Here is a 56,845-nt window from a genome sequence, read left to right as displayed (position 1 = left end):
TGTTCACCGCATACAGGCCCAGCGCCCGGGCGCGCATCTGCAAGCCGCGCGCGATCTCGGGCGCGAGGGCGCCTTCGTCTTCCACTTGTTGTTCGAGCGGCTGCAACTCGGTGCGCACGAAGCGGCGCGCCGTCTCGATCATCATCTTCTGCGTGTCGCTGAGCGTGAAGTCCATCGATCTCTCCGATTTGCGTTTAGCCGGCGCTGGTCGCAGCGACACGCAGCGACGGATGCAGCGCGACTTCGAAGGGCATGCGTTCGAGCACGTCGCGCACGAGATCCACGCCCGGCGCCAACTCGATCAGTTGCAAGCCGTCGGCCGTCAGTTCGAAGACGGCGCGTTCGGTCACATAGATCACGTGCTGGCCGTCCGCGCGGGCGCGCTTGCCGCTGAACGTGATATGGCGCACTTGCTTAACCAGCTTCGGCACCGCGCCGTAACGCCGGATGCGCACTTCGCCGTCTTCCAGCTCGACTTCCAGCCCTTTCGCCTCGAAGGTGCCGCAGAAGACGACCTTGCGCGTGCGCTGCGTGATATCGACGAAACCGCCGGGGCCGACGATGTTCTCGCCGAGCCACGAGACGTTGACGTTGCCTTGCGCGTCCAGCTCGCCCATGCCAAGAAAGGCGATATCGATGCCGCCGCCGCTGAATAAATCGAACTGGTCGTTGGATTTGAGGATCGCGCTCGCGTGGCGCGTGGCGCCGAACAGGTCGCCGCCTAGCAGTTCGCCGTTGTGCGATCCCTGTTCGATCACGGTCCAGCTAATGTCCACCCCTTCTTCGTGCGCGACGGCCGGAATGCCGTCGGGCACGCCATAGCCGAAGTTGACGCACGCGCCGGGCTCCAGCTCCTGCGCGGCGCGCTTCGCGATGATGTAGCGGATGCCCGTGGGCAGCGGCGGCTGCGTGCGCGTCTCGGGTGCGGGCAGCTCGCCGCTGATGGTCGGGTCGTAGCCCGCGGCAGTGGTCTGCTTCTGATCGGCGTACACGCAGATATCGTCGACGAGCACGCCCGGCACGGTGACCGCGCGCGCCGGCGTGATCGGCGTGGCTGAGACGTCGCGCACCTGCGCGAACACGCGGCCGCCGCTGTTGTGCGCGGCGAGCGCGGCGGCGAACGCGTCGATATCTGCGGGTTCTTCACGCGATGTCAGGTTGCCCTGCATATCCGCCGTGGTGCCGCGCACGATCGCGAAGTCGATCGCGAAGGGCTTGTACCAGAGCAGTTCCTTGCCGCCCAGCGTGACGACTTCGACGAGATCCTCTCGCGCACGGGCGTTGACGCGGCCGCCGCCGTGGCGCGGATCGGCGAAGGTATCGAGGCCGATGTGCGTGACGAGACCGTGACGGCCCGCGCCGGCTTCGCGGATCAGCGTCTGGATCACGCCGGCGGGGAGGGTGTAAGCCTCGATGCGTTCCTCGCGCGCGAGCTTCTGCATCGGCTTGGACCAGGTCCAGTGACCGCCGATGACGCGCTTTACCATGCCTTCGTGCGCGAAACGGCTGATGCCGCTCTTCACGCCGTCGCCGATCCCGAGCGCGTGGATCAGCGTGAGATCGCGCGGATGACCCGTCGCCAGAAAGCGCCGCTCGATGGCCTCGGTGATGTGATCGGCTTCGACCAGTCCGCCACCCGAGCCGCTCAGCACGACGGTCGCGCCATCGAAGATCGCCGCCGCCATGAAGTCCGCATCAGTCAGGTTTGCACACTTCATCTCATTTTTCCTCGTTGCCCGTGCGTGCACCCGCGCGGACCATCAGCACGTTGATGCCGTCCTGGATCAGCACGCCGTCCTGGTTGTGCACTTCGACCTGCAAACGCACGATGCCGCGATCGGAGCGGCGCGTGGCGCGCTTGTCCAGCACGCGGATGCGGCCCTGTATCCTGTCGCCGATCAGCACCGGCTTGTGAAAGCGATACGTCCACTCCAGCGTCGCGATCGCGGCGAAGAGCATCGTTGCGCGGTTCTTGAGGCCGTCGACCATCGCGAGGCACAAGAGACCATGCGCGACGCGGCCGGGAAAGCCGACGCCGCGCGCGAATTCGTCGTCCATGTGGACATCGAAGAAGTCGCCTGAGATGCCGGCGAACTGCACGACGTGGCTCTCGGTGACGACGATGCCCGACGTCGTGAAGGCGAGGCCGGGTTCGATCTGGTCGAAGAGCAGGGGATGGCTCATGAGCTTGTCCTTATCAGTCGAACGCGGGCGCGTGCGGAACCCGTTCGCGATTGACGATGCGGTAATCCGTTGCGTTCAGCGCGTCGATGCGATGCATGTCGATGCTGGACAGCGTGAAGTCCATCACGTCGAAGTTGGCCTCGATGTTCCGGCGCTGCGTCGACATGGTGTTGATCGTGACGCCTTTCTGGACGATCCAGCGCAGCGCCACCTGCGCGGCCGACTTGCCGTAGCGCGCGCCGATCTCGTCGAAGAGCGGATATTTGAAGATCTCGCCGCGCGCGACCGAGCAGTAGGACGAAAGCGGAATGCCCGTTTCGATGGCGGTCTCCAGCAGCACGCGCTGGTTCAGGAGCGGATGAAACTCGACCTGATTGGTGACGAGCGGCAGCGCCGTCGCGGCTTTCGCGGCGCGCATCATCGCGGCGTTGAAGTTGCTGATGCCGATATGGCGCGTCAGGCCCGCGCGCGCCGCTTCTTCGAGGCGGCGCACCGAAGGCGCGACATCGCCGTGCGCGGGCGGCCAGTGCAGCAGCAGCACGTCGACCTGATCGATCTTCAGCTTGTCGAGGCTTTCGCGCAGCGACGGCATGAAACGTTCGGCGGAATCGTTGGCGGGCGCGATCTTGGTGATGATGCACAACTCGTCGCGCGGAATGCCGATCGCGCGCAGCGCGGAGCCGACGCCGATTTCGTTGTCGTAGAGCTGCGCGGTGTCGATCGCGCGATAGCCGGTCTCGACCGCGTCGCGCAGCGCGTCCTTCAGTTGCTGGCCGTTCAGCGGCCAGGTGCCGAAAGCGCGTTGATGGGTGCGTTGGAAAAGTATGTTCATGGCGTTGTGGAGTCAGAAGTCGGCGGCCGTCTTCGCGAAAAAGGCGCGGATGCCGAGCTCCGCGTCGGGACTGGTGCGGACCGCGAGCGCGGCCGCGGGATAGGCGGCGTGCGGATCCTTGTTCTCATCGACGATCAGGGATTTGGCGAGCGCAGCGGCGCGCGGCGATATTGCGCACAGGCGCGCGGTCCATTCCTGCAATTGCGCTTCGATGTCCTGCGGCGCGCACACGGCATTGACGATGCCCCACTGCAACGCCGTCGACGGGTCTATTTCGCGGGAGAGCAGCACCGCTTCGAGCGCGCGCCCGCGGCCCGCGATGCGCTGCAAGCGGTCGCCGCCCTCCCAGCCGGGAATCGCGCCGATGGCGACTTCCGGAAAACGCAACCGCGCGCCGGTACCCGCCAGCCGCAGATCGCAGCACAGCGCGAGCTCCAGGCCGCCGCCGAAGCACAGTCCTTCGATGACGGCCACGGTCGGGCAGCGCAGCCGCTCGAAGCGCCGGAACACCGCGTTGCCTTCGCCGATCCATTCGGTCGCGAATGCTTTCGGGTCCAGCGCCGACCATTCGCGGATATCGGCGCCGGAAGAGAAGACGCCGCCCGCGGTGCCGCGCAGCACGACCGCGCGGAGGGTGTCGTCGTGATCGATTTGCGCGATGTACTCGTCGAGCGCGGCCAGCATCGCGAAGTCGAGCGCGTTGGCCTTGCCTGGATTACTGAGCTCCAGCGTGAGCACGGCGTCGTCGCGGCGCGAAAGAATCTGTCCCATCAATGTCTCCTCAGTCCTGCACTACGCCGTAGCAGGCGAGGAACGTCTTCATGCGCGCGATCGCGAGTTCGGGCTGCCGCAGCAAACCCGCCGCATCGGCGAGCCTGAACAGATCGACGAAATACGGCAGCGGACGCATCGCCTGATGTCCGGCAAGCATCGTCATGTGCGATTGATGCCCGTTCAGGAAGGCGAGGAACACGATGCCAGTCTTGTAGAAGCGGGTCGGCGCGCGGAAGATGTGACGCGACAGCGGCACGGTTGGCGCGAGAATCTCGAGGAAGCGCTCGCGCCGTCCCGCCGCCAGTTCGCTGAGGGCGGCGGAAGCGGCAGGCGCGATGCCGTCGAAAATGCCGAGCAGCGCGTGCGAATAGCCTTGCTCGTCGCCGGCAATCAGCTCGGGATAGTTGAAGTCGTCGCCGGTGTACATCTTCACTCCGGCCGGCAGGAGACGGCGCATGTCGATCTCGCGTTGCTTGTCGAGCAGCGAGACCTTGATTCCGTCCACCTTGGCCGCGGACTCCGTGATGACCTGCAAAGCCACGTCGCGCGCGGCCCCCAGATCGTCGGTGCCCCAGTAGCGGGCGAGTGCGGGATCGAACATGTCGCCCAGCCAGTGCAGGATGACCGGCTGATCCACTTGCGCGAGCACGCGGCGATACACCGAAACATAGTCGTCGGGCGAACGGGCCACGCGCGCGAGCGCCCGGCTGGCCATCAGAATCAGACGGCCGCCCGCGGTCTGGATCGCATCGACCTGTTGGAGATAGGCATCTACGACGGCGTCGAGCGAATCGACCGAGGCGGGATCGAGATGATCCGTGCCGCAGCCGTTGAAGATGGGCACGCGGCTGTCGGCGAGCTCGGCGCGCGTGCGGCGGATCAGTTGCAGCGATTCTTGCCAGCTCAGGCCCATGCCGCGCTGCGCGGTGTCCATCGCCTCGGCGATGCCCAGGCCGAGGCCGGCCAGATAGCGGCGATAGTCGAGCGTCTTGTCCCAGTCGATCTTGCCGCCACTGGACGAATCGACGTCCGCGAACGGATCGGCGACGACGTGCGCGGCCGACAGCGCCATGCGATTAAAGGGAGCGGCGGGGCGGATGTCCTGAAGCGGGATGCCCGTGAGCGTGTAGCGTTCCAGCGCGCCCGCAGGCGTCGGCAGTTGGATGGTATGCATGTCGCGATGATTGGATTGGTTTGAACGTGAGAGTGCGGGGAGACTCAGAGGCGCGGAATGGACAGCGCGCCGTCGATGTTGAGCACGCTGCCCGTGGCGAACGCCATCTGTCCCGAGGCCAGCGCCGCCACGGCCGAAGCGACGTCCTGCGGCACGCCCCAGCGCCGCATCGGCACGATGCCGTCGGCGATGCGTTCGTCGTAGCGCGCCGCGACGCCTTCCGTCATCGGCGTGCGGATGATGCCGGGCCGCACTTCGAACACGCCGATGGAAAGCGGAGCGAGGCGCAGCGCGAACAGCTTGGTGAGCATGCCCAGCCCGGCCTTCGACATGCAATACTCGCCGCGCTCCGTCGATGCCAGTTCGGCGCTGACCGACGACACCGTGACGATGCTGCGCGCGTCGGCGGTCGCGCTCGCGGCCATGTGGCGCGCCACCGCCTGCGTGAGAAAGAACGTGCCGCGCATGTTGATATCGACGACCCGGTCGTAGGACTGCTCGCCGAGTTCCAGCAGATCGCCGCGCTGATCGGCGGACACGCCCGCGTTGTTGACCAGACAGGCGATTGGCCCGCAGCCCGAAACGATCCGTTCGACCAGCGCACGATGGGCGGCGCTATCGGCCAGATCGTGCTGGTAGAAGCGCGCGCGGGCGCCGTGCGATTCGACGGCCGCAAGTGTTTCGTTCGCGCCGTCGTCGTCGATGTCGATCAATGCGAGGTCGAAGCCGCGCTGCGCCAGCTCGGCCGCGATGCTTGCGCCGATGCCCCGGCGCGCGCCCGTGACGAGCGCCAGCGGCCGTTCGCGGCGCGGCGTCAATACAGGAGATGAGGTAGCCATTCGGAGAACGCCGGCACGAAAGCCAGTAGCAGGATGGTCACGAACATGACGGCCATGAATGGCAGCATGGGCCGCACCAGATTCACCATTTTGATGTTGGCGACGCCGGTGACGATGAAACAGGCCGTGCCGATCGGCGGCGTGACGAGCGAGATGCCGACGATGGCGATGGCGAGAATCGCGAAGTGGATGTCGCTGAAGCCTGCGTCCTGCGCGATCGGCAGAAACAGTGGAATCAGCAGGATGAGCGCGGGGATGCCGTCGAGCAGGGCGCCCAGCAGCCAGAACACCACCACGATGAACACTGTGAAAACGATCTTGTTGCCGGTCAGATGCGACGCGAACTCGGCCACCTGCTCGCCCACCGAGTTGTACGCGAGCATGTAGCCGAGGATCTGCGCGACGCCGACCAGCGACAGCACGATCGCGCTCGTGCGGCCGGCCTTGATCAGAATCCCGAGCCACGCGCGAGACGGAATCGAGCGCTGCACAACCGTGATGATCGTCACGTAGGCCACCGCCGCCGCCGCCGATTCGGTCGCCGTGAAGAAGCCCATGAAGATGCCGCCGAGGATGATGATCGGCGCGCCCAGCGCGGGAATCGCGAGCAAGAACGCGCGGCCGAGCTCCGGCACGCTGAAATGCACCGGCGCCACCGGCGGCTCCGAGCGCGCGCGGTACATGATGATGCCCATCTTCGTGACGCCGACCAGAATCGCGGGCAGCGTCGCCGCGAGAAACAGCTTCGTCACCGACATGTTCGCGACGGTCGCCAGCACGATGATCGTGATCGACGGCGGAATCAGAATGCCGGTCCCGGCCGCCGCCGCGATGATCGCGGACGACCATTCCTTGCGATAGCCGGCTTTTTCCATCGACGGCAGCATGGCGGAGCTGATCGCGGCGGCATCGGCGTTGACCGAACCGCTCAGGCCGGAGAAAACCATCGTCGAGGCGACGGCGGAGACGCCCAGCCCGCCCGGCACGCGGCCCACCACCAGGTTCATGAAGTTGACGAGGCGGGCCGCCGAGCCCGAGTGAAAGAGAATCTCGCCAGCGAGGATGAACAGCGGCACGGCGAGCAGCGTGAACGAATCGACGCCGTGATACATCGCCTGGGCGATGTTGGTGAGCGGCAGGCCTTGCATCAGGCCGTCGATGGTGCCGACCGCGCCCAGCGACGCGATGATCGGCGCGCCGGCGACGACGAACAGCGCGAGTAGTCCGACGGTAAGAATCATTGCGCCCTCGTCTCGGTAGGACCGTGGCCGTGGCCGTGCTGCGCCCCGGTATCCAGATCGACATTGACGGCCAGGTCCCATGCGTGCGCCAGCAGGTGCAGCAGACCCAGCGCGCTGCCGGCCGGGATCGCGGCGAACGAAATCCACTGCGGGATGCCGCTCGGCGTCATCTGATTGAGCCCGAGCTGCATGAATTGCCAGCCGCCCCAGGCGAGTGAGACCAGCAGGAAGCCCATCAGAAGCATCTGGACGAAGGAGGCGAGCACGAGCCAGCGGCCCCTCAGCTTGTCTTCGAAAAGTTCGAAGGCGACATGCACCTTGTCGCGCACGCCGACCGCGATGCCGATGAAGGTCATCCAGATCATCAGCGTGACGCTGACCTCGATGTTCCACGACAGCGAGACGTGGAAGACGAAGCGGGACAGGATGCCCGCCAGCACGACGCAGAAGACTGCGAAAACCAGGACCGCTATCAGCATGTCTTCGACGCTTGCGAGCACGCACAACGCCGCAGTGTTGTTGATGCTGTCCCGGGAAACGCGCGAACGTGAATCGGGTTTCATGTCGGGGAACCTCTGGCTGGAGTTATCCGAGGGCGGGCAGGTAGCTGCCCAGTTCGGCGAAGTTCGCGCGGTACTTCGTGTAGATCGGTTTGACCGCTGCCTGGAATGCGGGAAGGTTCGCGTCGTTGAACGCGACGCCGTTCTTCCTGGCTTCGGCGAGATATTTCGCATCCGAAGCCAGCCACAGGTCGCGCTCGTGCTGCTGCGCCTGCGCGGCGGCTTCCTTTACGGCGTCCTGCTTCTTCGGGTCGAGCGAATCAAACCACTTCTTGCTGGCGAGCATCGGATCGATCGAGAAGAAGTGGTTCGTGTACGAGTAGTACTTCGCCACTTCGCTGTGGTGCTGCTGCACGAAGAATGTGACCGAGTTTTCGGCGCCATCGACGACACCCTGCTGCAGCGCGGAATAGATCTGCGTCGTGTCGAGCGGCGTGGCCTGCGCGCCGAGCTGGTTGAACGTCGCGATCATGATCTGGTTGCCTTGCGTGCGGATCTTCAGGCCTTTCAGATCGCCGGGTTCGTTGATCGGGCGCGTGCGGTTGTAGACGCTGCGCAGGCCGGAGTCGAACCAGCCGAGCAGCACGAAACCGAGACTGTCGAGAATGCCCGCGTAGGCCTTGCCGAGCGCGCCGTCCTGCGCCGCGAAGAGCGATTTGCGGTCGGGGAACGCGAACGGCATCGCGAACAGGCCGAGACGCTTGTCGTAGCCTTCGAGATCGGCCACGTTCGTGACCGTGACTTCGAGCGTGCCGTTGCGCAACTGCTCGTTCATGCGCGTGTGCGAACCGAGCACGCCGTCCGGAAACACGCGCGCGTCGAAGCCGGTCGTTTCCTTCAGACGCTTGGCCATCAGATTCTCGGTGATGACTTCCGGATTGCGGCGGTCGACGACATCGCCGATGCGGATCGTCTGGTTGTCCGCACTGGCAAAGCGCGGCAGGCAGCCCGCGGCCGCGGACGCCGCCGTGAGCATCAACAGTTTGCGGCGAGAGAGAAGGTAGTCACGCATATATCGGATTCCTATGGTTCTGATATCCATATTGAACTGCGACGAAGGCGGCACCGAAGACACTGCTGCGCACGACTGCGAGAGTGTGTTAGATCGATCTACTACAGGTTAAAAGTTGTGCGGATACGGTGCAAGCGGATTTTTCTAAGGGAAACCCGAACGGCGCCCGTTCGGGACGCGAACGCTTATTTGCGAGCGCCGCAGGTTCCGCGGATGACGAGAACCGGCTCGGAGACAATGCGCGTAGGCGTGCGCGACGGCTCCGTCATGCGCTTGAGCAGCAGATCGGCGGCGGCGCGGCCGATGTCGTCCTGCAAGACCTGGACCGTGGTGAGCGGCGGCTCCCAGAGTTCGGCTTCGGGTACGTCGTCGAAGCCCACGACGCCGAAGTCGGCGCCCGGTTCGATGCCGTGTGCGCGCAGGCCGAGCATCACGCCAAACGCGACGATGTCGTTGCCGCACACCACCGCTGTAGGCGGATTTTTAAGCGCGAGCAGTTCGGTGATGATGCGCTTGCCGTCGTGACGCGTCAGCGGCGACGGCACGAGCAGCCGTTCGTCGAGCTTGATCTTCGCGTCGCGCAGCGCGTCGCGATAGCCCTCGGCGCGGTCGCTGCCGGTGGAGGCGCGCATGACGCCGCCGATCATCGCGATGCGTTTATGCCCAAGCGAAATCAGATGCGAGGTTGCGAGCGCCATGCCGCGGCGATTGTCCGCGCCGACGTAATCGGTCTGAAGCCCGGCGACGTAGCGCGAAGCGAAGACGCACGGAATGCCCCACGCCAGCACCTGGCGCATCTGGGCGGCCGTGGTCGATTCGGTCGGACAGACTATGAGGCCGTCGATGTTGTGCTGCCGCACGGTGTCCAGAAAGCGGCTTTGCCGTTCGAGCGATTCGTCGGTATTACCGAGCAGCGTCATGAATCCCTGCGTGCTCAGGCTGGCCTCGATGGAGCGGACCAGCATCGTGAAGTAGGGATTGGCGAGATCGTTGACGACGACGCCCACGGTGTTCGTCTGATTGCTGCGCATGCCCGCCGCGTGGCGGTTGTAGACGTAGCCCTTGCGCTTGAACGCTTCCAGCACGCGCTCGCGCGTGGCTTCGGAAATGCGCGGGCTGTTGCGCAGCACGAGCGAGACCGTTGCTCTGGACAGGCCGAGGTCGTTGGCGATATCCAGCAGTGTGACGGGAGAACCTGGTTTGCCTCGGGACATTGGAACGGTCGATGAGTCGTATGCCCGGAGTGTATCCGAATCGGCCGTAAGGACCCGTTTCCGGTCGGGCATGCTTACGCGTGCTCAGCGCGCTTCAAGCCGAAAAACCCGGCGACGATTTCCGCCTGATTCTCCAGCAGGTGCCGGCCGAGATGAATGCGATGGCCCCGTTCTTCGGCCTGATGCAGCAGTCGAGTCCGTTCCGGCTTCATGATGATGTCGGCTACCAGTACGCGGCGGTCGAGCCGGGCGATGTCGAACGGCAGCGGATCGCCCGCCGCCATGCCGCAGGGCGTCGCGTTGACGACCAGATCCACATCTTCGGGTGTTGCGTTTCCGGCCGAGACGGTCAGCGCCGGATAGGCCTGCGCCAGTTCCGCGATCAGCGCGTCCTGCTTTGCGCGATCCACGTCGATCAATTGCAGCGATTTCACGCCCGCGCTCGCGAGCGCATGCGCCAGCGCCTTGCCGGCTCCGCCCGTGCCCGCCTGAAACACCGACATGCCGCGCGGCTCGTAGCCCTGTTTGCGCAGCCCGCGTGTGAAGCCTTCGCCGTCGTACATCTCTCCGACCCATTCGCCTGTTTCCGTGCGGCGCATGCAGTTGATCGCACCCACTTTCTGCGCGATCGGCAGTAGCCGGTCGACGAGGCCGGTCATCGAGATCTTGTGCGGCACCGTGACGACGATGCCATCGAGATTGCTGATCGTCTTCAGCCCGGCGATGGCCGTCGCGAGCGACGCGGCCGGAATTTGCATCGGCACGAGCACGGCATTCACGCCCATGCGCTGGAAAATCTCGTTGAAGACGAGCGGCGAGCGGGCCTGCGCGATCGGATCGCCGACGATGGCGAAAAGGCGCGTGTCTCCGGCGACGGCGGCATTCAATGCGGAAGTCATGATGATGAGCCTGGGTTGACGGGCATGGGTCGATGATTGGCCGACGACGCGATTAGCGCATCGATCAGCAGGTGGACGTTGAGCGCGCTGCGCAGCGAGGCGACCGGATCGGCTCCGTGGGCGGCAGCGTCGATGAAATTGGCGATGACGGCCTGATGCCCGTGATGCGAGAAAGCCATCGGGTTCGCGCCGGAACCGAGGGAAGCCGTTTCGCCTTCTTCGAGCACGGCGCCGTCCATGTACTGCACGATGAGCCTGCCGCCGGCGAGCGTGGCGCTTCCTTTGCTGCCGCCGATTTCAATGCGTTCGGGGAAGCCGGGAAAGATGGCCGTGCTTGCGTGCAGGGACGCGATGCAGCCGTTTCGATACTTCATGACGCCCGCCACGGTGTCTTCGCATTCCATGCGGTGCGCACGGCTGGTGATCGCGTAGGAGAAGACTTCGTCCGGAAGGCCGACCAGCCACAGGAAAAGATCGAGCGTGTGAATGGCTTGCGTCATCAGCACGCCGCCGCCGTCGCGGGCCAGCGTGCCGCGTCCCGCTTCGTCGTAATACGACTGCGGACGCCACCACGGCACGGCGATGCTCGCGCTGTGAATCTCGCCGAGCGCGCCTGCGTCGAGCAGTTCACGCAGCTTGCGCGATGCGTCGCGCGTGCGATGTTGCAGCACCGCCGCCGCGACGATGCCGCGTGCTTCGCATAGCGCGACCAGTTCGCGCGCGCGGGACGTGGTGACATCGATCGGCTTCTCGACCAGCAGATGCTTGCCGGCCGCCGCAATCCTGGCGCCGAGCTCCAGATGCGTGTTCGGCGGCGTCAGCAGCAGTACGCCATCGACGTGTTCGTCGGCGAGGGCGGTGTCGAGATCGAGCGTCACGCGCGCGTGCGGCAACTGACGCGCGAACGCGCCTGCGCGCTCCTCCGAACGCGCGACGACATGGCGTACGGTCGCGCGATCCTGCAATGCCAGAAGGCTCGCCAGATGCGGCGCGGATGCCATGCCCGCGCCTACGACGGCGATATTGAAGCCAGTCTCGTTCATTTGTCGTCTCCGTTGGAGGACAATAGGGTAGATCGATCTAATTGTCCAGCCGCCGATGCACGTCGGCGGAGAAAAATCACCTGGTGTACTTCGCGAGCACCACGACGGAGAAAGAGTTCATGAACTGTTCGACGCGTTCGAAGCCGCCCGCGTCCTGCGCGAACACCGACAGGCTGTCGACCAGATGGGTCAGCAGAAAGATCAGGTCTTCCTTCGGCGTGTCGCGCTTCAGCTCGCCGGTGCGGCTCGCATGCTCGACGGCGCTTTCGACGGCCCGGTGGATTTCGGTCGTGAAGCCAGCGAGCGCCGCGCGCGCCTCGTCGGTCAGGACATCGCTTTCCAGACGCAGACGTCCAATCAGGCTCCACGGCTTGCGCGTTCTGCCGCCGGGATTGTATTTGCGGAACAGGTTGCGGTTATAGGCGACTTCGGCCTGCACTTTTTCTTGCAGCGACAGGGTTTCGTCGAGCCAGATCTTCTTCTGTCCTTCGATGGCGCCCGCCACGTATTCCTTCACCACTTCCTCGACGAGACTGTTCTTGTTGCCGAAGTGATAGTGGATGTTGGTCGTGGTGATGCCGAGCTCCTTGGCGATCACGCCAAACGTCGTCTTGTGATAGCCGTGCGCGATCAGGAGCTTCTTCGCCAGGTCCTTGATGCTGTCGTACATCGGGGACTTTCTCGATGCGGAGTTCGATTTGTCGTTCTGACTCAACGGTTCACCTCGGCAAGGATTGGAGTATGGATTTGGCCTCATGCGGGGCGAAGCATCGGACCTGGATGATGCGGAAAGCGCGGCTGATTTTACACGACGCCGGTTATCGATCGCCCCTTCGGCCCCCTCCGCAAACGACTGCGCGCGTGCCATTTTCCTTCTCCTCGAAAATTTCGTTGCCTACCGTTCGGCAATGATGTTAATGTCGGTTCACCAGTACTTACTAGTAAGTAAGTATAAGGGAAAACTCGAATGAGACATGACTGCTACGACAGTCGAAAAAGGAGGCAGGATGCAGGATCGAATCGTGGTGCGCCGGCACGACGCGGTTGCCGAGATCGTCATCAATCGACCGGAGAAGATGAACGCGATCACGCCCGAAATGACGCAGACGCTGGTCGCCATCCGGCAGGACATCGAGCGCGACGACGCGATCCACGCGGTGCTGCTGCGCGGCGAAGGCGAGCGCGCATTCAGCGCGGGCAGCGATCTGCATTCGCTCAAGACGTATCGCACGACATGGGAATTCCGCGCCCGCACCGATTACGCGATGGTGATCCGCGACTTCACCAAGCCCGTCGTCGCCGCGCTGAAGGGCTGGGTGCTCGGCGGCGGACTCGAGATGATGCTCGGCGCCGATGTCCGCGTCGCGGGACAGAGCGCGAAGTTCGGCGCGCCGGAGGTAGTGCGCGGCTGGGTGGGTGGCGGCGGCGCGTCGCAGATGCTGCCGCGTCTCGTCGGCTACGGGCAGGCCATGCGCCTTCTCTTGACCGGCGACACCATCGATGCGAACGAAGCGCGCGGCATCGGTCTCGTCGAGATGGTGGTCGAGGATGCGGCCGTCGTCGATACCGCGATGGCGCTGTGCCGCAAGATGGCCGAGTTCAGCCCGATCGCGACCCAGTCGGTGAAGGCGGCTGTGCGCGCATCGCTTTCGATGAGCGTCGAACAGGGCGTTCGCTACGAAAACGAGCTGACGTCGCTCTGTTTCGCCTCGGGCAACTACGAGGAGGGCGCCAACGCATTCGACCGCCGTTCGGGCCGATCCTGATCCGCAACGCAATGCGTCAACGAACGCCGTAACAGCGCGGCGTCGCATAAAACCAAAGAGAAGCAGGAGACAGCGCCATGCAAGCAGCACATGCGCAGAAAGCAGACCGCAGGAACATCCGGCGCGCCGTGTTCGCGTCGACGCTCGGCACCATCATCGAGTGGTACGACTATGGGCTTTATGCAGCGGCATCGGGCCTCATCATCAACAAGCTGTTCTTTCCGCAATTGTCTTCGCTGGCCGGTACGCTCGCCGCGTTCGCGACGTTCGCGGTCGGGTTCATCATCCGGCCGCTCGGCGGCATCGTCATTTCGCATATCGGCGATAAATACGGCCGCAAGCCGGCGCTCGTGCTCTGCGTGACGATCATGGGCGCGGCCACGGTCGGGCTAGGGATATTGCCGACCTGGCAGCAGGCGGGCGTGATCGCGCCCATCCTGCTGGTGCTGCTGCGCATGATGCAGGGCTTCGGCGCGGGCGCCGAGCTAGCCGGCGCGATCACGCTGATCGCGGAGTACACGCCGCCGAACCGGCGCGCGTTCTTCACGTCGATTCCGAACGCGGCCACCAACTTCGGCGTGATGATCGCGATCGCCACCTTCCTGATGATCTCGTACGTGCCGGAGAACATCCTGTTCACGTGGGCGTGGCGCGTGCCGTTCCTCCTGTCGCTCGCGCTGTTCGGCGTCGCGATCTACATCCGCTCGAAGCTCGACGAGACGCCCGAATACGTCGCCGCGATGGAAAAGGCGAGCGCAAAGGCCAAAGCAGAGAAAGTGCCGGTCGCGGACCTGTTCCGCAACAGCCGTCGCGAACTGGTGTGCGGTTTCTTCGCGATGGGCGGCCATCAGGCGCTCAGCTACGTGCTCAACACATTCGCGCTGAGCTACATGACGAACACCGTCGGCATGGCCAGGTCGGACAGCCTTGTCGTGCTGATCATCGCGCTGGGCTTCTCGTTGTTCTGCGCGCCCGTCGGCGGCATGCTCGCGGACAAGTACGGCAGCGGCAACGTATTCGCGGCCGGCGCGATGATCGCGCTCGCGCTCGTGTGGCCGCTGTTTCATGCGATCGATTCGAAGGACGTCGTGCGCGCCACGATCGCGATGAGCGCCGTCTACGGCATCAGTTGGGGTTGCACGTGCGGCGCGCAGGGCGCGTTCCTGTCGAATCTGTTTCCGACGCAGTATCGATTCTCCGGCATCGCGATGTGCCGGGAATTCTCCGGCGCGTTCATCGGCGGACCGACGCCGTTCATCGCGACCGCGCTCGTCGCCTACGCGAACGGCAAGCCGACCTACGTGATGGTGTTCCTCGCCGTATTCTGCGTGCTCACGCTGATCGCCGCGCTTCTCGGCAAACGCCTCTCGCGACATCGGGACGATCATCCCGTGTTCCAGGAATCGCGCCCGGCAGTTTGAGAGCCTGAAAGACCGGGATGCGTCGAAGAGGCGCATCGCGCATGCATAAACAGACTTAAACGGAGTAGAGAACATGCAAATTTTGAGCGCCGACCAGGCTGCATCGTTGCTGAAGGATGGCGATACGTTGATGATCGGCGGATCGGGAGGCGGACACGCCGTGCCGGAAGCGCTGATCGAGGCGCTCGAACGGCGCTTCCTCGCGCAAGGCGAGCCGCGCCGGATCACGTCGGTGCATCCGGTCGGTCTCGGCGATCGCGGTGAGCGCGGCGCGTCCCGTCTCGCGCATGCGGGCTTGCTCAAACGCGTCGTGTGCGGCACGCTCGTCGATTCGCCGGCGCTCGCGCAAATGGCGCTGAACAAAGAGGTCGAAGCGTGGACGCTGCCGCAGGGCGCGCTCTCGCAGCTCACGCGCGAGATGGCGGCGGGCCGGCCGGGGCTCATCAGTCATGTCGGACTGCATACTTTCGTTGATCCGCGCAACGACGGCGGTCTGCAGGGCGCGCCGAGCGATGACAAGCTCGTGAGCCTGATCGAACTGGAAGGCCGCGAGTGGCTGTTCTACAAGCCGTTCGAGGTCGACGTCGCGTTCCTGCGCGGCACGACGTCGGACGAGGACGGCAACGTGTCGATGGAGCACGAGGCCGTGTTCGGCGACATGCTCTCGATGGCGCAGGCGACCAGGCGCAACGGTGGCCTCGTGATCGTGCAGGTCAAGCGGCTTGCGAAGCGCGGAACCTTGCCCGCGAAGACGGTGAAGATTCCCGGCATGCTCGTCGATGCAGTCGTCGTCGAAGCCGATCAGCCGGTGACGTATCAGACGGCCTACGATCCGTCGTTCACTGGCGAGATGCGCATTCCGCTCGGTGGCTTTCCGCGCCTGCCGCTCGACGAACGCAAGATCATCGCACGGCGTCTCGCGATGGAACTGAGCCTGGGCGCGGTGTGCAACGTCGGTTCGGGCGTGTGCACGGGCATCGGGCTGGTCGCGGCGGAGGAAGACGTGCTGCATCACATCGTGCTCACCAACGAGCAAGGGCTGATCGGCGGCGCACCCGCGGCAGGACTCGATGCCGGCGCCGCGCGCAACTACAGCGCGATCGTCGACATGCCGTATCAGTTCGATTTCTACGATGGCGGCGGCATCGATATTGCGTTTCTCTCCGCGGTCGAGATCGACGCGCAGGGCAGCGTCAATATCAGCCGCTTCGCGAACAAGCTGATCGGCGTGGGCGGCTTCATCAACATCAGCCAGAACGCGCGCAAGATGGTCTTCGGCGGCACCTTCACGGCGGGCAATCTGCAAGTGTCGTGCGAAGGCGGCAAGCTGCAGATACTCAAGGAAGGCGCGCATCGCAAGTTCGTGTCGAAGCTGCAGCAGGTGTCGTATAGCGGGCCGTTTGCGCAGGAGCGCAAGCAGACGACGCTCTTCGTCACCGAGCGCGCGGTGTTTCGCGCCATCGACGGCGCGCTGGAACTCATCGAGATCGCACCCGGCATCGATCTCGAACGCGACGTGCTCGCGCATATGGCGTTCCGTCCTGTCATCTCGCCGGATCTCAAGCTGATGGACGAGCGCCTGTTCCGTCCGGAGCCGATGGGTCTCGATGCCGATATGGCGTCGCAGTGCTGGCCATGCCATCCGCGTCTTGCAGAGTTCGCGGAGCGCCAGCGGTGAAGCGCGAGTTTCAAGCTCTTCAGATCGACGGATCGACACGGCTCTTTGGCATCGTCGGCAGTCCGGTGACGCAGGTGAAGACGCCGCAATTGATGAACGCGCTCTTCGACGCCAGCGGACGGTTGCGCTCCGCGCTGTATCTTTTGCGCGCCGACGCAGTACTACAAAACGGGCGTCGTCTTTCTCGCCTATCTGAACGGGTTTCAGCCGCATTTCTTCATGCCGGGCGGTCATCACGGGGCGCGTCCACCGCTCTATCTCGCGGACGTGTTCCGTCTCGCGGATGCAGCCCGCCTGCTGCGCGATCCCGCTCTCGCGGTTCAGCGCATGCGGCTTGTCATGCAAACGCTCGGACTATGATCGATGAGCGAGAGTCTCGATTGGAAATTGATGGAGAACAGGTTGCATCGCCTCTCTTGATTCACCCACTCTCAACAAACTTTGCAGCCTCAGCGCGCACACCGAAACCAGAACGCACAAGGATAGAGACATGACACAATCCCGGAACGAAAGAGACTCCGTACAGCGAGGGCGTTTGCTCACGCCGGGGATGTATGACCTGAATGACATCGAGATAGGAGATCATTTCGTCACGTCCGGCATGACGGTGACGGAAACGCACATCGTAAATTTCGCCGGCGTCTCGGGCGATATGTACGACATCCATCTTGACGACGTCGCCGCGCAGGAGGCGGGATTCCCCGGCCGGATCGCGCACGGACTGCTTGGCCTGGCACTCACCGATGGCCTGAAGACGCGATCGCCGGTCCGCATGAGCGCACTTGCGACATTGAGCTGGAACTGGTCGTTTCGCGAGCCGCTTCTTATTGGCGACCGAATTCAGGTCGATATCGAGGTCGTCGGCAAACGCGTGACAAAACGCATCGACCGGGGGATCGCGACGCTGAGGCTGAGCGTGCTGAATCAACTTGGCAATGTCGTGCAGGATGGCGAAACGCTACTGTTGATGACGAATCGCGCTTAGATTCTTCTTTCAAACGCTGGCACGTTTGTGGGGTTTTCCGGTGGGCTTCCCTTTGAAGCCGGCTTGATGACCGGACCGTTCCGTTTGCGGCCCTTCGCTGCCCGCCTGCGCGACTATCGGCAACGGGTCGCGTGTTGCCGTCGGCGGAGTATCCGAGGATCACCGCCGAGCATGAGAATCGCATCAGGCAGTGGCCGGCCAGATGCGATCATCGAACCAACGCCCCTGGATTGGCGACAATCTCGCGCACTGTGCGAACGCAGCAGCCGATCGGATCGCATCTTTCGCTCAATGCTCGACCTGCCAGCGCAGCACCGGATGCGTCGCGCCCGCCGGCATCACCCAGGCGCCATTGCTGCCGAAGTTCCAGCCGACAAAGCTCGTCGGGTCACTCATCTGCGCGGTGGTCAGACCGTTCGACGCGGGAAGATTGCCGCCGCTCTTCGCCTGACCCGTCGTTTCGGTATTCCAGTAGACGTCGCTGCCGAGCCCGGTGCAGTAGTCGCAGATCCCGCCGACCGTTACGCGGTTGAACGCAGAGACCTGGCCGGTCGCGAACGACTCCGTGACCGTGCCGTTACCGTGGTGGATGAGGCCGCCCGACGAGCCGCGCGATTCATTCGCCGCGACGATGCCGGTAGCGTATGACTGGGTGATCGTCCCCTCGTTATCGAAGACCAGGCCGCCACCGCCGGAGTCGGCGGAGACGGTGGCGTTGCTGCCGGAACGCGCGATTGTTCCGTAACTCGTGCCAACGAGTCCGCCTATGCTCGCGCCCGCCGCGTTGCTGGACCCCGACACGTAGCCCGATGTAAACGTATTGACGATCAGGCCGTAGTTGCTCATGGCCAGAATGCCGTCTGGTTTGTACGACGGCGCGTAAGTGCCGGAGACCGCATCGAGGATATTCACGTCCCGCACCACGCCGTTTGCGGCGATGTCGCTGAAGACCGCGTCAGTGTCGGGTTTAATGTGCGACACGCTGTGCCACATGCCGTCGAACTGCCCGCTGAACGCCAATTTGCTGGCGAAGCCCAGCGTCGTGAACGCGTAACCCGTCGCGTCGATATCGCGGCCCAGCGCGTAGTTGCCGCTCATATCGTTCGCGATGTTTTGCAGGTCATCGACCGAGTTGACGAGTTTGTAGCCGGTGATCTGCGTGAGCAGGCCGCTGTATTCCGGCGCGACCCACGCACTGTTCGCGAGCATGGTGCCCGGCGTATAGCTGCCGGTCATGTCATACAGCACGCTGACCGTGCCGGTGCTGCGCGACCAGTCGATGGTGCCACCGTTCGTGACGCTGCCGCCGTTGTTGATCGCCGCCGCGTCCGCGCGCAGCGTCAGCGCGCCGCTGCCCTGGTTGCTCAAGGTGACGCCCGGGCTGACCGTCAGGCTATGTGCCGCGTTCAGCACGAGCGATGCGCCGCCCGTCCATCGAATGCTCTGGTCGGCGTTGATGTCGCCGCTTTGTCCGTTCGCGCCGGTGGTTGTCATCGAAATCGATGTGCCGTCGTTGAGGCTGCGCGTGAAGGAACGCGACGCGCCGTTGTCACACGTGTAGGCGGGCAGCGTGACGTTCCACTGACCCGCGACGACTTTCGCGAAGTCGCCCCAGAATGTGAACAGTCCCGTATCCATATCGACCGTGCCGCCTTTGCCGTCCGCGTTTTTCGCGGCGATATTGCCCGCGAGAATCACCTGTCCTTTCGGACCTGCGACGAGCCACACGTGACCGTCGCGCACCGCCGTACCAGTTGCGCGCAAAACATCCGCGTTGCCGGCGAGCGCATAGATGTTGCCGTCGACGGCCTGCAGGTTCACCTGCGCCGCTTCGACGGCACCCGTATTGACGATCGCGCCGCCGCTCGCCGTCTGCACGAACATCTGCGGCGAACTCGACGAGTCCCGCAACAGCACCTTGTTGCCGACCGCGATCTCGGCCGTGCCGTTCGGCGCGCTGATGTTGCCGTAGTTGTCGACTTCGCTCGCGGCGATCAGCAGCACGTCGCCGTTGGTCGAGCCGATGTTGCCGAGATTGACCACACGCTGCGTCGACTGGCCGGAAAACGTGAGCGGACCGCCGGCCATGAACGACGCGTTGTCGGTATCGAGCGTGGACGCAACGAAGCGCCCGCCAGTCGTCACTACGCCTTGTGGACCGACCACCACGCCCTGCGGATTGATCAGGTAGACGCTGCCCGTAGCGTTGAGCTTGCCGAGAATTATCGACGGCGCGCCGCCTGTCACGCGATTGAGCGTCGCGCCGTCGCCGTTGTTGATGTTGACGGTGTTGTTCCGGCCGATCGAGAAGCGGTTCCAGTCGATCACGCCGCGTGAGGAACCCGGTTGCGTGACGGTCAGCGTATCGCCGGAAGTAGCGATCGAGCCGCTACCGCTCACATACGCGCCGCCTTGAGGCAGGATGCCCGCCGCGAGCACCGGTGCGGCGCACGAAAGACTTAGGAGCGAAACGATGCTGGAGACAGCAGGTAGCCTGCGCGCACCATGAGGCGGGCGCAGTGAGAGCGTATTGAGCGACATACTTTCCTCTCCTATGCAGGATCGGCATGCCACTAGGCCCGGAGATTTGTTTGAAGGTGTGGCCAGAGCAGCATAGACATAAACTGCGCACTTAACGAACAGGGAACTATCGGCGTTTCGCGACTTGATTCACTGCTTTTACGCCTTGTACAGGAAATATGATTTCCTTCACGTGGTCCCACAGCTGGAGTCGCTGCCTTCGAAAAACTGAGCCGCGATAATCCCGCTTGTCGGCGGTGGGTGAGCGGAGGCATCGTAACCCACGAGCAACTCACAATGCTTCGCTCAACCGGAGTGCACGTGACCGAATTCACACACAAGGTTCGGCCCGAGAATACTGAAACGTTGGCACACGCAATCGATGTCGTTAAAGCATCATCCTGATGAACCCATTTGGGTGGAAAGCTGGGTAGTAAGAGATAGCCGCGCGTTTCCTGATCCACGAGAGAACACGTCGCGTCGGCTTGTGCCCTGCCTTGTGCATCGCGCACACAGAGACGCAAGGCACCAGTCTGGATGAGGTAAGTGTATTCGGCCACTTCGCCGGCACGCAACAACATCTGGACAGCCCGAGCACTTCACGCTTAGAACAAGCCAAAGTCCTCGTTGCTGTCGGGAATCGCATTGAGCAGATCCCGAAGCGCGCGCCAGCCCACGAGTGCGGATAGAGTCAGCACGAGCGCGAGCAAGCTGCTCGCATGGGTGGACGTTCGTCTCGGCTCGCATCTCAAGGGGCAGGTCGACATTTCCATGCTCCGCGATCATGCGCGCTGGGCCGCGCTGTGCGGCACGATCGCCGCTAACGCCTGCGCCAACGTCGTGGGACCGAATCGTCGTTCACTGACGCCCGCTTGCACGTCGATGCGCCCCGCGTTGTGCGCGTCGTAAAGATCCACGATGAGCCGCGCGTGTTGCCCGCCCAAGCCCGCGCCTTCGAGCATCGCAGCCCATTGCTCCCGCGGCACGGCGTGTGGCATGACCGGCCGGCCCGCCAGTTCGCCGATAGTGCGAGCAACGTCTATCACGCTGACGCGTTCTTCACCTTCTATGCTCACCACCCGTGGCGAACGCTGAGGCGGCTCGCCGTCGAGCAGCAATTGAGCCGCCAGCGCGCCGACATCCTGCGCAGCCACAGTAGGAAAGCGCTTTTCCAGCGGATGATGCAGGCTCGGCAACACACCTTTCGACAATGCGAGCGGCAGTACGCGCGCCCAGTTGTGCATATGCTCGGCTGCGCGCAGGAACGTCAACCGGGTATCCACGGTACCGAGTTGCGTTTCGAGGTAGTGGAACAGCGTCGTGATGCCCGTTCCGCTCGGGTGTTCGGCGCCGTAGTCGGAAAGCGCGAGCACATGTGGCGGCGGATTTGCGCGCAATGCTTCGACGCTCACATCGATCATGCCGCGCATCGCGTTTGCCGGGTCATCGTGATGGCGCGGCACCGGACACAAAATCTGCACCGCGTGCGCGCCTTCCAGTGCACGCGCCACCGCAGCCCGGTCGTGCAAATCGGCGAGCGCGACATCGCAGCCGATTTGCGAGAGCGCATCGGCCTGCGCCACGCTATGAACCACGGCGCGCACGTGGCGGCCCGCGCGTCGCAATGCGGCTGCGCTCACTTTGCCGACATTGCCGCCTGCTCCAAAAATCACGAACATGGGATGCTCCTTACCGGATCGTCATGGCCGGATCATAAGGACGCGCCCAGCGGAAAACGCGCATGCAAAGATGCGTGTGAGCAGATTCGGATGACTCTTTGCTTGTCGCCGCCGCGCGCGGCAGCGAGGAGGCGTATTGAGCGCAGGCCCGAAAAACCATGCACAATGCCCGCAGACCGACTGCCATCCGCGAGATAAACGATGAATGCCGTCCCTGAGACCCGCACGCAGATCCCACCCGCGCACAGCGGCTCCCGTATCGCGCTGCGTTCGAGCCGAATGCTCGGCTGGCACGGTTTCGGCGCCGAGCTGGTGAACGTATCAGCCGGATTGCACCGGATACCGGCGTTCAAGCACCATCGGATCGGCGTGCATGTGGGCGCGCCCGTCCGAGCGCACTGTCATTGCAACGAGAAACCGCACTCGCGCATCCAGGCGCATGGCGACGCCGATGTGATTCCGGCAGGACTCGATGGGCAATGGAGCGATGAATCGGCCTGCACGATTTTTAGCGTATGGATCGGCGAAGATTTCGCGCGCAGGACCGCTGAACAGTTGGCGCTCAAAGCGAGCGGTATGCAGATTCGCCCGCAATTCCAGATGCGCGATCCTGGCTTTCAGCACCTTGCGTGGGCCTTGCGCGCGGAACTGGAAGCAGACGTGGCATCGGACCCGCTCTACGCCGAAAGTCTGTGCACGGCAATGGTGGTACGTCTGATCGGCGGCGCTGCGTCGCTCGACGACAAACGGCGCACGCTCGCGCCGAGAACAGCGGCGCGCGTGACCGAGTTTATCGAAGCACATCTCGACCGACGCCTCACCTTAAGCGAGCTTGCCGCGCTTGCCGACCTCAGCGTGCCGCATTTCAAGGTGCTGTTTCGCGCGACGCTCGGCGTGCCTGTCCATCAATACGTGGTGCAGCGGCGTGTAGAACGCGCGCGAACGCTGTTGCTGCAAGGCCGGCTAAGCGCCAGCCAGGTCGCGCTCGACGCGGGCTTCGCGCACCAGAGCCACATGGCGCACTGGATGAGCCGGCTCCTCGGCATGACGCCGCGCGAACTCGTGAAGTCGGGGGCGCGCTGACGTACCGCAACAGACGGTATTTGCATCAGCCCGGCGGCGGCGCCGCTGCCGTCAATTGCGAGTACACGTCATGCGACAGTTGCAGCAACTGCTTGCGGTCGATGCCGCCCGACACCGCATAGCCGAAATCGCCGTCGACCCAATAGAACACGTTAACCGGCCCGTCCTGATAGAGCTTGAATGCCGTCGTGTTCGCGTTCACCTTGCGGCGCGAGATGCACAGCGTCACCCGTTCGCCATTCTGGCCGCGATACATGAACTGCGCGGTGTCGCCGTCCGGACCGGGCAACAGGCGGCCACCCGAGAGCGCGAAGCCTGCCTTCGACAACATGGGCGGATGCACGTTCGTGCCGAGGCGACTCGCAAGCCACTGCACGAAGTCCTGCTCGCGATCCGCGTTCATCTCGGTGGGCCGGTCGACGGCCGGCATATATACGACATGCGCAACTGCAGCCTGACGCGCAAATACTTCGCTGCTGTCCGCACTGACAGGGCGCGTGTTAGACGAGCCCGCCACCGAGGGCAACGTGTCGCGTCCCATATGCGTACCGACGCCGATGCCGATGCCCATCACCAGCGCCGCCGCCATCCCCGCGAACTGCGGCCAGTTGGCAGCGACGCGCGAGCGGCGCGGCTCGCCCGGCTGCAAGCGCTTCGGCACGGGTTCGTTCAACACGCGGTCGTAGCGCTCATGAAACATGCTGTTCAGCGAGAAATAATCGCTGATGCGCGTGGCCAGATCCGGATTCTGTTCGAGCGCGCGCTCGACATCCGCACGTCGTTCCTCGGACAGCGTGCCGTCCACATAGGCGTGCAGTTCTTCTTCGCTAATCGGCGTAATTTGCTCGCTCATCGCACCACCTGTAATTTCGCACCGGGCTGGCTGCCCGCCATCAATGCCCGAAGCCGTTCGCGACCGCGCGAAAGCCGCGACATGACCGTGCCGATGGGCACGTTCAGCGCGAGCGCGACGTCGGCGTAGCTCATTTCCTCGAGACCTACCAGCAGCACGACTTCGCGCTGCTCGACGGGCAAACGCTGCAGCGCGTAGTCGAGGTCGCGCATTTCCAGCGAACGGGCCTGTTGCGCCGGCACGGCGAACTCGCTTTCATGCACGCTTTCGTCGTCGACCGCCACGTGAACCGCGCGTGACGACGCCTTGCGCGCCTGATTCGCGAACACGTTGTGCATGATCGTAAATAGCCAGGCACGCAGATCGGTGCCGGCCTGGAACATTCCGGTGCGGCCGAGCGCGCGTTCGAGCGTGTCCTGCACCAGATCGTCGGCCAGGTCGCGATTGTTGATCAGCGCCCGCGCATAGCGCCGCAAGCGCGGCACGTGTTCCATCAACTCGTCACGAACATCCATTATTCATCCCGGTCATGGGGCCTCTCGTGGACACGGAGCGGCGGCGCTTCGTCGGGCGTCGCACGCGTTTGTAGTGCAAACACGCGTGAGCGCATTTTATTCCCTTGCCCGAACGGCTCCCCGCAAGATCGTGCGCTTTCATTGCAGGGTCATGACGTCGGCGGCGCGCATCAGGCCGTGCGTGCGCGCATTGCCGGCGACCACGAAGCGCTGCCGCTGCGCGGTCCATGTCAACAGACGTACGTCGCCGATGCGGCGTGCCGACCATTGCGGCTGCGCGGGCGCGAGCAGCGCGAGCGTCGACAGCACCACGACCGGCTCATTGTCGCCATTCAAATAGATGAATTCAGTGGCGCGCTGCAGCAGACCTAGCGACACGACGCGCTGATCCACCAGCCGCAGCCCGATCGCCTCCAGGTTGGGGGCGGACGGGTCCCTGCGGGTCGGCGATGCGGCGGGAAATGGCGCGGCGGCGGTTTCGGCCAGCGCCATGATGGCTGCGTTGTTAAGCGCCTGCCGCGTGACCTCGGTGGCCGCCAGCCAGCCGCTCACGGCGATGCACGCGATAACGAGCGCAACCAACGCCCTGAGCGGCTTGCGCAAGCGCAGCCTTAAAGCGCTGCCCCAGCGGCTGCCGGAGTCTCGCCGCCCGTTGAATGCGCTAGCCGCCGGTTCGTCGGCGGTCTGAAAGGAGCGCTGCATCTGTTCGTTCAGCTTGCCGTAAAAGGCGACCCGGCGCGCTTCCGCCGGATCGCGGCCGAGATAGTCGCGCAGAAACGCGGCGCGCGCCGGCGACAGCGTGCCGTCGGCGTAGGCCTGAATGTCGGCTTCGGAAAGCGGCGAATCGGTAGGGGCGTCGGTCGGGTTCATGATGAAAGGTCTCCGGGCAGGATCCGGCTAATGAGGTGCAAACACCGCCGCGCACCAGTTTATTCCGCTCGCGTGACCCAAGTTTGCGCAACGTCTTTTACTGTGCCATCGCGGCGTTGCGGAAGCTAGCAAACCCATTCGCGACCTGCTTTATTCCGCGGACCGGATATGTTTTTTACACGAGACTTGCACAGGAATAAAAGCCGGTGAAGCGTGGTTCTCCCTGATGCAAACCCGCACACAACTCACCGGAGTTCATCATGAAGAAGATCGCTTTTGCCGCATTGTCCGTCGTCGTTCTGGCCGCTTCGTCGAATGTTTTCGCGCAAGGAAAAACCCGTGCTGAGGTCTACCAGGAACTGATCCAGGCACAACAGAACGGTCTCGATTACGTGACCGACGCATCGTATCCGGACGTCAACCCGGTCTTCGCGCATATGGTCGAACAGCACAAGCAGGCGCTTGCCGCCGAGGCCGCCGCGAACCGCGTCGCGAGCGGCACCACGCCGACGGACAGCATGAATTGAGCGCGTTTGAAATGCCGACGGCCGGCGCGCGTTGCGAACGAGCGCGCCGGAAATCGAACGGAATAGACTTGCGCGGCGCGTGTTAGCCAATCAACGCACCGATTCAGCAAGGAGTCTCCGTGACAAAAAACACCGTTCCCGATCATCGACCTCATTGCGTGCCGTGCCGGCTTGCCGCGATAGGCGCTGTCGTGCTTCTTTCCGCAGGCGGCTTCGCATATACGGCTGGGTGGTTGACGCCGCAACGTCTGAGCGCGCCGCGCATCGTCGATACGTTTCAGGCCGTGGCCGGGCAACCGCATCCGGGCTATCGCCGCAATCATGCGAAGGGCCTGTGCGTCGAAGGTTATTTCGACAGTAACGGTCAGGGCGAGCGGGTCTCGCGCGCGGTCGTGTTCGCGCCCGGCCGCACGCCGGTCACCGGACGCTTTGCGGTGCCCGGCGGCAATCCGTCCGCGCCCGATACGAGTTCCCCGGTGCGCAGTCTCGCGCTGCTGTTTCAATTGAAGAACGGCGAGCAGTGGCGCACCGGAATGAACTCGACACCTGTTTTTGCGGTGCACACACCTGAGCAGTTTTATCAGCAACTGCTCGCCGCAACGCCCGATCCGGCGACCGGCAAACCGGACCCGGCCCGACTCAAGGCCTTTTACGCAGCCAATCCGGAGACCAAACCGTTCCAGACGTGGGTGAAGGCGCATCCGCCTTCGTCGAGCCTCGCGAACGCCGCGTACTACGGCATCAACGCGTTCCGTTTCACCAACGAGACCGGCGACACGCGCGCGGTACGCTGGGCGATGGTGCCCGAGACGCCGTACGCGCCGATTACGGACGCGCAAAAGGCCGAGAAGAACTTTCTCGCGGCGGACCTGGACGAGCGTCTGCAGAGCGGCCCGTTGCGCTGGCATCTGATCCTGACCGTTGCCCATCCCGGCGATCCCACCGACGACGCCACGCTGCAATGGCCCGCCAATCGCGAGAATATCGACGCGGGGACGCTGGTCATCGAGCGCAGCACGTCGCAGGAAAACGGCGCTTGCCGCGACGTCAATTTCGATCCGACGATCGTGCCGGCCGGCATCGCGCCTTCGGACGATCCTTTGCTCGCCGCGCGCTCGGCTGCCTATGCGCTGTCGTTCAAGCGCCGCACGCGCGAGGAAACGCTGCATCCCGAGCTTCATCAAACCCCGACACACGGAGAGCGCTCATGACGCGGCCCCGCACGCACTTCAGTCCGCTAGCGCGGTTTTTGCACTGGACGATGGCGCCGCTCATCGTCGCGATGCTGTTTATCGGCGTCGGCATGGTCGCAACCGTGTCGCGCGCGCATGACACGCTGATTGCGATTCACAAGCCGCTTGGCATCGCTTTGCTGTTGCTCGTGGTGATACGCGCAAGCGTGCGCATCCGGCGCGGCAGTCCGCCATTGCCTCACGACATGCCCGCATCGCAAAGAATGGCGGCGAAGGGCTCGCATGCGGTGCTCTATGCATTGATGTTTGCGATGCCGCTGATCGGGTGGGCGATGCTGTCCGCAGCGGGCTATCCGCTCACGCTATGGGGTCCGCTGCATTTGCCGCCGATCGCGCCGCATAGCGTCGAGCTTTTCGCGGTGCTGCGCGCATTGCATACGTGGCTCGCTTTTGCTCTGTTCGGCACGGTGCTGCTGCATCTCGCGGCGGCGCTGTTTCATGGCCTGATCCGCCGCGACGGCGTGTTTTCGAGTATGGCGCGCGGCGGACGCTAGACGTCGCGTGCTACTTGCGGATTCGCTCGGAGCGGGGATCGTAAGGCGCCTTCAGGTGGAGAGTAGCCGGCAGCAATTCACCGGCTACGTCGATCGCATACGCGCCGCTCGTCAGATACGCGGGGTCTGCTGCGCCATCGGGATTGTTCACATAGCCCATCGCGACCGGACAGCCGAGCGTATGGCCGAAAGCCGCCGAACTCACGAAGCCGACCGGTTTGCCGTCGCGGAGAATCGCTTCGCCGCCCCATAGCATGCGATCCGCTGCGCCGTCCGCAGTCAGCACCACCATGCGACGGCGCAGCGGTTTGTCGCGGAGTTCGAGCAGTGCGGCGCGGCCGCGGAACGGAATGCCGGAGTCGAGCTTGCATGCGAATGCAAGGCCCGCTTCAAACGGATTCGTGTCCGGTGTCAGCTCGCGGCCCCATGCGCGGTAACCCTTTTCGATGCGCAACGAGTCGATCGCGTAGTAGCCCGCATTGACGAGGCCAAACGCTTTGCCGGCTTCATGCAAGGTCTCGTACACGCCCACTGCGAATTCGACCGGTACGTACAGCTCCCACCCGAGTTCACCGACATAGGTGAGGCGGGTCGCGCGCACGGTTGCATAGCCGATATCGACTTCGCGGCTTTGGCCGAACGCGAACGACTCGTTGCGCCAGTCCGCTTTCGACACGCTTTGCAGCAGTTCGCGCGAGCGCGGTCCCATCACGGCGAGCACCGCATATTGGCTCGTCACGTCGACGAGCACGCAGTGCTTATCGCGCGGAATTGCTTTGTCGATCATGTCGAAGTCGCGCGTGGTTTGCGCGGTGCCGGTGACGAGCAGGTACTGATCCGCGGCGAGGCGCGTGAGCGTGAAGTCCGATTCGTAATTGCCGCGTTCGTTGAGCATGCCGGTGTAGACCGTGGTGCCCGGCGGCACGTCGACGTCGTTCGCGACCAGGCTTTGCAGAACGCTGTGCGCGTCGCGGCCTTTGACGAGAAATTTGGAGAACGACGTCATGTCGAAGAGCGCCACGCCTTCACGGCATGCACGGTGTTCGGCGCCGCTTAACGGCAGCCAATTCTGCTGGCCGAAAGCGTAGTGGATGCGTGCTTCGTCGCGCGTCGGCGCGAAAAAATTGGCGCGCTCCCAGCCCATTTTGCTGCCGAAACACGCGCCTTCCTCGCGCAGCAAAGCGTACAGCGGCGAGCGGCGAAACGGACGGGCGCTGTCGAGTTCGCGATTGGGCCACGGCATCGCATAGTGCAGGCCGAGCGTTTCCTTCACGCGGTCGTGCAGCCACGTGTCGTTGCCGTTAAAGCGCGCAAAGCGGCGAATGTCGACCGGCCACAAATCCATGGTCGGCTCGCCCGCCACGATCCATTCGGCCAGCGCCATGCCGGCGCCGCCCGCCGAGGCGATGCCCATCGAGTTGAACCCCGCGCCGACAAAAAAGCGTCGCAGTTCGGGCGCCTCGCCAAGCATGAAGTTGTTATCGGGTGTGAACGATTCGGGACCGTTGTAGAACTGGCGGACTTGCGCCGTTTCGAGCGCGGGTACGCGTTGCAGCGCGTTCCTCATGAGGATTTCGAATTGATCCCAATCGTCGGGCAGCAACTGGAATTCGAAGTTTTCGGGAATGCCTTGCATGCCCCACGGTTTCGCGTCGGGTTCGAAGCCGCCCATGACGAGGCCGCCCACTTCTTCCTTGAAATAGATAAAGCCGTCCGGATCGCGCATGACGGGCAGGTCGGGGTGCACGCCGGCAACGCGTTCGGTGACGATGTAGTAGTGCTCGGCCGAGTGCAGCGGCACCGTGACGTCGCACAGGCGGCCCACGGCCTTGGCCCACTGGCCGGCGCAATTCACGACGATCTCGGCGCCGATCGTGCCTTCGTCACCATTCTTGTTGCGCCACGCAATGCCACTCGCTTCGCGCGCGCCGTGGGCGTCGCGCGTGTGGATCGCTGTCACGCGGGTGTTCTCGACGATGCGCGCGCCGCGCATGCGGGCGCCGCGAGCGAGGGCCTGGGTCAGATCGGTGGGATTCGCTTTGCCGTCGCCGGGCAGCCAGACGGCGCCGAGCAGGTCGTCGGTGCGCATGACAGGCCATAGATCGCCGGCCTCGCGCGCGCTGATCACATCGCACCCCACGCCGTACGCGCGGGCCACAGCGGCGGTGCGCTTGAGTTGCGTCATCCGCTCGGCAGTGCGGGCGATCGACAGCGAGCCGCATTGTTTCCAGCCCGTTGCAAGGCCGGTCTCGGCTTCGAGCTCCGCGTAAAGCGCGGTCGAATAGCGGATCAGCTTCGTCATGCTTTCCTGAGCGCGCAACTGGCCGACCAGACCGGCCGCATGCCATGTCGTCCCGCAGGAAAGCTGGCCTTGTTCCAGCAGGACCACGTCGGTCCAGCCGAGCTTGGTCAGGTGGTACGCAACCGAGCAACCGATGATGCCGCCGCCGATGACGACGACGCGCGCGTGCCGAGGGATAGGTGTGGACATGTGTTGGAACCGAGTGATCAGTGTGCGAAGATTGCCGCACAAATACACATAAATCAACAGGTGATCGGGCCTTGGTAGGTGGGTGACGTGGTGACATCTGTATGTCATGTGTCGGCTGTAGGAACCTTGCAGAAGCCCAATGGCGGCCCTTGCCGTGGGACACCGCCTCGACGCGCACCCAAGGTTTGGATGTGGTTTCACGTGGGAATATATGTGAACTGCCACGCCGAAACGTTGTTTTTGCTAGACTCACCGAAATCCTCATTCGCCCCATTCCATGTTCTCGACCCAACGCCAGAGCGAAATCCTGCAGCTCGTTCGCGAGCAGCGCACCTGCACGATCACCGGACTTGCCGCGCGCTTCGAGGTTTCAGACGAGACCATCCGCCGCAATATCAAACCGTTGATTGCGCAGGGCCTGCTTCTGAAGGTACACGGCGGCATCATGCTGCCCGAGCGCCTCGACGAGCCGCCGTTCGAACGGCGCATGGCGGCGAGTCTCGCGGGCAAGCGGGCGATCGGCGCGCGCATCGCCGAACTGGTGCGCGACGGCGACTCGCTGATCCTCGACGGCGGCAGCACGTGCGTGCATATCGCGCGGGCGCTGACAGCGCGCTCGCGGCTCACGGTCGTGACCAACTCCATCGAAGTGGCTCGCCTGCTAGCGCCGCGCAACGGCAACCGCGTGTTCATCGCGGGCGGCGAACTGCGTGCCGACGACAGCGCCGCGATCGGCGACAGCGTTCAGGCTTTTCTGCGCCAGTTTCATGTGCGTCACGCGATCGTCTCGGTGACCGCCATCGACATGCAGGGGCATTTCATGGACGCGCTTCCCGCCGACGTCGCGTATTCGCTCGCGGCGTTCGCTCAGGCGGAGAGTCGCGTGGTCGCGGCGGATCACGCCAAATTCGGACATAGCGCGCTGCTGCACGCGTTCGGCGCGGATTGCGTGGACCTGCTCGTTACCGACGAAGCCCCCGCGCCGGCGCTTGCACAAGCGCTGACGGCCGCCGGTGTGGAGGTGCTCGTCGGCGCGCTGCCCGGCGGTGGGGCGAGAAGCTGCGAGGAGGGCGAGGAGGGCGAGGACGGCGAGGACAGCGCGCGCCCTTTGTAGCAACCGGCTTACCCTTTTAGCTCATCAACCGTAGCTGAATCCAGCCTGCGCGTCCGCCCTGGTCGCCGCTTGCGCAGCGCGCCCGGCGGGCACGCTGACATCCTTCGCCGGGAGCGCCTCGAACGCACACACTGCCCGACGCACCGCAAACCCCGCCCGCAAGCTCCCGCCACGCGAGCGCCACCTCGCACAGCCAATTCGCGCCAACGCGTAAAATGGCCGGTTATCACTGGCAGCCAGGCTCCGGGCGAACCAAGCGGTGGACAGCGCCGTCCGCCGGCAGTTGCCTCCCGCGCCGCCTGCCTGCGCCGGCTTGAAGAGGATGCCCCCAGATGTCGTCAGTTTTCTTTGATCGGGAACGGATTGCAGAATGGCTCGGTGAAAATACCGTCGCCAAGGCGCGCGCGGTCGGGCCCGTCAGCAACGTGGCATGGCACGGGGCCACGCTGACTGGCGACGTGCAGGGCTCACAGCCGCTTCCTTACAGAACGCGTGTACGTTTTCGCACCGACGGCGGCTTGCCGTGGGCCCAGAGCGACTGCACCTGCCCGGTCGGCCGCAATTGCAAGCACGTCGCCGCGCTGCTGCTGGCCGAGCTCGAATATCACGACGAGATGGACCACATCATCAACGTGGACGGCGATGAGCGTGACGATAGCGCCGCCGTCTTCGCCCGATTTGCAGCGGCGGAACGCACCGCCTTGCAATCCGGCGTGCGTCCCGAACTGGTCAGCTGGCTGGAACGCTTCCGGGCACGCGCGGAAGCCGCCGATGCCGCTGTCCAGAAGGCGAGCGCCGCGCGCACCGAGACGCTCGCGTACCGGCTGAACTGGTCTGACTTCCACATGCGGCACGAAGTCGTGCTGCACCGCGCGCGCTGCAATCCGGACGGCCGCATCGTCTCCGTCGGCGAAACGTGGGGCAACGTCGAAGCGGCGCTCGTCAAGCAACCGGGGTTCGTGTCGGACGAAGATCTGTCCATCTTGCGCGGCCTGTGGCTCGGCCGTTCCCGTGAAGACTTCGGGCAATTCATTCTGCGCGGCACGAGCGGCGCGGAGATGCTGCAAAAGCTCATTGCCACCGGGCGCCTCTTCGTCGACTTCAGGATTGCGCCCGGTCAGGAAGGACCCACGCCGCTCGCGCGCGCGGCCGACCGGCCCGGGCGCATCGAGTGGGAGCCGCTTGCCGACCAGCGTCTGCGCCCGGTTCTGTGCACCGAGCCGCGCGCCAGCATGGTGTTGCCCACCGAACCGGTCTGGTATGTGGACGGCGTGGCCAACGAGGCCGGTATCGTGCGCTCGTCGCTACCGTTCCAGCAATTGCCCGATTACCTCGCGATGCCGCCTATTTCGCTCGCCGAAGCGCCCCTTGTCGCGTCGGTGCTGCGCGAGGTCGCGCCCGACTTGCCACTGCCACCCACGCATGACGCGCCGGCCATCCGCGTAATCGACGTGGAGCCGGTGCCTGTGCTCACGCTCAATAGCCACGCGCTGCCGTCCGCCGGAAAGGCCAAAGGCCTCGCCGTCGAACTGGCCGGCGTGAGCTTCGACTACGACGGCGTCAGCATCAACGTGGACAGCAGCGTGACGCTCGTGCCCATGCCGGGCGGCGACGTCATTCATATCCGCCGCCGCTACGAGGTCGAGAAGAAGCGCCTGCTCGAACTTCGCAAGAGCGGGCTGCAGAAGGTGCCCACGAGCCGCGTGTTCGCGTCGCGGCAACTGCCCGATACGATGCTCGGCCTGGCCGATGCGGACGCCTGGTCCTCGTTTGTCAGCGACGCGGTGCCGGAACTCGTCAGCAAGGGCTGGCGTGTGACGATGGCGCCGGAGTTCCGCTACAACGTCATCGAGATCGACGCGATCGACGGCACCGCGCATCAGGCGGGCGACGGCTGGTTCGATCTTGAAATGGGCATCCGCATCGGCGAGCGCAATGTGCGGCTCGAGCCGCTGCTCGCCGATCTGTTCCGGCGCGACCGGCGCTGGCTCGGCGGCGCGCTGGAGTCGATTGCCGACGACGAACCCATCGAATTGAAGACCGAAGAGAACAAGCGCCTGCGGCTGCGCGCGGACAGGCTCAAGCCGGTGGTGCGCGTGCTGGTCGATCTGTTCGATTCGCTCGGCGCCAGCCTGGCCGAGGGCGCGCCGCTGCGCGTGCCCTCCGTCGACGCAGGCCGCCTCCAGGCATTGAGCGATACCGGCCGCTGGCAGTTTCGCGGCGACGATTCCATCCGCGAACTCGCGCAGCGTCTGCAAGCCGGTCCCGGCTTGCGCGAGGTGCCGGTGCCCCGCGGTCTGCAAGCGGAATTGCGCGCGTATCAGCAGCAGGGTCTGAACTGGATGCAGTACCTGCGCGAGCAGGGTCTGGCCGGTGTACTCGCCGACGACATGGGCCTCGGCAAGACCGTGCAGACGCTTGCGCATATCCTCGCCGAGAAGGAAGCGGGCAGGCTCGACCGGCCCGCGCTGATCGTCGTGCCGACCACGCTCGTGCACAACTGGCGCGAAGAAGCGCGGCGCTTCGCGCCCGAGCTGAAGGTGCTGGTGCTGAACGGCCCGCAGCGCAAGGAGCGCTTCGAGCGGATCGGCGAACATGAACTGATCCTGACGACGTACGCATTGCTGTGGCGCGACCAGAAGGTGCTCGCTGAACACGAATATCACCTGCTGATTCTCGACGAGGCGCAGTACGTGAAGAACGCAACGACGAAAGCCGCCCAGGCAATCCGCGGCTTGAACGCGCGGCACCGGCTGTGTCTGACAGGCACGCCGCTCGAAAATCACCTGGGCGAACTATGGTCGCAGTTCGATTTTCTGCTGCCGGGTTTTCTCGGCAGCCAGAAGGACTTCACGCGCCGCTGGCGCAATCCGATCGAAAGGAATAACGACGGCGTGCGCCGCGCGTTGCTTGCGCGTCGCATCCGGCCATTCATGCTGCGGCGTCGCAAGGACGAGGTCGCGAAAGAGTTGCCGGCCAAGACGACGATCGTGTGCTCCGTCGATCTGGAAGGCGCGCAGCGCGATCTGTATGAAACCGTGCGTACGGCGATGCAGGAGAAGGTGCGCGCCGCCGTGAGCGCACAGGGTCTCGCGCGCAGTCACATCATCGTGCTCGACGCGCTGTTGAAGCTGCGGCAGGTGTGTTGCGATCCGCGACTTGTGCGCACGCTCAGGACCGCGGGCGAGGGCGCCGAACGCAGCGAGGACGCAGCCGGCAAGCCGGCGAGCCCCGATAAGGCGGAAAAGGCCGCACGAGGCATGCGCTCCGCCAAACTCGACCTGCTGCTGTCCATGCTGCCGGAGCTGATCGAAGAGGGACGCCGCGTGCTGTTGTTCTCGCAGTTCACCGGCATGCTCGCGCTGATCGCCGAGGCGCTGAACGAAGCGGCGATTCCGTATGTGATCCTGACCGGCGACACGACGGATCGGATCACGCCTGTCGAGCGTTTTCAGCAAGGCGAAGTGCCGCTGTTCCTGATCAGCCTGAAGGCGGGCGGCGTGGGGCTGAACCTCACCGCTGCGGATACCGTGATCCACTACGACCCGTGGTGGAATCCCGCCGCCGAGAATCAGGCCACCGACCGCGCGCATCGACTCGGACAGGACAAGCCCGTGTTCGTCTACAAACTGATCGCGGCGGGCAGCATCGAAGAAAAGATCGTGGAATTGCAGGAGCAGAAGGCCGGTCTTGCCGACAGCATTCTCTCCGAAGACGCCGCCGGCGCGGCCAAGTTCTCCGACGACGACATCGACGCGCTGTTTGCGCCGATGCCCGAGCTCGAAGGCGGAAGGTGACGCGAACCGTTTCGGGACAGTGCGCGCCGGTCATGCGTTCGGACATGAAGCGCTAGCATCAGCCATTGAAATACCGACGTTTTCCCGGTATTCAAAATCCCCAGATTTGACTCCGCATTGTTCAAAGACGTCACAAGTCGTCAAGAAACGCGGAGTTTGTCTGCCTGCCGTCAACGGTTGTTTCCCGTACTCGTTGAACACGCGACCATCATCAGGTCAGTCAACGCAGTACGTTAAGGAAATAACCGTCATGAACAAGCATTTCGTCGCCGCCGCTGTCGCCGGCCTCTTCTCGATCGCAGCGTTCGCGCAGGCTTCGGCACCGGTCGCGGCCTCGTCGCAAGCTGCTGTTGCGGCTCCGCAAGAAGCAAAGCCGGCAGTCCAGCACCATCACGCCACGAAGCAACACAAGCACGCGCATAAGCATGCGCACAAGCATTCCCACCACGCAGCATCGGCTGCTGGCGGCGAACAAAATGCCGCACCGGCGTCCGACGAAGCAGCGCCCGCCAAGCCGTAACCGTTACGCCGCGTAGCGAGCCTGTGAAGACGCGGGCCGGTGCATCGCATCGGCCCGTTTCCTGTCTTGCTGTTCATTGCCCAAAATCTGCGCGAGACACAAGGCACCGTCTTCTTCGGGCGGCCCGGTCGCCGGTCGACGGCGCGAAGCGTCGTGGGCGTTGCCGTTGGGATTCACGTCTAGTTAGTTAGGACTCTTGTATGAAACGTATTTGTCTTTCGATCGCGTTTTGTTGCGCGATGAGCCTGTCCGTCGTCGCTCAGGCAAAGAGCTTCGGCTTCGCGCTCAACCCGTCCACCCACGCGGCTGCCAATGCTCCAGTGACACAAGGCTGGCACGACGGCCACTATTGGGACGGTCACCGTTCGTGGAGTCGCGACGAGTGGGAAGGGCGGCGGGCGCGTGCAGCGGGCGACCACGATGCTTATCGCTTCAATCACGACGCTCATTGCCCGCCGGGCCACGCGAAGAAACACGAGTGCTGATGTTCACGCCCGCATTGAACGCGTGCGCCGGCTGCGCAGCGTGTTCGACAGGCGGACCTCTCCATGCCGAACGCCGCGCCACTGTAGCGGCGGTGGCTCGATGCGACGCCTTGCACTATCCCGATCTCGCCCCACTGTTCCAATGAAAATCTGTTTGCCCCGTCGCGCCCTACCGGCTGTCCCGTTCCTGCTCGTCTTCTCATTGGCCGGCGCGCTGAGCGGTTGTTCACTGCTGGCGCCGAGCAGCCCGCCTGCAAGTCCGCCGTTGGCGTGGTCCTCTAGCCGGGTGCCTGCAGCCCTTAGTGAGGCAATGGTGCCGGCTGGTTTCTATCGGGTGAATTCGGGCGATACCTTGACCGGCATTGCCAGGGCTTTCGGCCGCGACGCAGCGGCCATTGCGCAGTGGAATCATCTGTCAGCGGATGGCGCACTGGACGCCGGCCAACTGCTGCGCGTCGCGCCGCCAGCGGGAGTTGCGACCGCGCCTGCCGTGTTGAATGCGCGCACGCCTGCAAGCCCGGAACCTCACGCGAACGCAGCTCAGAGTGTTGCGCCCATCGGCAAAGCGCGGCTTGCATGGCCGGTCAACGGGACCGTTGCAGCGCCGTTCGTGGCAGGAAAAACCAGGGGTATAGCGATCGCTGCGGCCGCCGGCGAGCAGGTGAGAGCGGCGGCGAGCGGCAGAGTCGTGTACGCGGGCGGCGGCATTGCGGCTTATGGTCTGCTGGTCATCATCAAGCACGACTCACATTTGCTGACCGCCTACGCGAACAACCGCGCGCTGCTCGTGAAAGACGGCGCGCTCGTCAAGAAGGGGCAGGCGATTGCCGAGCTTTCCTCCGACTCTCACGGCGACGCTTCTTTGCATTTCGAAGTGCGCGACGGCGGCAAGCCCGTCGATCCGCTCATCTATCTTCCGAAGCGCCCTTAAGCCGGTGCTTACGCGGCATTGCCGCTTCCTCGAACCGGACTCGACGCGGCGTGCTGTTACATGCAGCGCGCTGCGCAATGTAATGCCTATGACCTTTCGCTTCACCAACCGCACTGGTTTCACCGGCTTTCTCCGCCTGGCTGCAAATCCTCTCGGTCTCACGCTCGCGTCGCTTGGCTGTGCGTGGGCGCTGGCCGGCTGCGCGCCGCCGGTCGTCGAGCACGCGGCCGTAACCAGCGGCGAGCCGGCCATTCGCACAGTCGAGCGGACAGCGCCTCATGCGTTGCAAGATCGCTATAACGATGGTGACGAGCGCGGCGCTGCACTCGCGCCAGGCTTATCGGCTCACGAGCCGCGACCCGAGGCAAAGTCCGCGGACGACGATTCGCCGGCAGTGCCGCCCTGCGCTTGCAGCAGGCGCTTTCTGCAGACCGGCCTCGCGTCGTGGTACGGGAAGATGTTCCATGGCCGCCGCACCGCGAGCGGCGAGCGCTACAACATGCATGCATTGACCGCAGCGCACCTCACTTTGCCCCTGGGCGCCTGTGTGCGTGTGACGGCAGTGGGGCGCGCCCGTTCGGTGGTCGTGCGGATCAACGACCGTGGGCCGTTCGTGCACGGACGGATCATCGATCTATCGTATGCCGCTGCGGAGGCGATCGGTGTGAACGTTGCGGGCACCTTGCCGGTCAAGCTCGAACACATCGCGCCCGCGCGTGGCGTGGACGGCGCTCGTCGCTGCGTGGACCGGGCAGCCTGAGGGTTGGCCGCATGCCTTTGGAGATTTCGATGTGGACGGATTTCGCGCGACTTACGCTTGAAAGAGTCGCTTCCCCGCGTGCGATTTCTCGCGTTCCGCCCGACTGTAACAAATGATCGCCGTCTGTAAATGTTCAAATTTCGACGCTTGCCGTCGCAAGGATTCGATGCCTAACGGTGTTGAATTTGCGGGCCTGGTTATTACGGCCTGCGTAATATCTACCGCGTGGTTCGTTACAAACGTAGTTCTTTCATCTTGAGGATGAATTTCGTAGCGGGTATTTTTCGTCCACTCGTGAGGTAGCCCCCGCGAGCGTGTGGTGTTTTTTAGCGGCGTCGCGTCCCAACCGGGCACGACGCCGTTTTTTTTGCTGCGTTGGCCGCGCAGGGCAGCGGGAGCCTGGCCGTCGCTGCTCTTGGCGTGTGCAGCCGGTTCCCTACGCGGCGGAACGTCTACCCGAGTTAGCGTCCCGCCGTCGGCCCGAGCCGCGCCGCGACGGCGCGGCAAGCGGCCAGCAGCGGCTCGATGTAGCGGCTTTGTGGGTCGTTCTGCAGCCGGAAGGTCGGCATGCTGATGCTGATGCAGCCCACCGTGCGCCCGTCGGCGCCACGAATCGCCGCGCCGTAGCAGGAGATCGCCTCTTCGTTCTCCTCGCGATCTTCGGCATAACCGCGTTGCTCGGTCGCGATCAGTTCGCGGCGGATTGCGTCGAGGTCGGTCAGCGTGTTGGCAGTGAAGCGGCGCAGCGGCGCATGCACGAGCAGCGCTTCACGTTCGCGCATGTCGAGCGTGGCGAGATAGGCCTTGCCGACCGAACTCGACGTCAGCGATACGCGCGTGCCGATGCGCGACGCCATACGCACTGCATGGGGGCTTTCGAGCTTTTCGATGTAGACCATCTCGCCCTGGCTCGGCACCGCGAGGTGGATCGTCTCCGAGGTGCTGTTGCGCAGATCCATCAACGCGTCCACCGCTGCGAGGCGCAGATCCGAACGCTCCCAACTGCGGCTCGCCAGATTGACGAGGCGCGGACCGAGGTTGAACGTGTTGCCGGTCCCGGTCGCGACGATCATGCCTTCCGCCTGCAATGCGGCCACGATCCGGTGAACCGTGGGACGCGGATAGCCGCTTGCGGCACTGAGTTTCGCGACGTTGGGTGGCGCGTCGGCATCCGCGACGAGTTGCAGGACTGCAATGAACTTCGAGAACGCGGCGGCGCCCGCCACGGTTTTTGCATCGGCGCCGCCCGTGTCGGCGGACGGCTTGGGATCGGTAGTAGACATCAGGCGTACATGAGCGAAGTTGGCCAATTATGCCTTCATTTCCGGGCCCTGCCGGCAACGGTCCACGGCGAGATGCTTTCACTGATCGCGGCGCCGGGCCGCTTAGGCAACCAGATAGCCGCCGTCGACCGGCACGATTGCGCCGGTCATGAACGACGCAGCCGGCGTGCACAGAAACACCGCCACCTGCGCCACTTCTTCGGGCGTTCCCCAGCGCCGCATCGGCGTGCGATCCAGAATGGCCTGTGAGCGGCCCTCGTCGTCCTGCAATGCCTGCGTGAGAGGCGTCGCGATCCAGCCCGGCGCAATTGCGTTCACGCGGATGCCGTCGGCGGCATAGGCAATCGCCAGAGACTTCGTCAACTGAGCGACCGCCCCTTTGCTGGCGCTGTATGCGGGCACGAGGCCGCCGCCGAAAAAGCTCAGCATGGAGGCCGTGTTCACAATGCAACCCGACGAGGCCTTCAGCAGTTCTCGCGCGCCGGCGCAGACGCGCATCGTGCCGTTCAGATTGATGTCCATCACGCGTTCGAATACGTCGATACGATGTTCCTCGACACGGCTGATGACGCCCGCGCAATTGACGACGATGTCAAGATGCTCGAACCCGTTCAGCAGCGCAGTGACATCGTCGGCGGAGCGCACGTCGAGCGTCGCACGCTCGACCTCGCGGCGCAGCGTGTCCGGCGCGCCCTCGGGCAGCGGAAGACCGGCGGCCACTGTCCTCGCGCCGAGCTGCGCGAGTCCGTTCGCGATTGCCGCGCCGATGCCGGACAGCGCACCGGTCACGAGAGCGGTTTTACCTTCGAGTAGATGAGTCTGGAATGTCATGTGTATCGGCAATGAGCGTTCAGGTACGTTGGGTTGCGAGCGCCTCGGAGCGCGGCGCGGGCGCCACTTCCTTGACGACGAACAGGTAGACGAACGCAGCGGCGAAGGCCACGCCCGCGCTGATCAGTAGCGCATTCACGAACGAGTGCGTTTGATCGACCACGATGCCGGTGATGACCGGCGCAAACGAGCCGCCCAGGTAGCCGCCGAAGTTCTGCATGCTGCCGAGCGAAGCAACGAGATGGCGGGGCGCCGCCACGCTCACTAATGCCCATGCGCTGCCGCTCGAGAGATTCACGAACAGCATGGCGAGCGACACATAAACGATCGCAAGCGTGGTGCTCGGCGTGTAGGCGGCGGGAACCGTGAACGCTGCCGCGCCGATCAGACCGACGCACACGGGCCACTTGCGGCTTTTAATCGGCGCCATGCCGCGCTTGAGCAGATAGTCGGCGATATAGCCGCTGCTTGCCATGCCGATGGTGCCGAAAATATAGGGAATCGTCACCAGCCAGCCCGTGTGCGCGATGCTCAGATGACGCTCCTTCTCGAGATAGCCGGGCAGCCACGTGAGATAGAGCCACACCATGTAGATCACGCCCATGAAGCCGAAAATCATCCCCCACGTATTGCGCAGTTTGAAGAGCGCACCCCATTCGGCAAACGTGAGTCCTTTCGGGCTTTGCACGGCCTCGGCGCCTTCGTTCAGATGAGCGGTTTCGGCTTCGGTGAGCGCGACCTGATCGCGATTCCGGTAGAACATGTACCAGCCTATCGCGACGACGACACCCAGCACGCCCATGACGATGAACATGGTTCGCCATCCGAATGAAAGCATGAGCACGGTGAGAAGCGGCGGTGCGAGCATAGGCGCGATGGTCGACGACGAGATAAACGTGCCGGTTGGCGCACCGCGCTCACGCACGGCAAACCATTCGTTGACCACTTTTGCGCCTGCTGGAAAGAGCGGCGCTTCGGCTATGCCCAGCACGATCCGTGCGGCGAGAAAATGATTGAGGGTCTGGATGAAGCCGCCCGCGACCTGCGCAAGCGACCAGACCAGCATGCCCAGACCCAGCACGACGCGCGATCCGAATCGGTCCAGCAACGCGCCCACGGGCAACTGCGCAAATGCGTACGCAAGCGAAAACGCCGACAGCAACAGGCCCATCTGCGCAGCGGACAGATGGAGTTCCTCGCTCACGAGGTGATTCGCAATCGACAGCGTGCTGCGATCGAGATAATTGACAATGCCGGCAATCGTCAGAAATACGACGGCGACTATCTGTATGCGTTTCAGGCGCTGGGGTTTCTGCAGCATATTCGTCTCCTGGCCAATCTTGGCTCTGATATGTAGGGAATGTGCGGAGCGAGCGTTCAGTAGGTCGCGCGTCCGCCGGAAAGATCGAAGATCGCGCCGGTGCTGAACGAGCAGGAATCCGAACAAAGCCACAGTGCGAGCTCAGCCACCTCCTGCGTCGTGCCGAGCCGGCCCATCGGGCTCTTGTCGATCATCGTCTGCACATGGCTTGGCGACATCTGTTCGAGAAGTGGCGTCTGAACGGCTGCGGGCGCGATACCGTTCACGAGGATGCCGGTTTGCGCCAGCTCCTTGCCGAGCGATTTGGTCATCGCGATCACACCCGCTTTGGCAGCGCTGTAGGCCGACGAGTTCGGCGTGCCTTCCTTGCCCGCGAGCGAAGCCACGTTGACGACACGTCCGGCGTTCGCGCGGCGCATCACCGGCACCACGAGGCGGCTCACGTGATAGGTGCCGAGGAGATTCACCTCGATCACGCGCTGCCATTCGAGCGGATCGTATTCATCGAGCGGCATCGTGGGCCCGGCGAAGCCTGCATTGTTCACGAGGTAGTCGATGCGCCCGTATGCATCCAGCGTTGCGGCGAGTGCGGTTTCGATCAAGTCGACACGCGTGATGTCGACGGCGAAATGACGCGGTGCATGCGGCGCCTCGAGATCGCCCGGCACGCGATCCCAGTTCACCGCCGACGCGCCGTTGCGCGCGAAGGCGTCGCAAATCGCGCGTCCGATACCGCCCCCCGCGCCCGTTACCACGACGACGCGGCCGGAGAAGTCGTATCCGGCGAAGCTCGAGCGGCTGCTCATCGGATGAACTGGTCCACGAAATCTTCGCCGAGTCCTACGGCCGCGTAGTGCTTACGGCACATGTCGATCTTCGTGAAGACGTCCTCGTAGCCGGTGTAGTTGCCGTAGGGGTCGCAATAGAACATCACGCCGTTCACCTGGAAGTAAGTGATCATTTCCTCGACGTCTTCGGGCACGTAGAGCGTGTGCGTCTCGCCGGGCGGCTCGTACACGTAGCTGCCTTCGGTCGCGACCCAGTCATGCTCCAGATATCGCCAGCGGCCCTTGAGCACCATGCCGTGCACGGCTTGCGGATGCCGGTGGCGGCTCAGCACGCCCGACTTGCGAACGCGCAGCAGGTTCATCCAGTAACCTTGCGACGCGTTCAGGCACAGCGGGCGGAACGAGACGTTCTCGGCTTGCGGCACCCAGACGCGCTCGTCCGTCGGAATCGCAGAAGGAACGACAATCTCCTGTTGTGCTTCTTTCGGGAAAGGAAGCTGGTACGGCGTCATGGGTGAATGGGTCGCCTCTGGCATGCGTGCTCTCCTTATGTTTGTCCATAATATGGACGTAATGTCCATGATGTGGTTGATTATGGGATGGCGCTTATAGATGGGTCAAGCCTGGGGATTTCACTTAGTCCGTGGTCTCGCGGTAGCTACGTCCGCGACGAAGGGCGCCCTGCCCATCTGAATCCGATCACCTCATGATCGACCGTATAGTTTGTGCGGACTTGACGGCTTCATTGCGCGTCTACAACGGCGGTATCCGACCGATTTGACAATCCTTAAACGATTTATTTCGAGACCGTTTCTATACTCACTCGAATTGTCAAATCGCTGTTTCCGAAAAGCCTGCCGCGGTTTGAAAAAGAAAGTCGCGGGGCCTGCACCGTGCGAGAGAGACCACTTTTTTATATGGCGAGCCCATACGGCCGAAAGTAACCGGCGGGACCTGAGAGGCGGCGCGAATGGCGCGCAGAAGCGGCAGAAGCGGCAGAAGCGGCATGCGGCCCGACAGCCGCCGCCGCTGAACCGTTTAATGGCATTCAGCAAAGATCGACCGTCTTTTCGATTATGATTATCGGCGGCTGATAATCGCCGTTCCGGAATCGAAAAATGCGCGCTAATTTTGAGATGGGGTGGCGGCAGGGTTGTACGGGGCGCGAGGCGAAGGACCATTAGTCGAAAGAGAGTCAAAGAAACTTCAAACCGAAGATGAATGAAAAGCCGGATGGCCGGGCCAGCGCGCGCAGGTATCCCGGTCGATCCGCCGGCTTGCCGGTAACCGGTCGCGGCCGCTGATGCGCGGCTGCGACAGTTGCCAGCGAACGACGAACGAACGACGAACAAACGACGAAGTCGCGTTGCGGGGTTTTTATGAGAATTGCTGTCCTGGATGACGATTCGGCGCAGGCCGATCTGGTTTGCCAAACACTGTCGGCGGCGGGCCATGTTTGTCACGCATACGGCGCGGGGCGCGAACTGGTGCGGCAGTTACGGCGCCAGACATTCGACCTGCTCGTGCTCGACTGGAATGTGCCCGACATGTCGGGCGAGGAAGTATTGCGCTGGGTGCGGGAAAGCCTGTCAGAACGCTTGCCAGTGCTGTTCATGACGAGCCGCGGCCGGGAGAGCGAGATCACGTCGATCCTGAACATCGGCGCCGACGACTACGTCGTCAAGCCGGTCCCGGCCGCCGTACTGCTCGCGCGCGTCGGTTCGCTGCTGCGCCGCGCCTATCATCTGAAGCCGCCGGCGGCGAGGGAAGTCTTCGGCGAATTCGAATTCGATCTGCATGCGAAGCATGTGGTGGTGCGCGGAACGAAGGTCGCGGTCACCCAGAAGGAGTTCGAGCTCGCGCTGTTGCTGTTCCAGCATCTGAGCCGGCCGCTGTCGCGCGCGCATATTCTCGACGTCGTCTGGAAGCAGGCGACGGATATCCCCTCGCGCACGATGGACACGCACGTCTCGATGCTGCGCAGCAAGCTCGGCCTGCGGCCCGAACACGGCTACCGTCTGACGCCGATTTACGGCTATGGCTACAGGCTGGAGCGGTTGCAGTCCGCGAGCGATGCACCCGCAGCCGCAGACCGCCCGCAAGCGGGGCAGGCGTGACGTTTTCCGTCGACGGCGCTTTAGCCATGCGCGGCAGGACCGGCTCGACGGGCCGCCGCGCGGGCGCGGTGCTGGCGGCCTCGGGACTGTTCGCGTTGGCCTGCTTCGCGCCCACTTCGGCCCATGCGCAGCCGTCCCGCGCGCTGAAGCAGCGCGCGAAAGCTGCGCCGCCCGCCTATGTTTCCTATTCGGGCCAGCGGTTTTCAAACACGCAATCGGCGAGCGGCGTGCGCTCCGCCCATCGCTCGGTTTGCAGCATCGGTTCGCTATAAAAATGGTCGACGTGGCCAAGACATAGTATGGCCACGGGCCGCGCGCCTTCCGGCATGCGCAGAAGCCGGCGCACTGCGTCGACGTCGAACAGGGACACCCAACCCATGCCGAGCCCTTCGGCGCGGGCGGCGAGCCACATGTTCTGGATCGCGCACGCCACCGAGGCGAGGTCCATTTCCGGCAGTGTGCGGCGGCCGAAAATGTGCCGCTCGCGGCCGTCCATCAGCGCCATGACGAGCAGTTCGCCGCACTCCAGCATGCCTTCTACTTTCAGCTTCATGAACTCTTCGCGGCGTTTGCCGAGCGCGTCGGCGGTGGCAAGCCGTTCGCTTTCGACGTTCGCATGCAAGGCGGTACGCAAGGCGGGATCGGTGATGCGCGCGATGCGCCACGGCTGCATGAAGCCCACGCTCGGCGCGTGATGTGCGGCATCGAGCAGACGCTGCAATACCGCGGCATCGACGGGATCGCCCACGAAATGGCGCATGTCGCGGCGCTCGTAAATCGCGCGATAGACCGCGTCGCGGTCGGCTTCGTTAAAAGGCTTCGCCATTGAACAGAGCGGCCGTGAAGGCCGGGTTGGAGGGCCAGTAAGCGTGCATGTAAGTCGCGACAATCGAGCCGACGCGATATACAGCCTCGCCCGGTGCATCGCCTTGAGGCCGCGTGGCTGAACGCAACGGCGAGAGCGACATGCTCAGCTTCGAGTAGTGAAACGTGTGGCCGGTCATTGGACCATGCATGCTGTCGATCTGTTGCATGCCGAGCCCCGTGAAGCGTGTTTGCATCGTCGCGTGACCGGGCAGCAGGCCGAGCATCGACGTGCTGACACCCTGCGTGTCGGTGAGCTTATCGAGCAGATATAGCATGCCGCCGCATTCGGCGACGAGCGGTTTGCCGGCCGCCGCGTGCGCGCGGATGGCCGCGGCGCTGCGGGCATTCGCGGCGAGGGCCGCGGCGTGCAGTTCAGGATATCCGCCGGGCAGATACAACGCATCGGTGTCGGAGGGCAACGCTTCGTCGGCGAGCGGCGAAAAGTAGTGGACGTGGGCGCCGAGCGCTTCGAGCAGCGTGACGTTGGCCGGGTAGATGAACGAGAACGCGGCGTCGCGCGCGATGGCAACTTTTCTGTTGTGCAGAAGGCGCGGAAGTACTTGCGGCGTGGGCGGCCCAAACTCCACGGCGGGCGGCAACTCGGCTAGCGCTGTATGACTGAGTACATCGGCGGCGCGATCCAGACGCGCGTCGAGATCGTCGATTTCCGCGGCCTGATGCAAGCCGAGGTGGCGATCGGGCAATTCGATTTCGTCGCTGGCGGCAATGTGCCCGCACCAGTGCAGCGTGGGCGGCAACGCCTCTTCGAGCATTTGCGCATGACGCGAGGAGCCGACGCGGTTCGCGAGTACGCCATGAAACGGCACCTGAGGCCGGAAATTGGCGAGGCCAAACGCGACCGCGCCGAAGGTCTGCGCCATCGCCTTGGCCGAAATCACCGCGAGTACCGGCACGCCGAAAGCGGTCGCGAGATCGGCGCTGCTCGGCGTGCCGTCGAAGAGGCCCATCACACCTTCGATCAGGATCAGGTCGGCTTCGTCCGCCGCCTGCGCGAGAAGATTGCGGCAGGCGTCCCTGCCGACCATCCATAGATCGAGCGACAGCACGGGCGCGCCGCTTGCGCGCGAGAGGATCATCGGATCGAGAAAGTCGGGCCCGGTCTTGAACACACGCACACGCCGCCCCAGCCGCCGATGGTAGCGCGCGAGGCCCGCGGTGATCGTGGTCTTGCCTTGACCCGACGCGGGCGCGCTGATGAAGAGCGCGGGGCAGGCGGACACGTTCAGAACTCCACGCCGCGCTGCGCCTTGACGCCTTGCTCGCGGTACGGATGCTTGACGATGCGCATCTCGGTGACGAGGTCGGCGGCTTCGATCAGCGCATCGGGCGCGTGGCGGCCGGTCACGACCACATGCAGCATCGCCGGACGCGCGTTGATGACGGACAGCACTTCGTCGAGCGGCAGATATTCGTACTTGAGCACGGTGTTCAGTTCGTCGAGGATGACCATCTGATAGTCGCCGCTTTCGATCATCCTGCGCGCTTCGTCCCAGCCTTTGCGCGCGGTGGCGATGTCGGCGTCGCGGTTCTGCGTGTTCCAGGTGTAGCCGTCGCCCATCGTCACGAAGTCGCAGTTGGCAATTGCGCCGAGGAAGTCACGCTCCGACGTATGCAGCGCGCCCTTGATGAACTGCACGACGCCAAGGCGCATGCCGTGGCCGAGCACACGCACGGCCATGCCGAAGGCGGCGGTTGTCTTGCCCTTGCCGGTGCCGGTGTTGACGATCAGCAGGCCCTTTTCGACGGTCGCGTTGGCCTGCTTCTTTTCATGGCCTTCGCGCCGGCGTTCGGTCATGCGTTGGTGCGATTCGGGATCGGTCTTCATGGAAGGTCCTGTTGGATGATGGTGACAGTGTCTGCTGGTGCGGGCTCGGTCGATGCAATCGCCACGGTGACACCAGCGTAAACGGTTTTGCGAGCGATCAGACGCGCGGTGCGAGCGGCGGCCACACCGAGCAACGCGCACGGTTCGCACACGCCGTCCACGCCGAGATGCTCGCGCGCGGCAGCCGACGGTTCGTGAACGCTGATCGCGGCAATCTGCTCGCGGTTGAACACTTGCAGCGGCAACCGGTGACGCGCGCAGAATTCCAGCAGGCCCTGTTCGCCTGCTTTCGTTTCAATGGAGGCTACCGTTGCAATCTCTTCGAAGGCGTGCGAACCGAGCGCTGCGCGCACCGCCGTTTCGATTTCGTCCGCCGATGTATGCAGGCGGCAGCCGATGCCCACGCTGAGCGTTTTCATTTCGCGTCCGGCGAAGACGCCGCGTCTGATGAGCTTGCCGCGGCGGCACGCGCGAGCGCCAGCGAGGCGACGCCGCCGATCACCACGATCGCAGGCGATCCGAGTCCCGCACGCGCGACGGCATCGGCGAATTCGCCGAGGGTGGAAAGTGCATGGCGTTGCTCCGGACGCGTGGCCGATTCGATCGCCGCACACGGCGTGTCGGCGCGCATGCCGGCCGCGAGCAATGCGCCGGCGATATCGTTCAGCCGCCGCATGCCCATGTAGATGACGAGTGTCATGTGGGTGGCGGCGAGCGCGGCCCAATCCGGCTCGCTGCTGCCCGCGCCGTGGCCGGTCACGAATACCACGCCTTGCGCATGATCGCGGTGTGTAACCGGAATGCCGATAGCTGCGGGCGCCGCGATTCCCGCCGTGATTCCGCTGACGATCTCCACTTCGATGCCGGCGGCATGCAGCGCCTGCTGCTCTTCGCCGCCTCTGCCGAACACGAACGGATCGCCGCCCTTGAGCCGCGCGACGCTGCGCCCGGCACGCAGATGCTCGAGCATTTGCGCGACGATGCCTTCTTGCGGCGTCGACGGATGACCGCCGCGTTTGCCGACATGGACAATTGACGCGTCGGCGCGCGCGAATTGCAGCACGTCGGGATTCACGAGATCGTCGACGAGTATCACGTCGGCTTGTGCGAGGGCGCGCGTTGCCTTCAGCGTCATCAGTTCGACGTCGCCGGGACCTGCGCCGATCAGCCACGCGCGTGTCATCGCGGCTCGCTAATCGTGCACGGCAACGACGTTGCGCGCCACGCCGGCACGCACCATGCGGAGCGGCACGCGAATGGGCCCAATTGAGTGGAGATCGAAGTCATTCAAGCGGTGTCTTCACGCACGACGGCACGCACGGGTGCGGACCCGGTCGCTGCATCGTGCTTCAGCGCCTTCACATCCGTCCCTCGCGGATTCCGGCTGCCGGCGGCGTGACGTCGTGAAACGCGCGGCCGCCTCCGCGTCTGGCCGGTATCCGGGCTGGCGGCCTCACGCGCTTTGCCTTCCCGCCCGCATTCATTCGAATGGATCGGACAGTGGCATCGAAAACGCATGCGCGGCGCAGCAAGAACATTGCACCGCAGGTCGCTTACCGTTGCGGGGACAGCACAGGTTGAGCGCAGGAGCGCTGCCTGTTTCCCGTTTAACTGCACACGCGAATGCATGTGCGGGCACCAAACGCGCGCATACGATAGCACACGGGAAGCCCGTGCGATAAGCGCGCCGGGCCCGCGTTTCCTTGACGGCGCCAGACGGTGGGCCTACACTCGCACGCACTTCTGGTGCTCGTGTGCGCGCTCGTGCGCATGCAGTTAAACGGGAAACAGGGCGCCCGCCTGTCACGGTTTGGGCCAACCTGTGCTGCCCCCGCAACGGTAAGCGAAAAGTGACGTCATGGCAGTTTGCATGGCGCCGCAGTGCCGGCTTCGATGTCCACGCGCAAGGCCGCGTGGGCATATCACCACTGGGCGAGAAATCACTCGTTCGGGAAGGGGAAGCGGCGCTTTCGCCAGCCCGGATACCGGCCGGAACACGAAGGGCGAACGTCGCGGGGATGCGGCGCTGCGCTCATGCCCTCACACCCGTTTTCTGCGTTTTTCCTGTTGTAGCAAGGCCGTCGTTCATGCCAGAGGCGCGCGCTGGACCTCATGCGTGCCGACTACGCCGGCCGGCGTCTGCAACTTCTGGAATGGACCTCACGATGCAAACTCAAATGCGCAAGATTCCCGTCACCATCGTCACGGGTTTTCTCGGCAGCGGCAAGACCACGCTCTTGCGGCACATTCTTCAGCATGCGGGCGGCAAGCGCATCGCGGTGATCGTCAACGAGTTCGGCGAACTCGGTATCGACGGCGAAATCCTGAAGGGTTGCGGCGTCGGTTGCGACGAGAACGGTGTCGAAACAGAAGGGCAATTGTATGAACTCGCGAACGGCTGCCTCTGCTGCACGGTGCAGGAGGAATTTTTTCCGGTGATGGAAAAGCTCGTCGAGCGCCGTGAGCAGATCGACCATGTGCTGATCGAAACATCGGGGCTCGCGTTGCCGAAGCCTCTCGTGCAGGCGTTCAACTGGCCGCAGATCAAAAACAGTTTCACCGTGGATGCAGTGATTACCGTGGTCGACGGCCCCGCTGCGGCGAGCGGCCAGTTCGCGGAAAACCCGCTCGCTGTCGACGCGCAGCGCAAAGCCGATCCGAATCTGGATCATGAATCGCCGCTGCACGAGTTGTTCGAAGATCAATTGTCCTCGGCCGATCTGGTGATTCTGAACAAAACAGATCTGCTCGATGAGGCTCGTCAGAACGCGGTCGAAGCGTTGATACGCGAAGAGATTCCGCCGCAAGTGAAGGTCGTGCGCGCGCAGATGGGGCAGCTCGATCTGCACACGCTGTTCGGGCTCGAAGCGGCATCGGAAGAAACGATTCACTTGCGCCACGACCATCACGGTTCGGCGGACGACGCGGATCATCATCACGATGAGTTCGATTCGGTGGTGGTGCATGCAAACGCGCTGTCGCGTGACGCGGTAATCGCCGCACTGCAAGCGCTCGTTCAGAGCAACACCATTTACCGTGTAAAGGGTTTCGCGGCCTTGCCCGGCGCAGCAATGCGTCTCGTGATTCAAGGCGTGGGCCGGCGCTTCGACAGTTATTTCGACCGACGCTGGCAACCCGGCGAGGCGGGCGAAAGCCGCTTCGTGCTGATCGGCGAAGACCTCGATCAGGCCGCGCTGCAACGCGCGTTCGACGCGGCGTTGGCCTTGTCGAACGCCCCAGCGTCGGGCGTCGCGGCGCAGCAGGCGTAAGCGCACATGCATCTGCTGCGCACTACGCCGGGCGGTTTCGTCGACGATACGCAGGGCGTGATCCGTATCGATCAGCGGCCTGCGGATATCGTCGTGCTCAGTTCGGCGGACACCACGCTGTCGCTGCTGGCAAGCGCGTTTCCTCGTCTCGGCGACGGCTTCCCGAGCGTGCGCCTCGCAAACGTCACCTATCTGCGGCAAGCGGCGTCGGTGGACTTCTACGTCGAAGATGTGCTGCAACACGCGCGCGTTGTCGTAGTCGATCATCTTGGCGGCGAAGCGTATTGGCCGTACGGCATCGAGCAGGTCGTCGCGCTGGCGGAGCGCAAACAGCAAACGCTTGCGATGTTTTCGGGCGATCTGCAGGAAGACCCCAATCTGCTTGCGCGCAGCACCGCGGACGCGGATCTATGCCATCAGTTGTGGCGTTATTTGCGGGAAGGCGGTCCGCAGAACGCCGAGGCGTTTCTGCGCTGCATCGCGCATCGCGCGCTTGGTTGGGGACAGGAGCCAGCGCCGCCGCGCGCGTTGCCGGCCGCGTCGCTTTATCATCCACAGCGCGACACGCCGACAATCGCCGACTGGCAAGCGCGCTGGCGGCACGATGCGCCGGTTGCGGCGATACTTTTCTACAAGGCGCATCTTCAGGCGGCCAATACAGCAGTGTTCGACGCGCTGATCGAAGCGCTCGAATCACAAGGCGTGAATCCGCTGCCAATCGCCATTACGTCGTTGAAAGATGCGGTGAGTCGCGAAGTCGTGCAGTCGTTGTGCGCTCAACATAACGCGGCACTGGTACTCAATACGACTGCGTTCGCCGCTTCCGCGATCGATGACCCGGAACCGCTCGCGCTCGCCGGCGACGCACCCGTGCTTCAGGTGATTTTGAGCGGCGGCAATCGCGAGGACTGGCTCAAGGACAATCAAGGCCTGAATTCGCGCGACATCGCCATGCATATTGCGCTGCCTGAAGTGGACGGGCGCATCATCACGCGCGCAATCAGTTTCAAGGGACTCGCGTATCGCTGTCCGCATACGGAAGTCGATGTGGTGCGTTATCAGCCGGATCTCGAACGCGTGGGCTTTATCGCCGAATTGAGCCGCCGCTGGTGCCGCCTGCGCTCGCTCGACAACGCGGACAAGAAACTCGCGCTGATTCTCGCCAACTATCCGATGAGCGAGGGGCGCATTGGGAATGGAGTCGGGCTGGATACGCCGGCGTCGGTAGTCGGAATTCTGTCGATGTTGCGCGATGAAGGTTATCGCGTCGCAACGGTGCCCGCGAACGGCGACGCGCTATTGCAGAAGCTCACCGAGGGCGTGACGAACGATCCCGTGGTGCGCGATCTGCGACCCGCTTTGCAAAGCCTTGCGCTTGGCGATTACCTCGCGCATTTCAACGCGCTGCCCGCCGAAGCGCGCAATGCGCTGAATGCGCGTTGGGGCCCGCCGGAGCAGGACCCGAGCGTGCGGCGCGGCCGTTTCATGATTGCAGGTTGGCGCTGCGGCCACGTGTTCGTCGGCATTCAGCCGTCGCGCTCGCGTGAGCAGGGCGATTACGCGAGCTATCACGACGCGGAGCTCGTGCCGCCGCATGCGTATCTCGCGTTCTATTTCTGGCTGCGTCATCAGTTCGGCATCGACGCGGTCGTGCATGTGGGCAAGCATGGCAACCTCGAATGGCTGCCCGGCAAGAGCGTTGCATTGAGCGATACGTGCTGGCCCGATCTGATTCTCGGGCCCATGCCGCATCTGTATCCGTTTATCGTTAACGATCCAGGCGAGGGCAGTCAGGCCAAGCGCCGCGCGCAAGCTGTCATCGTCGATCATCTGATGCCGCCGCTCACGCGCGCCGAAAGCTACGGTCCGTTGCAAGACCTCGAGCGCCAGGTCGACGAATACTATGAAGCGCTGATGGTCGACCCGCGCCGCGCAAGGCTATTACGGCGCACGATTCTCGCGACTATCGTCGAACATAAGCTGCATGAAGAATTGAGCCTGTCCGAGCCGAAGGGCGAAGACGACGAAGATGCGCTGCTCACGCGGGTCGATGCGTGGCTGTGTGAATTGAAGGAAGCGCAGATTCGCGATGGTTTGCACACGTTCGGTCAATCGCCGCAAGGAGTGCAACGACGCGATACGCTGCTTGCGTTAGCGCGCTTTCCTGTCGGCGATGGGCAAGGCGGCAACGCGGGGTTGATCGATGCGTTGGCGCGCGATCTCCAGATCGATCATTTCTTCGACCCGCTATCGGTGGATTGGTCCGCGGCCTGGACCGGTCCGCGTCCCGACATTCTGCAACAGGTCAGCGATGCGCCCTGGCGGCACTGCGGGGATACGCGCGAGCGTCTGGAACTGTTCGCAGCGGAAATGCTGCGGAGCGTATGCGAACCGCGGATGCAAACGCATACTGATACGAATACGCATGCGTCGAGCGCACTGGACGAAGCGAGCCTGCCGCAAGCCGGGCGCGTGATCGAGCGCTTGCGCAACGACGTGCTGCCGCGGCTCGACGCATGCGGGACGCAGGAGATGACGCATCTTAGGCGCGGTCTCGAAGGGCGTTTCGTGCCGCCGGGGCCGAGCGGTTCGCCATCGCGGGGTAGGCCCGATGTGCTGCCGACTGGCCGCAATTTCTATTCGGTCGACACGCGGGCGGTCCCGACACAAGCGGCCTGGTCGCTCGGGCTGAAGTCGGCGCAGCAGTTGATCGAGCGGCATTTGCAGGAGCATGGCGATTACCCGCGTGCGATTGGTCTGTCCGTGTGGGGCACCGCGACGATGCGCACCGGCGGCGACGACATCGCGCAAGCGCTCGCATTGCTCGGCGTTCGGCCGAAGTGGGCGCCGGGAAGCCATCGCGTGACCGACTTCGAGATCATGCCGATCGAGGCGTTCGACCGGCCGCGCATCGACGTCACGTTACGTGTATCAGGTTTTTTCCGCGACGCGTTTGCGAACGTAATGCATCTGTTCGATGCTGCGGTGCAGGCCGTCGCCGAACTGGACGAACCTCCCGAACTGAACCCGATTCGCGAGCGTGTGCTGCGTGAACGCGATGCGTTGATCGCACGCGGCATGGACGCAGCCGAAGCGCGCAAGCGCGCCGGCTGGCGCGTATTCAGTGCGCGTCCGGGCGCTTACGGCGCCGGTTTGCAGGACATGATCGACTCGCAACAATGGCAGACCGATGCGGACCTCGCCAGTGCCTATCAGGCTTGGGGCGGTTATGCGTACACGCAGAAAAGCGCGGGCGAAGAAGCGCGTCACGCATTCGGCACACGCCTCGCCGCGATGGACGTCGTATTGCAGAACCAGGATAACCGCGAACACGATCTGCTCGATTCGAACGACTACTATCAGTTTCAGGGCGGCATGGTCGCGGCCGTGCGCCATCTTGCGGGCAATCAGCCGAGCGTTTATCACGCCGACCACAGCAATCCCGCCGCGCCGCGGGTTCGCACGCTTCACGAGGAGATCGCGCGCGTAGTGCGCTCGCGCGTGGTCAACCCGAAATGGATCGACGGTGTAAAGCGCCATGGTTATAAGGGCGCCTCTGAAATTGCCGCAACGGTCGATTATCTCTATGGCTATGATGCGACCGCGCGCGTGGTCGCGGATCATCAATATGCGCTCGTCACTGACGCGTATCTGAACGACGCGGATACGCGCGAGTTCTTGCAACGGCACAATCCGCATGCGTTGCATTCGATTTGCGAGCGCCTGCTAGAAGCGATGCAGCGCGGTCTGTGGCAGGCGCCCGGCGACTATCGCGCGCAAGTCGAACAACATCTGCTCGCGAGCGAACAGCAGATTGAAGGAATGCAACCATGAATGCACCCAGGCAGGATGCACGGCAAAATCCGGCGCAAAGACCGACGTTTCCTTTCGCCGCGTTGATCGGACAGGCACCGCTGCAGCAGGCACTGTTGCTCTCGGCGATCGATCCGGGGCTGGGTGGCGTGCTGGTGAGCGGGCCGCGGGGCACGGCTAAATCGACAGCGGCACGCGCGCTCGCCGAGTTGCTGCCGGAAGGGCAACTGGTGAATCTGCCGCTTGGCGCGAGCGAGGATCGTCTGATCGGCACGCTCGATATCGAAACCGTACTTCGCGACGGCTCTGTGCGCTTTTCCCCGGGCCTGCTCGCCAGGGCGCATCGTGGCGTGCTGTATGTGGACGAAGTGAATCTGCTGCCCGATGCGCTCGTCGATGCGTTGCTCGACGCCGCAGCGAGCGGTGTGAACACCGTCGAACGCGACGGGGTATCGCATAGTCACGAGGCGAGCTTCGTGCTGATCGGCACAATGAATCCCGAAGAGGGCGAGTTGCGGCCGCAATTGATCGACCGTTTCGGCTTGATGGTGGAGTTGCAGAACTGTTTCGAGCCGCGCGTGCGTGAAGAGATCGTGAAGGCGCGGCTCGCCTTCGATCTCGATCCGGTGGCCTTTCGCGCCGGTTACGCTCGACAGCAGGCGCATTACGTCGAGCGGATCCGCGCGGCACGCGAAAAGCTGGCGCAGCTTTCTTTCGACGACGCCGTGCACGCGCATGTCAGCGCGTTGTGTATCGACGCCGCAGTGGACGGCTTGCGCGCCGACCTCGTGATGCTCCGCGCCGCGCGAGCGCTCGCGGCGTTGGAGCAGAGCGATGCAGTAACGTCGCAGCATGTCGATCTCGTTGCCGAGGCGGTGCTCGTGCATAGGCGGCGTCAACGGGATACGTCGACTGCTAACAGTGCAGCTGGCGGCGAAACAGTGCCGCGCGATTTACCGCAGAGTTCGGCTACGCCCTCATCTTCTGATGTCGAGACCGGCGATGGCGACTGGGGTTATCTGCCGCCGCAGCCAGCCGCGACGACGCACGTCAAAGGCGTGATACCGCTTAACGTAAAAAAACGCTGAGCCATCGGAAGGGCGCCGCCGCTGACTCGCGCAGCGGTTTTCGATGGCGGCAACGGGCGCAGACGCACTCGCGTTTGTGCAGCGATGCGCGTGGACATCTGCGTGGCGAGCCGGGACGGCGTATCGCATGGCCGCCGACATTTGCTGCGAGTGGACAGCGACGAGCGAAGGACCAGCGGGAAGAGCGCGGGCAACCGGCGCTGCGTGCCGAAGATTTGCGTTTCGTGCGCGAGACGCAGCGCGGCGGTGTGCTGCACTGCTTCGTGCTCGACTGCTCCGGCTCGATGCTCGCCGGTCAGCGCCTCGCACTCGCGAAGGGCTTGTTGATTGCGCTATTCGACCGCGCAAGTGCGAGGCGTGCCGAGGCTGCGCTGATCTGTTTCGGCGGAACCGGCGCGGACTTGCGCTTCGGCCCGGCAGTGCCGCGCTGGTGGAACGAGCGTTGGCTTGAGCCCGTCGGCGGTGGCGGCGGCACGCCGTTCGCAGCGGGCATTCGACATGCAGCGCAGTTGCTCGAGCGCAGCGCGCACCGCAAGCCGGCGCAACACCGCTGGCTGTGGGTTCTGACCGACGGCCGCACGACTGATCAAGCGACGCGCCCGTTGGATGCGGACGAAGTCGTATTCGTCGACTTCGAGCGCGGCGCGATACGGCTCGGCCGCTGCGAGCGAATGGCGAGCGCGTGGGGCGCACGCCGCGTCACACCGGAAGAACTCATCGGTTGACGGGTAGGGGCGCTTCGCGGGCTGCCCGCTTCGTGCTTATTTGAAGCCCTGCGACCACTGCTGTACATCGTCCTGACGATCGAACACGAAGACCTTCATCGCCATCTGCTGCGCTGGTTCGAGTTGATCGAATTCGAGTCCATGAACCGACGAAGCGTCGGCGCCAGTGCTTTTCTGCAGGTTACGGATCACGGCCGCGGTCTGTATCTCTGTGTCCATCTCCGCCGATCTGAGCCGGAAAGCCACGCGCAACCGGTCGCCGACGACGCCCAATGCCCACGGCGCCATCAGCGACATGCCAATCGCGCTGAGGCTCTTCGCCACGCCGAGGCCGTCGTACGTGTCGCCGGTTTCACCGATGCCGAAGCGAACCGCGAAATGCGTTTGAACGCGAATCGACTTGCGTTCGCGCAGACGGCGGATGGGGCCGGGTCTGGATAGCACCACGTAATCGAACGGAGAGCGGCAGACGGCGTCGACTGTGCATACGAAACGGAACACCGCCTGGCTTGCTATCGCGACGATCTCGATGTTTTCGCCAAGGCTGAGCGCAAGCATGCGGCCCTGCTGAAGCGGCGGAGTGATGAACAGCGAATGATTCGGCGCAAAACCGATGATGCGGCATGGATGCATTGGTGCACCGCTACCCACTTGCAGGCGTACGCCGATCAATGCACCGATTTCGACGCGCATGTCGGCGGGCGTCAACGGGTTGTCCGCCTCGGCATGCAGGTCGGCTTCAACTGGTGGCTGTGCTGCCGCGTCGGGCAGGTCGCCGCGGCGCGGCTGGAAGTGCTGAAAGAGAAATGCGCGCTCGTCGGCAGTCGCGAGAACAGTGCCGCTTGCAAAGAGCAGCGAGCCGTCGGCATCGACGATCGGCCACTCGAGCGGTGTGCCTACCGGCACCGCGTCGGCGCTGAGGACGGGCGAAGGCACTGCGGACGCGGGATTCGGGACTTGCTGGTCGGCTGATTCGTCCATTGAACAGCGATCATTTGAGTGGCGGGACATCCAGTTTAACGGCGCCCGGCGAGAGAGCTTTAGTTGGTACGGAACTGCAAAGGCGGCTTTCGAGTGTTCGTGATCCGGCAAACCGGCAAATTGTATTGGATGCCTAACTATTCAGGAGCGCAGGAGGAAAGTACTGTTTGTTCCGTTTCTCAACTTTCTGAAAATAATTGCAGTTGAGGGGTTGACGGGCTGCGGGCCGCATCGCATAATTCGCCTCCCGTTTGATGACGGACGCGAAGAAAGCAGAGCTTCTTCGCGAATGATCTTTAAAAACTAACAGCCGATAAGTGTGGGCGCTTGATGCGCGACGCGAGTGGATCTCCGGATTCACGCAAAGCGAAAGTATCAAGTCTCACACAGTAATGAAAGGAA

The 56,845-nt window shown here is 63.9% G+C and carries 51 protein-coding genes and 2 riboswitches (1 of these 53 cut by a window edge); of the genes, 20 read left to right on the top strand and 31 right to left on the bottom strand.

All coding sequences use genetic code 11. The features are described 5' to 3' along the window. The 14 genes from JMY24_RS24740 to JMY24_RS24675 all read right to left on the bottom strand — a co-directional run. Positions 1–175: the beginning of an acyl-CoA dehydrogenase family protein gene (locus JMY24_RS24740; protein WP_128596259.1), read on the bottom strand. The gene continues 986 nt to the left of window position 1, outside the view; only the first 175 of its 1,161 coding nucleotides appear in the window; its start codon is at positions 173–175; its stop codon lies beyond the left edge, outside the window. A gap of 19 nt (positions 176–194) precedes the next feature. Then, positions 195–1,718: an acyl CoA:acetate/3-ketoacid CoA transferase gene (locus JMY24_RS24735; protein ID WP_128596258.1), complete on the bottom strand. Its 1,524-nt coding sequence runs from the start codon at positions 1,716–1,718 to the stop codon at positions 195–197. A 1-nt stretch (position 1,719) separates the two neighbouring features. Further along, positions 1,720–2,184: a MaoC family dehydratase gene (locus tag JMY24_RS24730; RefSeq protein ID WP_128596257.1), complete on the bottom strand. Its 465-nt coding sequence runs from the start codon at positions 2,182–2,184 to the stop codon at positions 1,720–1,722. A 13-nt stretch (positions 2,185–2,197) separates the two neighbouring features. After that, positions 2,198–3,016 (bottom strand): aldo/keto reductase, encoded by an 819-nt coding sequence (locus JMY24_RS24725; protein WP_128596256.1) that lies wholly within the window; start codon positions 3,014–3,016, stop codon positions 2,198–2,200. A gap of 12 nt (positions 3,017–3,028) precedes the next feature. Beyond that, a complete protein-coding gene (locus tag JMY24_RS24720) occupies positions 3,029–3,754 on the bottom strand; it encodes an enoyl-CoA hydratase/isomerase family protein (RefSeq protein ID WP_236597497.1) in 726 nt (241 codons plus the stop codon). A gap of 43 nt (positions 3,755–3,797) precedes the next feature. Further along, positions 3,798–4,964 (bottom strand): dihydrodipicolinate synthase family protein, encoded by a 1,167-nt coding sequence (locus JMY24_RS24715; RefSeq protein WP_128596254.1) that lies wholly within the window; start codon positions 4,962–4,964, stop codon positions 3,798–3,800. 44 nt (positions 4,965–5,008) lie between these two features. After that, positions 5,009–5,803 (bottom strand): 3-ketoacyl-ACP reductase, encoded by a 795-nt coding sequence (locus JMY24_RS24710; RefSeq protein WP_201703087.1) that lies wholly within the window; start codon positions 5,801–5,803, stop codon positions 5,009–5,011. After that, positions 5,779–7,044: a TRAP transporter large permease gene (locus JMY24_RS24705; RefSeq protein ID WP_128587338.1), complete on the bottom strand. Its 1,266-nt coding sequence runs from the start codon at positions 7,042–7,044 to the stop codon at positions 5,779–5,781. The genes JMY24_RS24710 and JMY24_RS24705 overlap by 25 nt, the downstream gene beginning before the upstream one ends. Next, positions 7,041–7,544 (bottom strand): TRAP transporter small permease, encoded by a 504-nt coding sequence (locus tag JMY24_RS24700; RefSeq protein ID WP_236597496.1) that lies wholly within the window; start codon positions 7,542–7,544, stop codon positions 7,041–7,043. The genes JMY24_RS24705 and JMY24_RS24700 overlap by 4 nt, the downstream gene beginning before the upstream one ends. An 85-nt stretch (positions 7,545–7,629) precedes the next feature. After that, positions 7,630–8,616 carry a TRAP transporter substrate-binding protein gene (locus JMY24_RS24695; protein WP_128596709.1) on the bottom strand — a complete coding sequence of 329 codons (987 nt, stop codon included), beginning with the start codon at positions 8,614–8,616 and terminating at the stop codon, positions 7,630–7,632. 185 nt (positions 8,617–8,801) lie between these two features. Beyond that, positions 8,802–9,830: a LacI family DNA-binding transcriptional regulator gene (locus JMY24_RS24690; RefSeq protein WP_128587334.1), complete on the bottom strand. Its 1,029-nt coding sequence runs from the start codon at positions 9,828–9,830 to the stop codon at positions 8,802–8,804. 74 nt (positions 9,831–9,904) lie between these two features. Then, on the bottom strand, positions 9,905–10,729 hold the full coding sequence (locus JMY24_RS24685; RefSeq protein ID WP_201703086.1) for a shikimate dehydrogenase family protein: 825 nt from the start codon (positions 10,727–10,729) through the stop codon (positions 9,905–9,907). Next, positions 10,726–11,772 carry a Gfo/Idh/MocA family protein gene (locus JMY24_RS24680; RefSeq protein ID WP_201703085.1) on the bottom strand — a complete coding sequence of 349 codons (1,047 nt, stop codon included), beginning with the start codon at positions 11,770–11,772 and terminating at the stop codon, positions 10,726–10,728. The genes JMY24_RS24685 and JMY24_RS24680 overlap by 4 nt, the downstream gene beginning before the upstream one ends. Positions 11,773–11,848: 76 nt before the next feature. Then, positions 11,849–12,442, bottom strand: coding sequence for a TetR/AcrR family transcriptional regulator (locus JMY24_RS24675; RefSeq protein WP_164853701.1), 594 nt, complete (start codon positions 12,440–12,442; stop codon positions 11,849–11,851). A gap of 337 nt (positions 12,443–12,779) precedes the next feature. Here JMY24_RS24675 and JMY24_RS24670 point away from each other — a divergent pair, with 337 nt between their 5' ends. The 5 genes from JMY24_RS24670 (at position 12,780) to JMY24_RS24650 (ending at position 17,622) form a co-directional block, all read left to right on the top strand. Next, the gene (locus JMY24_RS24670; protein ID WP_128596711.1) at positions 12,780–13,538 is read left to right on the top strand and encodes an enoyl-CoA hydratase/isomerase family protein; all 759 of its coding nucleotides are present in this window, start codon (positions 12,780–12,782) and stop codon (positions 13,536–13,538) included. A 77-nt stretch (positions 13,539–13,615) separates the two neighbouring features. Beyond that, positions 13,616–14,959: an MFS transporter gene (locus JMY24_RS24665; RefSeq protein ID WP_128596712.1), complete on the top strand. Its 1,344-nt coding sequence runs from the start codon at positions 13,616–13,618 to the stop codon at positions 14,957–14,959. A 73-nt stretch (positions 14,960–15,032) separates the two neighbouring features. Continuing rightward, a complete protein-coding gene (locus JMY24_RS24660; RefSeq protein WP_128596713.1) occupies positions 15,033–16,637 on the top strand; it encodes an acyl CoA:acetate/3-ketoacid CoA transferase in 1,605 nt (534 codons plus the stop codon). Between the two features lie 138 nt (positions 16,638–16,775). Beyond that, on the top strand, positions 16,776–16,997 hold the full coding sequence (locus JMY24_RS24655; RefSeq protein WP_413231267.1) for a DUF993 family protein: 222 nt from the start codon (positions 16,776–16,778) through the stop codon (positions 16,995–16,997). Between the two features lie 130 nt (positions 16,998–17,127). After that, positions 17,128–17,622, top strand: coding sequence for a MaoC/PaaZ C-terminal domain-containing protein (locus JMY24_RS24650; protein WP_128596714.1), 495 nt, complete (start codon positions 17,128–17,130; stop codon positions 17,620–17,622). A gap of 288 nt (positions 17,623–17,910) precedes the next feature. Here the strand turns inward: JMY24_RS24650 and JMY24_RS24645 are convergent, their stop codons facing one another. After that, the gene (locus tag JMY24_RS24645) at positions 17,911–20,163 is read right to left on the bottom strand and encodes a two-partner secretion domain-containing protein (protein ID WP_128596715.1); all 2,253 of its coding nucleotides are present in this window, start codon (positions 20,161–20,163) and stop codon (positions 17,911–17,913) included. A gap of 761 nt (positions 20,164–20,924) precedes the next feature. Next, positions 20,925–21,821, bottom strand: coding sequence for an NmrA family NAD(P)-binding protein (locus JMY24_RS24640; RefSeq protein WP_128596716.1), 897 nt, complete (start codon positions 21,819–21,821; stop codon positions 20,925–20,927). Positions 21,822–22,022: 201 nt separating this feature from the next. On the opposite strand from JMY24_RS24640, the gene JMY24_RS24635 reads away from it, so the two are divergent. After that, the gene (locus JMY24_RS24635) at positions 22,023–22,904 is read left to right on the top strand and encodes an AraC family transcriptional regulator (RefSeq protein WP_128596717.1); all 882 of its coding nucleotides are present in this window, start codon (positions 22,023–22,025) and stop codon (positions 22,902–22,904) included. Between the two features lie 25 nt (positions 22,905–22,929). On the opposite strand, the gene JMY24_RS24630 is transcribed toward JMY24_RS24635, so the two are convergent. The 3 genes from JMY24_RS24630 to JMY24_RS24620 all read right to left on the bottom strand — a co-directional run bounded on the left by JMY24_RS24630 (position 22,930) and on the right by JMY24_RS24620 (position 25,142). Continuing rightward, positions 22,930–23,757: an anti-sigma factor family protein gene (locus JMY24_RS24630; RefSeq protein ID WP_128596718.1), complete on the bottom strand. Its 828-nt coding sequence runs from the start codon at positions 23,755–23,757 to the stop codon at positions 22,930–22,932. Next, complete coding sequence (locus JMY24_RS24625; protein ID WP_128590591.1) at positions 23,754–24,272, bottom strand: sigma-70 family RNA polymerase sigma factor; 519 nt, start codon at positions 24,270–24,272, stop codon at positions 23,754–23,756. Before JMY24_RS24625 ends, JMY24_RS24630 begins: the two co-directional genes overlap by 4 nt. 138 nt (positions 24,273–24,410) lie before the next feature. After that, positions 24,411–25,142: an anti-sigma factor family protein gene (locus JMY24_RS24620; protein ID WP_128596719.1), complete on the bottom strand. Its 732-nt coding sequence runs from the start codon at positions 25,140–25,142 to the stop codon at positions 24,411–24,413. Between the two features lie 260 nt (positions 25,143–25,402). Between JMY24_RS24620 and JMY24_RS24615 the strand changes: the two genes are divergently transcribed. From JMY24_RS24615 to JMY24_RS24605, 3 genes are all read left to right on the top strand, one after another. Beyond that, positions 25,403–25,669 (top strand): DUF4148 domain-containing protein, encoded by a 267-nt coding sequence (locus tag JMY24_RS24615; protein ID WP_128590588.1) that lies wholly within the window; start codon positions 25,403–25,405, stop codon positions 25,667–25,669. A gap of 119 nt (positions 25,670–25,788) precedes the next feature. Further along, complete coding sequence (locus JMY24_RS24610) at positions 25,789–26,880, top strand: catalase family peroxidase (RefSeq protein WP_201703084.1); 1,092 nt, start codon at positions 25,789–25,791, stop codon at positions 26,878–26,880. Then, positions 26,877–27,416 (top strand): cytochrome b, encoded by a 540-nt coding sequence (locus JMY24_RS24605; RefSeq protein WP_128590583.1) that lies wholly within the window; start codon positions 26,877–26,879, stop codon positions 27,414–27,416. The genes JMY24_RS24610 and JMY24_RS24605 overlap by 4 nt, the downstream gene beginning before the upstream one ends. A gap of 10 nt (positions 27,417–27,426) precedes the next feature. On the opposite strand, the gene JMY24_RS24600 is transcribed toward JMY24_RS24605, so the two are convergent. Next, positions 27,427–29,907 (bottom strand): GcvT family protein, encoded by a 2,481-nt coding sequence (locus JMY24_RS24600; RefSeq protein ID WP_128596720.1) that lies wholly within the window; start codon positions 29,905–29,907, stop codon positions 27,427–27,429. Between the two features lie 277 nt (positions 29,908–30,184). Here JMY24_RS24600 and JMY24_RS24595 point away from each other — a divergent pair, with 277 nt between their 5' ends. The 6 genes from JMY24_RS24595 (at position 30,185) to JMY24_RS24570 (ending at position 37,514) form a co-directional block, all read left to right on the top strand. Further along, the gene (locus JMY24_RS24595; RefSeq protein WP_201703083.1) at positions 30,185–31,021 is read left to right on the top strand and encodes a DeoR/GlpR family DNA-binding transcription regulator; all 837 of its coding nucleotides are present in this window, start codon (positions 30,185–30,187) and stop codon (positions 31,019–31,021) included. A gap of 332 nt (positions 31,022–31,353) precedes the next feature. Beyond that, positions 31,354–34,818 carry a DEAD/DEAH box helicase gene (locus tag JMY24_RS24590; protein WP_201703082.1) on the top strand — a complete coding sequence of 1,155 codons (3,465 nt, stop codon included), beginning with the start codon at positions 31,354–31,356 and terminating at the stop codon, positions 34,816–34,818. A gap of 250 nt (positions 34,819–35,068) precedes the next feature. Next, on the top strand, positions 35,069–35,338 hold the full coding sequence (locus JMY24_RS24585) for a hypothetical protein (RefSeq protein ID WP_128590299.1): 270 nt from the start codon (positions 35,069–35,071) through the stop codon (positions 35,336–35,338). 200 nt (positions 35,339–35,538) lie between these two features. Continuing rightward, complete coding sequence (locus JMY24_RS24580) at positions 35,539–35,823, top strand: hypothetical protein (protein WP_128596721.1); 285 nt, start codon at positions 35,539–35,541, stop codon at positions 35,821–35,823. 310 nt (positions 35,824–36,133) lie between these two features. Continuing rightward, positions 36,134–36,754, top strand: a complete 621-nt coding sequence (locus JMY24_RS24575; protein ID WP_128596722.1) for a peptidoglycan DD-metalloendopeptidase family protein — start codon at positions 36,134–36,136, stop codon at positions 36,752–36,754. An 88-nt stretch (positions 36,755–36,842) separates the two neighbouring features. Further along, positions 36,843–37,514, top strand: a complete 672-nt coding sequence (locus tag JMY24_RS24570) for a septal ring lytic transglycosylase RlpA family protein (RefSeq protein ID WP_128596723.1) — start codon at positions 36,843–36,845, stop codon at positions 37,512–37,514. A 461-nt stretch (positions 37,515–37,975) separates the two neighbouring features. Here JMY24_RS24570 and JMY24_RS24565 read toward each other — a convergent pair whose 3' ends face one another. The 5 genes from JMY24_RS24565 to JMY24_RS24545 form a co-directional block, all read right to left on the bottom strand. After that, positions 37,976–38,797: an IclR family transcriptional regulator gene (locus JMY24_RS24565; RefSeq protein WP_128596724.1), complete on the bottom strand. Its 822-nt coding sequence runs from the start codon at positions 38,795–38,797 to the stop codon at positions 37,976–37,978. A gap of 102 nt (positions 38,798–38,899) precedes the next feature. After that, on the bottom strand, positions 38,900–39,628 hold the full coding sequence (locus JMY24_RS24560; protein ID WP_201703081.1) for an SDR family NAD(P)-dependent oxidoreductase: 729 nt from the start codon (positions 39,626–39,628) through the stop codon (positions 38,900–38,902). 19 nt (positions 39,629–39,647) lie between these two features. Beyond that, positions 39,648–40,949 (bottom strand): MFS transporter, encoded by a 1,302-nt coding sequence (locus JMY24_RS24555; protein ID WP_128596725.1) that lies wholly within the window; start codon positions 40,947–40,949, stop codon positions 39,648–39,650. A 56-nt stretch (positions 40,950–41,005) separates the two neighbouring features. Beyond that, the gene (locus tag JMY24_RS24550) at positions 41,006–41,755 is read right to left on the bottom strand and encodes an SDR family NAD(P)-dependent oxidoreductase (RefSeq protein ID WP_201703080.1); all 750 of its coding nucleotides are present in this window, start codon (positions 41,753–41,755) and stop codon (positions 41,006–41,008) included. Next, complete coding sequence (locus tag JMY24_RS24545; protein ID WP_128596727.1) at positions 41,752–42,273, bottom strand: 2,4'-dihydroxyacetophenone dioxygenase family protein; 522 nt, start codon at positions 42,271–42,273, stop codon at positions 41,752–41,754. Before JMY24_RS24545 ends, JMY24_RS24550 begins: the two co-directional genes overlap by 4 nt. An 843-nt stretch (positions 42,274–43,116) precedes the next feature. Here JMY24_RS24545 and JMY24_RS24540 point away from each other — a divergent pair. Further along, complete coding sequence (locus JMY24_RS24540) at positions 43,117–43,854, top strand: response regulator transcription factor (RefSeq protein WP_201703079.1); 738 nt, start codon at positions 43,117–43,119, stop codon at positions 43,852–43,854. A gap of 184 nt (positions 43,855–44,038) precedes the next feature. Here the strand turns inward: JMY24_RS24540 and bluB are convergent, their stop codons facing one another. The 5 genes from bluB to cobA are packed head-to-tail and all read right to left on the bottom strand — an operon-like array spanning position 44,039 to position 47,750. Further along, the gene (gene bluB, locus JMY24_RS24535) at positions 44,039–44,680 is read right to left on the bottom strand and encodes a 5,6-dimethylbenzimidazole synthase (RefSeq protein WP_128596728.1); all 642 of its coding nucleotides are present in this window, start codon (positions 44,678–44,680) and stop codon (positions 44,039–44,041) included. Continuing rightward, positions 44,664–45,962: a cobyrinate a,c-diamide synthase gene (locus JMY24_RS24530; RefSeq protein WP_201703078.1), complete on the bottom strand. Its 1,299-nt coding sequence runs from the start codon at positions 45,960–45,962 to the stop codon at positions 44,664–44,666. The genes bluB and JMY24_RS24530 overlap by 17 nt, the downstream gene beginning before the upstream one ends. Positions 45,963–45,964: 2 nt before the next feature. Further along, positions 45,965–46,567, bottom strand: coding sequence for a cob(I)yrinic acid a,c-diamide adenosyltransferase (gene cobO, locus JMY24_RS24525; protein ID WP_128596730.1), 603 nt, complete (start codon positions 46,565–46,567; stop codon positions 45,965–45,967). Continuing rightward, positions 46,564–46,986, bottom strand: a complete 423-nt coding sequence (locus JMY24_RS24520) for a cobalamin biosynthesis protein (protein WP_128596731.1) — start codon at positions 46,984–46,986, stop codon at positions 46,564–46,566. The genes cobO and JMY24_RS24520 overlap by 4 nt, the downstream gene beginning before the upstream one ends. Beyond that, positions 46,983–47,750 (bottom strand): uroporphyrinogen-III C-methyltransferase, encoded by a 768-nt coding sequence (cobA, locus tag JMY24_RS24515; protein WP_128596732.1) that lies wholly within the window; start codon positions 47,748–47,750, stop codon positions 46,983–46,985. Before cobA ends, JMY24_RS24520 begins: the two co-directional genes overlap by 4 nt. Before the next feature lie 230 nt (positions 47,751–47,980). Then, positions 47,981–48,225: riboswitch (cobalamin riboswitch) on the bottom strand. 69 nt (positions 48,226–48,294) lie between these two features. Continuing rightward, positions 48,295–48,575: riboswitch (cobalamin riboswitch) on the top strand. A 157-nt stretch (positions 48,576–48,732) separates the two neighbouring features. On the opposite strand from cobA, the gene cobW reads away from it, so the two are divergent. The 4 genes from cobW to JMY24_RS24495 all read left to right on the top strand — a co-directional run bounded on the left by cobW (position 48,733) and on the right by JMY24_RS24495 (position 55,462). Then, positions 48,733–49,836 (top strand): cobalamin biosynthesis protein CobW, encoded by a 1,104-nt coding sequence (gene cobW, locus JMY24_RS24510; protein ID WP_128596733.1) that lies wholly within the window; start codon positions 48,733–48,735, stop codon positions 49,834–49,836. A 6-nt stretch (positions 49,837–49,842) separates the two neighbouring features. Next, complete coding sequence (gene cobN, locus JMY24_RS24505; RefSeq protein ID WP_201703077.1) at positions 49,843–53,670, top strand: cobaltochelatase subunit CobN; 3,828 nt, start codon at positions 49,843–49,845, stop codon at positions 53,668–53,670. Further along, positions 53,667–54,737: an ATP-binding protein gene (locus tag JMY24_RS24500; protein ID WP_201703076.1), complete on the top strand. Its 1,071-nt coding sequence runs from the start codon at positions 53,667–53,669 to the stop codon at positions 54,735–54,737. Before cobN ends, JMY24_RS24500 begins: the two co-directional genes overlap by 4 nt. Before the next feature lie 98 nt (positions 54,738–54,835). Continuing rightward, positions 54,836–55,462 (top strand): vWA domain-containing protein, encoded by a 627-nt coding sequence (locus tag JMY24_RS24495; RefSeq protein ID WP_201703159.1) that lies wholly within the window; start codon positions 54,836–54,838, stop codon positions 55,460–55,462. A 36-nt stretch (positions 55,463–55,498) separates the two neighbouring features. On the opposite strand, the gene JMY24_RS24490 is transcribed toward JMY24_RS24495, so the two are convergent. Then, a complete protein-coding gene (locus tag JMY24_RS24490; RefSeq protein WP_128596735.1) occupies positions 55,499–56,443 on the bottom strand; it encodes a flagellar brake protein in 945 nt (314 codons plus the stop codon). Between the last annotated feature and the right edge of the window lie 402 nt (positions 56,444–56,845).

The organism is Paraburkholderia kirstenboschensis, assembly GCF_904848585.1.
GTDB lineage: Bacteria > Pseudomonadota > Gammaproteobacteria > Burkholderiales > Burkholderiaceae > Paraburkholderia > Paraburkholderia kirstenboschensis.
Note: the sequence above shows the minus strand (reverse complement) of the source record. Positions and strands in the feature narration are given on the sequence as shown.

What these genes read in the sequence shown, in the direction of transcription:
- JMY24_RS24575 (WP_128596722.1), top strand. Translation starts at nt 36,134, where the DNA reads ATGGTGCCGGCTGGTTTCTATCGGGTGAATTCGGGCGATACCTTGACC.
- cobA (WP_128596732.1), bottom strand. Translation starts at nt 47,750, where the DNA reads ATGACACGCGCGTGGCTGATCGGCGCAGGTCCCGGCGACGTCGAACTG.
- JMY24_RS24570 (WP_128596723.1), top strand. Translation starts at nt 36,843, where the DNA reads ATGACCTTTCGCTTCACCAACCGCACTGGTTTCACCGGCTTTCTCCGC.
- JMY24_RS24690 (WP_128587334.1), bottom strand. Translation starts at nt 9,830, where the DNA reads ATGTCCCGAGGCAAACCAGGTTCTCCCGTCACACTGCTGGATATCGCC.
- JMY24_RS24635 (WP_128596717.1), top strand. Translation starts at nt 22,023, where the DNA reads ATGAATGCCGTCCCTGAGACCCGCACGCAGATCCCACCCGCGCACAGC.
- JMY24_RS24590 (WP_201703082.1), top strand. Translation starts at nt 31,354, where the DNA reads ATGTCGTCAGTTTTCTTTGATCGGGAACGGATTGCAGAATGGCTCGGT.
- JMY24_RS24645 (WP_128596715.1), bottom strand. Translation starts at nt 20,163, where the DNA reads ATGTCGCTCAATACGCTCTCACTGCGCCCGCCTCATGGTGCGCGCAGG.
- JMY24_RS24620 (WP_128596719.1), bottom strand. Translation starts at nt 25,142, where the DNA reads ATGAACCCGACCGACGCCCCTACCGATTCGCCGCTTTCCGAAGCCGAC.
- JMY24_RS24605 (WP_128590583.1), top strand. Translation starts at nt 26,877, where the DNA reads ATGACGCGGCCCCGCACGCACTTCAGTCCGCTAGCGCGGTTTTTGCAC.
- JMY24_RS24640 (WP_128596716.1), bottom strand. Translation starts at nt 21,821, where the DNA reads ATGTTCGTGATTTTTGGAGCAGGCGGCAATGTCGGCAAAGTGAGCGCA.
- JMY24_RS24500 (WP_201703076.1), top strand. Translation starts at nt 53,667, where the DNA reads ATGAATGCACCCAGGCAGGATGCACGGCAAAATCCGGCGCAAAGACCG.
- JMY24_RS24680 (WP_201703085.1), bottom strand. Translation starts at nt 11,772, where the DNA reads ATGAACGAGACTGGCTTCAATATCGCCGTCGTAGGCGCGGGCATGGCA.
- bluB (WP_128596728.1), bottom strand. Translation starts at nt 44,680, where the DNA reads ATGGCGAAGCCTTTTAACGAAGCCGACCGCGACGCGGTCTATCGCGCG.
- JMY24_RS24675 (WP_164853701.1), bottom strand. Translation starts at nt 12,442, where the DNA reads ATGTACGACAGCATCAAGGACCTGGCGAAGAAGCTCCTGATCGCGCAC.
- JMY24_RS24595 (WP_201703083.1), top strand. Translation starts at nt 30,185, where the DNA reads ATGTTCTCGACCCAACGCCAGAGCGAAATCCTGCAGCTCGTTCGCGAG.
- JMY24_RS24490 (WP_128596735.1), bottom strand. Translation starts at nt 56,443, where the DNA reads ATGGACGAATCAGCCGACCAGCAAGTCCCGAATCCCGCGTCCGCAGTG.
- JMY24_RS24585 (WP_128590299.1), top strand. Translation starts at nt 35,069, where the DNA reads ATGAACAAGCATTTCGTCGCCGCCGCTGTCGCCGGCCTCTTCTCGATC.
- JMY24_RS24710 (WP_201703087.1), bottom strand. Translation starts at nt 5,803, where the DNA reads ATGGCTACCTCATCTCCTGTATTGACGCCGCGCCGCGAACGGCCGCTG.
- cobW (WP_128596733.1), top strand. Translation starts at nt 48,733, where the DNA reads ATGCAAACTCAAATGCGCAAGATTCCCGTCACCATCGTCACGGGTTTT.
- JMY24_RS24705 (WP_128587338.1), bottom strand. Translation starts at nt 7,044, where the DNA reads ATGATTCTTACCGTCGGACTACTCGCGCTGTTCGTCGTCGCCGGCGCG.
- JMY24_RS24555 (WP_128596725.1), bottom strand. Translation starts at nt 40,949, where the DNA reads ATGCTGCAGAAACCCCAGCGCCTGAAACGCATACAGATAGTCGCCGTC.
- JMY24_RS24630 (WP_128596718.1), bottom strand. Translation starts at nt 23,757, where the DNA reads ATGAGCGAGCAAATTACGCCGATTAGCGAAGAAGAACTGCACGCCTAT.
- JMY24_RS24670 (WP_128596711.1), top strand. Translation starts at nt 12,780, where the DNA reads ATGCAGGATCGAATCGTGGTGCGCCGGCACGACGCGGTTGCCGAGATC.
- JMY24_RS24560 (WP_201703081.1), bottom strand. Translation starts at nt 39,628, where the DNA reads ATGACATTCCAGACTCATCTACTCGAAGGTAAAACCGCTCTCGTGACC.
- JMY24_RS24600 (WP_128596720.1), bottom strand. Translation starts at nt 29,907, where the DNA reads ATGTCCACACCTATCCCTCGGCACGCGCGCGTCGTCGTCATCGGCGGC.
- JMY24_RS24730 (WP_128596257.1), bottom strand. Translation starts at nt 2,184, where the DNA reads ATGAGCCATCCCCTGCTCTTCGACCAGATCGAACCCGGCCTCGCCTTC.
- JMY24_RS24545 (WP_128596727.1), bottom strand. Translation starts at nt 42,273, where the DNA reads ATGCCAGAGGCGACCCATTCACCCATGACGCCGTACCAGCTTCCTTTC.
- JMY24_RS24685 (WP_201703086.1), bottom strand. Translation starts at nt 10,729, where the DNA reads ATGACTTCCGCATTGAATGCCGCCGTCGCCGGAGACACGCGCCTTTTC.
- JMY24_RS24615 (WP_128590588.1), top strand. Translation starts at nt 25,403, where the DNA reads ATGAAGAAGATCGCTTTTGCCGCATTGTCCGTCGTCGTTCTGGCCGCT.
- JMY24_RS24695 (WP_128596709.1), bottom strand. Translation starts at nt 8,616, where the DNA reads ATGCGTGACTACCTTCTCTCTCGCCGCAAACTGTTGATGCTCACGGCG.
- JMY24_RS24665 (WP_128596712.1), top strand. Translation starts at nt 13,616, where the DNA reads ATGCAAGCAGCACATGCGCAGAAAGCAGACCGCAGGAACATCCGGCGC.
- JMY24_RS24660 (WP_128596713.1), top strand. Translation starts at nt 15,033, where the DNA reads ATGCAAATTTTGAGCGCCGACCAGGCTGCATCGTTGCTGAAGGATGGC.
- JMY24_RS24650 (WP_128596714.1), top strand. Translation starts at nt 17,128, where the DNA reads ATGACACAATCCCGGAACGAAAGAGACTCCGTACAGCGAGGGCGTTTG.
- cobN (WP_201703077.1), top strand. Translation starts at nt 49,843, where the DNA reads ATGCATCTGCTGCGCACTACGCCGGGCGGTTTCGTCGACGATACGCAG.
- JMY24_RS24580 (WP_128596721.1), top strand. Translation starts at nt 35,539, where the DNA reads ATGAAACGTATTTGTCTTTCGATCGCGTTTTGTTGCGCGATGAGCCTG.
- JMY24_RS24520 (WP_128596731.1), bottom strand. Translation starts at nt 46,986, where the DNA reads ATGAAAACGCTCAGCGTGGGCATCGGCTGCCGCCTGCATACATCGGCG.
- JMY24_RS24540 (WP_201703079.1), top strand. Translation starts at nt 43,117, where the DNA reads ATGAGAATTGCTGTCCTGGATGACGATTCGGCGCAGGCCGATCTGGTT.
- JMY24_RS24725 (WP_128596256.1), bottom strand. Translation starts at nt 3,016, where the DNA reads ATGAACATACTTTTCCAACGCACCCATCAACGCGCTTTCGGCACCTGG.
- JMY24_RS24625 (WP_128590591.1), bottom strand. Translation starts at nt 24,272, where the DNA reads ATGGATGTTCGTGACGAGTTGATGGAACACGTGCCGCGCTTGCGGCGC.
- JMY24_RS24735 (WP_128596258.1), bottom strand. Translation starts at nt 1,718, where the DNA reads ATGAAGTGTGCAAACCTGACTGATGCGGACTTCATGGCGGCGGCGATC.
- JMY24_RS24715 (WP_128596254.1), bottom strand. Translation starts at nt 4,964, where the DNA reads ATGCATACCATCCAACTGCCGACGCCTGCGGGCGCGCTGGAACGCTAC.
- cobO (WP_128596730.1), bottom strand. Translation starts at nt 46,567, where the DNA reads ATGAAGACCGATCCCGAATCGCACCAACGCATGACCGAACGCCGGCGC.
- JMY24_RS24565 (WP_128596724.1), bottom strand. Translation starts at nt 38,797, where the DNA reads ATGTCTACTACCGATCCCAAGCCGTCCGCCGACACGGGCGGCGCCGAT.
- JMY24_RS24550 (WP_201703080.1), bottom strand. Translation starts at nt 41,755, where the DNA reads ATGAGCAGCCGCTCGAGCTTCGCCGGATACGACTTCTCCGGCCGCGTC.